Below are 56786 nucleotides of genomic sequence, written 5' to 3'. Positions count from 1 at the left end.
GCGACCTCCTCGCCCAGACCGTCCTCAAGCACGCCGCCGGTCTCGAACCGGGCGCCGAAGTCAAGATGACCTCCACCGAGTGGCTGCACGCCCTCACCCAGCTCTACGCCGGCGAGGACTTCCGCCCTCTGCCCAAGGGGTGGCCCACCACCGGCAAGGTCTTCTCCGACCGACTCAAGCGCCTCCAACCCACCCTGGCCGCCCGCGGCGTCCTCGTTGACTGGGGCCGCACCAAAACCGCCCGCTACATCGAAATGGCCCGCCCCACCGCCCCGCCGCCCGGCCAGCAGGAGGCAGCGTTCTAACCAGCGCCACCGAGACCGGCCGGGCATAGGCAAGAGGAGCACCCACCCCCGGCGGGGCGTGCTCCTCTTGCTGTTCCGGCGGCTTGCCGCCGCTGCAAGAGACGTGCCGCGCAGCGGCTCTCTCTTCACGTTCGAAGACGCACCGCACCACAACAGAAACCACCCCTCTCTTTTTCCTAAGAGAAGAGACGCTGCGTCACCCACGTCACCACCGGCTTCCAAACGGCCCGTGACCTGCCGGTACGTCGGTGACGCAGACGGCCAACGGCTACGTCATCACGCGTCACCCGCGTCACCCGCGTCACCGGTCTGTGTTGCCCCCCGGTGACGGTGACCCAGACCGGTGACACACGATCCATCCGCTACGTCACCGAAAACTGCAGGTCAGACCAGCAAGTGACACAGCTGACGCGGTGACGCAGAAATCCCCACCTCGGACACATGCGGGCCCCTGCCCCCGGCACCGCGACGCCCGCGGCGAGCAGGACACCGCTCCTCCCACGCCTTGAAGGAGAACCAGTGAGCGCCACGACCACGCCGCCGGTAGAGCCGGTCCTGCTCAAGGTCGAAGCCGCCATGCACGCCTTGAGCATGAGCCGCTCCGTCATCTACGAACTGATCCGCGCCGGCCGCCTCCGCACCGTCAACGAGGGCAGGGCCCGCTTCATCACCCGATCCGCCATCAACGACTACATCGCGCTGCTGGAGCGTGAGGCAGGAGTGCGTACGTGACCAAGCGCCGCAGCAGGGGAGACGGTGGTCTCCACTGGGACGAGACGCGGCAGCGGTGGATCGCCACCGTGACCCTCGGGTTCGACGCGAGCGGCAAGCGCGTCGTCCGGAAGGGGAGCGGCAAGACCAAGACCGAGGCCAAGAACAAGCTCAAGGAGGTACTCCGCGACCACGAGGACGGGCTGGCGGTCGCGCCGACCAACTACACCGTGGCGAACGCCGTGGAGGACTGGCTCATGTACGGGCTCGCCGGCCGTGACGCCAGCACGGTCGCGACGTGCACCTCGCTCAGCCGGACCCACGTCATCCCCGCCCTCGGCGCCCGGAAGCTTCGGGAGCTGAGCGGGGAGGACGTGGACAAGTGGCTGGCCGCGAAGGCGAAGACGCACAGCACGCGCACCCTGCAAGCGATCCACTCCTGCCTGAACCGAGCCCTCAAGCGGGCCATGGTCCGGGACAAGGTGAAGCGGAACATCGTGGAGCTGTGCGCCATCCCGACCGGCCAGCCCGGCCGGCCGTCGAAGGCGCTCAAGCTGGCCGAGGCCGAGGCGGTGCTCAAGGCAGCCGAGGGGACGTCCGCGCACGCGTACATCGTGGTCGCTCTGCTCACCGGGGCCCGGACGGAGGAGATGCGGGCGCTCACGTGGGATCACGTCTTCCTGAAGGGGGACCCGGGCGCGGTGCCGCCCGTGCCGCCGCACGTCGCGGTGTGGCGGTCGGTCCGATCCACCGGGGACACGAAGACCCGGAAGTCCCGCCGGACGATCGCCCTGCCGGCCCGGTGCGTGGACGCGCTGTGGCAGCAGTTCGAGGAGCAGGGGTGGGACCGGCTCGCCGCCGGTGATCAATGGACGGAGAAGGGTCTCGTCTTCTCCTCCGCGACGGGGACGGAGCTGGATTCCACGAACGTCCGGCGCGCCTTCCGGCAGGCCATCACCGGCGCCGAAGGGGTCGATGCGAAGGAGTGGACCCCGAGGGAGCTGCGGCACAGCTTCGTGTCCCTACTGTCCGACAGCGGGGTCCCGCTTGAGGAGATCTCCCGGTTGGTCGGACACTCCGGGACGGCCGTCACTGAGGCGGTCTATCGGAAGCAGATCCGGCCGGTGATCCAGACCGGAGCGACGGCCATGGACGAGATCTTCAGGGCCGCCCCGAACCCGTAGTCACTCAGTTAGTCACCCAGACGCAGAAGAGACCACCTACTGAATTAGTAGGTGGTCTCTGACCTGGTCTTACGAAGTCGGGGTGGCGGGATTTGAACCCACGACCTCTTCGTCCCGAACGAAGCGCGCTGCCAAGCTGCGCTACACCCCGAGCGTCGCCTTGGCAGCGTGTGCTGTCCTGGCGACATCGATTACTTTAGCGGACCTCCGGCCGGAGACGAAATCCGGTTTTCGCGGGCCGGGCGCACGGCCAGGGGCGACGCCCCGCGGAAGCGGTCCGCCGCCACCAGCGCGAGCCCCAGGGCGTAGAAGGCGAGGCCCAGGACGGCGGCGTTCAGCGCGACCCCCGCGTAGCCGTACCGGGCCACGTCGAGGAAGGGGTACGGGTAGCGGCCCTTCGTGCCGGGGGCCAGGAGGGCGCCCCGGACCAGGGCGAAGGTGACGTAGGCCAGCGGGTAGGCCAGCCACTGGGCGGCGTGGCGCGGGCGCAGGGTGCGCGGGGCCGTCAGGAGGAGGAAGTCCAGCGCGGCGCCGAGCGGGGTGACCGTGTGCAGGAGCTGGTTGGCGACGGCCTTGGCGCCGGTGAGCCGGTCGAGCTCGGCGGCCACGTTGAAGGGGCTCGACGGGTTGTCCAGGACCAGGTGGAAGACCAGCCCCGTGATCAGGATGAAGAGGAGCACGCCGCCCCTCCACAGCGGGGCGACGTCCGGCCGCCGCTGCCAGGTGCGGGCCGCCGAGAGCGCGAAGACGGCCGCGACCAGGATGTTCGTCCAGATGGTGAAGAAGCTCAGCACCAGGGGCACGCTGCCGAGGACGCACTCGATGACGATCCCCGTCACCGCCGCCGCGGCGATCAGGGCGCGGAAGCCCGTCGCGGCGGCGAGGGTGCGGGAGGCCGGCGGCGGGATCATGCCGTCACCGTACGGGGGCCGGCCCCCGCAGGTCCCCGGTGCCCGGCGTCAGCGTCAGGAGCGTCGCCTCCGGCGGGCAGGCGAAGCGGACCGGGGTGTACCGGTTGGTGCCGCAGCCCGCCGAGACGTGGAGGTACGCGCGGTTGCCGTCCGCCTCGTGCGTGGAGAGCCCCTTCACCCGCTTCGTGTCCAGGTCGCAGTTGGTGACGAGCGCCCCGTAGAAGGGGATGCACAACTGCCCGCCGTGGGTGTGCCCGGCGAGGATCAGCGGGTACCGGTCGGCGGTGAAGGACTCCAGCACGCGCAGGTACGGGGCGTGCACCACGGCCATCGAGAAGTCGGCGTCCGCCTCCGGACCGCCCGCCACCCGCTCGTAGCGGTCCCGCTTGATGTGCGGGTCGTCCAGGCCGGTGAAGGCCAGCTCCAGGCCGTCCAGCTTCAGCCGGCCCCGGGTGTTGGTGAGGTTCAGCCAGCCCGCCGCGTCGAAGGCGTCCCGCAGGTCCTCCCACGGGTTGTGGACGGCGCCGACGACCGGCTTGTTGCCGTTCAGCCCGTGCCGGCCCTGCGTCTTCTCGATGAGGTAGCGCCCGGGGTTGCGCAGCCGCGGCCCGTAGTAGTCGTTGGACCCGAAGACGTACACCCCGGGGAAGTCCATCAGGGGGCCGAGGGCGTCGAGCACCTCCGGCACGCCGTCGGTGTCCGAGAGGTTGTCGCCGGTGTTCACGACGAAGTCGGGGCGCAGGCCGGCGAGGGACTGCAGCCAGGCGCGCTTCTTGCGCTGCCCGCCGACCATGTGGATGTCCGACACCTGGAGTACGCGCAAAGGGCGCATCCCCGGGGGCAGGACGGGCACCGTGACCCGGCGCAGGCGGAACGACCGCGCCTCGAATCCGGCGGCATAGGCCACACCAGCGGCCCCCACCGCCGCGATTGAGGCAGCAGCCTTCAGGGGTACTCCGTAACGCGCGCGCATGGACCCATCGTCGCAGACGGGGAAAACACCCGGGCGCCATCCGCCCCGCACCTGGCAGACTCAGGGGCATGACCACGCTCAAGGCCAAGCTCCAGGAAGACCTCACGACCGCCATCAGGGCGCGCGACGAGCTGCACTCGTCGACGCTGCGCCTGACCCTCTCCGCCATCACCAAGGAGGAGGTCGCCGGCAAGGAAGCCCGCGTGCTCTCCGACGACGAAGTCCTCAAGGTGATCGCGAAGGAGGCGAAGAAGCGCCGCGAGGCGGCGGACGCCTTCGCCCAGGGCGGCCGTCCCGAGCAGGCCGCCCGGGAGACCGCGGAGGGCGAGTTCCTCGACACGTACCTGCCCAAGCAGCTCACCGACGACGAGCTCGTCGCGATCGTGACGCAGGCCGTCGAGGAGGCCAGGGCGGCGGGTGCCGAGGGGCCGCGGGCCATGGGCGCCGTCATGAAGATCGTGAACCCGAAGGTGGCCGGGCTGGCGGAGGGCGGCCGCGTCGCCGCCGTCGTCAAGCAGCAGCTGTCCTGACGGGACGACCCGGTCGCACGGGACGACCCGGTCGCACCGGCCGCGCGTGTCGCGCGTGTCGCACGCGCGGAACGGGTTGAACGCGCTGAACGGGTGAGGGCCCGGCCGGATCGCTCCGGCCGGGCCCTCACCCGTTCGTTCCACTGCCTCCGGCCACCTCGTGCTCCGGACTCCGGCAGGCCGCGCCCTACTGCCCGATCCCCGGGAAGGGGAAGGGGTTCTCCGGGCCACCGCCGCCGGTGCCGTTGCCGTCACCGTCGCCGCCGCCGTTCGCGGCCCCGGCGTTGGTCTGCCCGCCGGGGCGGCCGCCGGGCTTGTTGTCGCCGCCCGGCTTGCCCGGCTTCCCGGGCTTGCTCGGGTTCGTCGCCGGCGGCTTGGTGCCCCGCGGGCCGCCCGCCGGGACGTTCGGCTCGGGGATGCTGACCGTGGTGAAGCTGGGGGCCTCGCGCCCGGACAGCGCGCCCGAGACCGCGTCCTTCCAGATCGGACCGGGCAGCCCGCCGCCGAAGACCTTGTCGTAGGACCGGCCGCCGATCACGATGTCCTCCATCGTGATCTTCTTCGCGCCGCCGGAGCCGACCCACACCGCGCCGGAGACGTTCGGCGTGTAGCCGACGAACCAGGCGTTGTAGCGGTTGTCCGTCGTACCGGTCTTGCCCGCGCTGTCGCGCTCGCTCAGGCCGGCCCGCTCACCGGTACCGGAGTCCACCACCCCGCGCAGCAGCGTGTTGATGGTGTCGGCGGTGTCCTGCGACATCGCCCGGTCGCACTTGGTCTTCGGCACCGCGAGGGCCTTGCCGTGCGAGTCGGTGATCGACTCGATGGCGACCGGGGTGCAGTAGGTGCCGCGGTTGGCGAAGGCCGCGTACGCGTTGGCCATCGTCAGCGGGGACATCTCCTCCGAGCCGAGCGCGATGGCCGGGCCGTCGGCCAGCTTCGCGCCGCTCGCCGGGACGACACCGAGCTTCTTCGTCATCTCCGAGACCGGGCACAGGCCGATCTCGCCGATCATCTCGACGAAGTAGGTGTTGATCGACTTCTCCATGGCCGTGCGCAGCGCATAGGGGCCGATCTCGTCCTCGGTCTCGTTCTTCGCCGTCTCCTTGTTGTTGACGTTGATGTACTGCGAGCCGTCGCAGCGGGAGATCGGGCTCGGGTAGTCCATCTTGTTCGGCGCCTGGTAGACCTTCGTCGGCGGCAGGCCCCGCTCCAGCGCGGCGGCCGCGATGAAGGGCTTGAAGGTCGAGCCGACCTGGAAGCCGAAGTTCGAGCCGCCCATCCGCTTGTCCACGGAGTAGTTGATCTGGGTCTCGTTCTTGCCGAAGCCGTACGGCTTGGACTGACCCATCGCCAGGACCCGCCCGGTGCCGGGCTGGACCAGGGTGACCGCCGTCGCGATCGAGTCCTCCTGGTACACGTGGTCCTTGATCGACTCGTTGGCCGCGTCCTGCGACTGCGGGTCCAGGGTCGTCCGCACGGTCAGGCCGCCCTGGTTCCAGACCTTCGCCCGCTCCTCGCGCGTCTTGCCGAAGACGCTGTCGTTCAGGAACGTGTTGCGCACGTAGTCGCAGAAGAAGCCGGCGCCCTTGACCGCGGTGATGCAGCCGTTGCGCGGCTTCGTCACCTTCAGGGTGACGGGCTTGGCCTTCGCCGCGTCCGCCTCGGCCTGCGAGACGTCCTTGATGTCGGCCATGCGCTGCAGGACGATGTTGCGGCGCTTCATCGCCTCCTGCGCGTCGTTCACCGGGTCGTACCGGCTCGGCGACTGCACGATGCCCGCGAGCAGTGCCGACTCCTCCAGCGCGAGGTCCTTGGCGGGCTTGCTGAAGTAGCGCTGGGCCGCGGACTCGACGCCGTAGGCCTGCTGGCCGAAGTACGTGATGTTGAGGTAGTTCTCGAGGATCTTCTTCTTCCCGAGTTCCTCCTCGACCTGGATCGAGTACTTCAGCTCGCGGATCTTGCGTCCGAGGCTCTTCTCCTGAGCCTCGCGCACCTTCGTCTCGTCGTCGCCGGCCTCTTCGACGAAGACGTTCTTCACGTACTGCTGGGTGAGGGTGGATGCGCCCTGCGCCGCGCCGCCCTCCTGCGCGTTGCGGTTGACCGCGCGCAGGATGCCCTTCAGGTCGACGGCCCCGTGTTCGTAGAACCGGGAGTCCTCGATCGCGACGATCGCCTTCTGCATGTACGGGGAGATCGCCGTGAGAGGGACCACCTGCCGGTCCCGTGAATAGACGGTGGCGATCTGGCCACCCTCGGAGTCCAGGATCGTGGTCCGCTGGCTCAGCGGAGGCGTTTTCAGATTGGCCGGGATCTCGTCGAATCCCTCGACCGTGCCCTTGGCCGCCAGCCCCAGTGCGCCTGCCGCCGGGATGGCCATGCCTGCCAGTACAACTCCGGAGAGAACGGACACTCCGAGGAACTTGGCGGCCTGCTGGCTCCCCGTGAGCCCGCCGCCCGAGCGCTTCTTTCCCATAGGGGGCAGCCTACGTTCTCATTCACCGGACACGCGCGAATGCCTTGGCCTAAGCTGTCCCCAACTGTCACAGCAGTGCGATGCGACATCAACCCCTCGGCTTGTTTTTCACCCTTCCCGAATGGGGTGGACGCATGTCCGAATCTCGCCCCCTGTGCCATCCGGGTCACGTCGGCGCTATCCCGATTTCACCCGAATCGCCGGAATGGCCGGGCATGTCGCCGGATCACTCCGTCGGGTGATCTGCCGCTTACCCATAGTCCGTTCGGACCATTCAAGATTGGGCCCGTCGGGGGTGTTGCGCGGTGCCCACCTTCCGTAACGTCCTCAACTGGCAGCGGTGAATATGCCTCTGCCGCCGTGGGGGAGCCTCGATTCGGGAGAGGACGGCGCCGGGATGGGCTGGGTTACCGACTGGAGTGCGCAGGCAGCCTGCCGCACTACCGATCCGGATGAACTGTTCGTTCAAGGAGCGGCACAGAACAGGGCCAAGGCGGTGTGCACCGGATGTCCGGTGCGGACCGAATGCCTGGCCGACGCCCTCGACAATCGCGTCGAGTTCGGCGTGTGGGGCGGAATGACCGAGCGGGAACGACGTGCGCTGCTGCGCCGGCGTCCCACCGTCACCTCGTGGCGACGGCTGCTCGAAACCGCTCGTACGGAGTACGAGCGCAGTACCGGCATCCTCACCATGGATGACGACACGGAGATCGACGTTCCGTACGAGACGTACGCGGCAGCCGGGTAGACCACCCGGGCACCACGTCGTACGGACGTCTACGCTCCGGCCGGAACCCCGGCCGCGAGTCGCTCTCCGATGGCCCGCAGCCCGGCGAGGTCGTGCACGTCGCCGGGCAGGGCGGCCACTTCGGCCACCGCCACTTCGGGGTGCAGCGAGGTGAAGCGGTCGCGTGTGCGTCGTTCACGCGCGATCACCTGCATCCTCTCGGCGTGCAGGCGCAGCAGCCCCGCCGTGATCACGTCCACCGTGATCGCGCCGTCGGCCGCGTGCGCGCCGTTCCGGGCGTGTGCGCCGTCCTCGTCGTGCGTGTCGACTTCCGCGGTGTCGCGTGCGGCGCTGGGGGAGCCGGTCTCGGGAGTTCCCGCGGGAGCCTCGGCGGCCTCCGCGGCCGCGTCACGAAGTCCAGCTTTCCCGGACTCCTGATCGACAATGCACCCTTCTTCAAGATTCTCTGCGGCGGCCAACGCCCGCTCCGCGGACAGCTGGTCGGCGCTGCTGCCGTGCACCCGGTTCAGGACCAGCCCCGCCAGCGGCATGCGCTCCGCGGCCAGCCGCTCGACGAAGTACGCCGCCTCGCGCAGCGCGTCCGGCTCCGGGGCCGCGACCACCAGGAAGGCCGTACCGGGAGCCTGGAGCAGCCGGAACGTGGCGTCCGCGCGGGTGCGGAAGCCGCCGAACATCGTGTCCATCGCGGCCACGAAGGTCTGTACGTCCTTCAGCAGCGAGGCGCCCATCAGCTTGCTGAGCGTGCCCGTCATCATCGACATGCCGACATTCAGGAACTTCATCCCGGCCCGGCCGCCCACCTTCGCCGGCGCCATCAGCACGCGGATGAACTTCCCGTCCAGGAAGGACCCGAGGCGCTTCGGGGCGTCCAGGAAGTCCAGCGCCGAACGGCTCGGCGGGGTGTCCACGATGATCAGGTCCCAGTCGTCCCGGGCCCGCAGCTGCCCCAGCTTCTCCATGGCCATGTACTCCTGCGTGCCCGCGAAGCCGGCCGACAGGGACTGGTAGAAGGGGTTGGCCAGGATGGCCTGGGCCCGCTCGCCGTCCGCGTGCGCCTCGACGATCTCGTCGAAGGTCCGCTTCATGTCCAGCATCATGGCGTGCAGTTCACCGCCGTCCGCCCCGACGGAACCCACCTTGCGCGGCGTGTTGTCCAGCGAGTCGATGCCCATCGACTGGGCGAGCCGCCGCGCCGGGTCGATGGTCAGCACCACCGCCTTGCGCCCGCGCCCGGCCGCCCGTACGCCCAGTGCCGCGGCCGTGGTGGTCTTGCCGACCCCGCCCGAACCGCAGCACACGATGATCCGGGTCTGCCGGTCGTCCAGCAGCCGGTCGACCGCCAGCCGCGGCGGAGTGTCCAGGCCCATGGTGTCCACCCCCTCGCTCATTCGGCCACCGTCTGCTTCCGCAGGTCCTTGGCGAGCGCGTACAGCCCCGCCAGATCCATCCCCGTGCCCAGCAGGGGGAGTTCGTACGCGGGCACGTCCAGCCCGTTCAGCACGGCGCGCTGCGTGCGCTCCAGCTCCACCCGGCCCGCGTGCTCGGCCGCCTGCGCGAGCAACGGGTCCACCAGCCGCTCGGCCAGCCCGCCGCGGCGCGCCCCGCCGAGCCCCGCCCGGGACAGCGCCTGCGCCACCCCGGCGCGGTGGTCGCCGGCCGCCGCGCGCAGGGTGTCCTCGTCCAGGTGGTGCGGCCGCACCATGTTCACGACGACCCGGCCCACCGGCAGCCCGGCCGCCCGGAGCTCCGTGATGCCGTCCGCGGTCTCCTGCACGGGCATCTCCTCCAGCAGGGTGACCAGGTGCACGGCCGTCTCGGGGGACTTGAGCACCTTCATGACGGCCTGCGCCTGGTTGTGTATCGGGCCGAACCGGGCCAGGCCCGCGACCTCGTCGTTCACGTTCAGGAAGCGGGTGATCCGGCCGGTCGGCGGCGCGTCCATGATCACGTGGTCGTAGACGAACCGGCCGGCCTTGTCCTTGCGCCGGACGGCCTCGCACGCCTTGCCGGTCAGCAGGACGTCCCGCAGCCCGGGGGCGATGGTCGTCGCGAAGTCGATCGCGCCGAGCTTCTTCAGGGCGCGGCCCGCCGAGCCGAGCTTGTAGAACATCTGGAGGTAGTCCAGCAGCGCCCGCTCGGCGTCGATGGCGAGCGCGAAGACCTCACCTCCGCCGGGAGCGACGGCGATCTTCCGCTCCTCGTAGGGGAGCGCCTCGGCGCCGAAGAGCTGCGCGAGCCCCTGCCTGCCCTCGACCTCCACCAGTAGAGTCCGCCTGCCCTCGCGTGCGAGGGCGAGCGCGAGTGCGGCGGCGACCGTGGTCTTGCCGGTGCCGCCCTTGCCGCTGACCACCTGGAGCCTGCTCACAGCGTCCGAGCCTAACCACTCGGCCCACGGGCCGCGCAGGAGCCCCGCATCACAGGCACTACCCTCGCTCCCATGACCAAGAAGTTCGAATACGCGACCGTCCCGCTGCTGGTCCACGCCACCAAGCAGATCCTGGACACCTGGGGCGAGGACGGCTGGGAGCTCGTCCAGGTCGTGCCCGGGCCGAACAACCCCGAGCAGCTGGTGGCCTACCTCAAGCGGGAGAAGGCATGAGCGGCGTCGTCGAGGCGCGGCTGGCCGAGCTCGGCCTGACCCTGCCGGAGGTCGTCCCGCCGCTGGCCGCGTACCAGCCGGCCGTGCGGTCCGGGGCGTACGTGTACACCGCGGGCCAGCTCCCGATGGTCAAGGGCAGCATGCCGGTCACCGGCAAGGTCGGCGCCGAGGTCTCGGCGGAGCAGGCCAAGGAGCTCACCGCGGTCTGCGCGCTGAACGCCCTGGCCGCCGTCAAGTCGGTCATCGGTGACCTCGACAAGATCGTGCGCGTCGTGAAGGTCGTCGGCTTCATCGCCTCGGCCCCCGACTTCACGGGCCAGCCCGGCGTGCTGAACGGCGCGAGCGAGCTGCTGGGCGAGGTCCTCGGCGAGAAGGGCGTCCACGCCCGCAGCGCCGTCGGCGTGGCAGTCCTCCCGCTGGACGCGCCCGTCGAGGTCGAGATCCAGGTCGAGGTCGAGCCCTCCGCCTGACGTGGCCGGCCGGCCGGCGCTCCGGCGCTCCGCCGGTCCGTCCTCCGGTGCGTCCGTGCGGATGCGGGCCGGGTCGCGCGGTGCGCGGCCCGGCCCGCATCCGTCGGTGCTGCCGCACGCTCCGGCCCGCTCCCCGGTCCCGGGGGCCGGGCGCCGCACGGTGCCCCTCGAACATCGGGCCGGATGGCCGTAGCATCCCGCCATGCCGAATGGTCAGTACGGTCAGCAGCAGCCCCCCGCCGGAGGCCAGTGGTACCCGCCGGAGTGGCCCGACCGCATCCGCGCGCTCGCGGACGGCTCGATCACCCCGGTCGCACCGCGGCGGGCCGCCACCGTGATGCTGCTGCGCGACACCCCCGCCGGTCCCGCCGTGCACATGCTCCGCAGGCGGGCCTCGATGGCCTTCGCCGGCGGGGCGTACGCGTATCCCGGCGGCGGGGTCGACCCCCGCGACGAGGAGCACCAGGTGGGCTGGGCGGGTCCCTCCCGGAGTGACTGGGCCGCCCGGCTGGGCACCGATCCGGCCACCGCCCAGGCGATCGTCTGCGGAGCGGTCCGCGAGACCTTCGAGGAAGCGGGCGTCCTGCTCGCCGGGGAGACCCCGGACACCGTCGTGGGCGACACCACCGGCGACGACTGGGAGGCCGACCGGGCGGCCCTCGTCGCCCGCGAGCTGTCCTTCGCCGCGTTCCTGGACCGCCGGGGCCTGCGGCTGCGCTCCGACCTGCTGGGGGCGTGGGCGCGCTGGATCACCCCGGAGTTCGAGCCGCGCCGCTACGACACCTGGTTCTTCGTCGCCGCCCTCCCCGTCGGCCAGCGCACCCGCAACGCCTCCACCGAGGCGGACCGCACCGTATGGATCCGCCCCGCCGACGCGGCCGCCGGGTACGACGGGGGCGAGCTGCTGATGATGCCGCCGACGATCTCCACGCTGCGTTCCCTGGAGCCGTACGGGAGCGCCGCCGAGGCGCTCGGCGCCGCCGCGGCGCAGGACCTCGCCCCGGTGCTGGCCCGGGCCACGCTGGAGGACGGGCAGCTGGTGCTCAGCTGGCCGGGCCACGACGAGTTCACGAAGCGAGTGCGCCCGGGAGGCCCCGCATGACCGACGCCGCCGCACTCCCCGGACAGCCCCGCGGCCTGGTCGTCTCCGGCCCGGCCAGCGCCCGCGCGGTCAACGTCCTGGCCCCCAACGCCTCCGCGATGACCCTGGACGGCACCAACACCTGGATCCTGTCCGAGCCGGGCTCCGACCTGGCCGTCGTCGTCGACCCCGGCCCGCTGGACGAGGCGCACCTGCGGGCGGTCGTGGCCACCGCCGGGCGGGCGGGGAAGCGGATCGCGCTCACCCTCCTCACGCACGGCCACCCGGACCACGCCGAGGGCGCCGGCCGCTTCGCCGAGCTCACCGGCACCAAGGTCCGCGCCCTGGACCCGGCCCTGCGCCTCGGCGACGAGGGCCTGGCCGCCGGGGACGTGATCCGGACCGGCGGACTGGAGCTGCGGGTGGTCCCGACCCCCGGCCACACCAGTGACTCGCTCTGCTTCCACCTGCCCGCCGACCGGGCCGTGCTGACGGGCGACACGATCCTGGGGCGCGGCACCTCCGTCGTGGCGCACCCCGACGGCCGCCTGGGCGACTACCTGGACTCCCTGCGCCGGCTGCGTTCGCTCACGGTCGACGACGGGGTGCACACCGTCCTGCCGGGGCACGGGCCCGTCCTGGAGGACGCTCAGGGGGCCGTGGAGTTCTACCTGGCCCACCGGGCCCACCGCCTCGCCCAGGTGGAGACCGCCGTCGAGGACGGCTTCACCACCCCCGAGGCGGTCGTCGCCCGGGTGTACGCGGACGTCGACCGCTCGCTGTGGCCGGCCGCGGAATGGTCCGTCCGGGCGCAGCTCGAGTACCTTCAAGATCACGGACTGATCCCGGGAGGACCCGAGTGAACGACCTGTTCCTGCTGCTGATGCTGGTCGCGACGGCCGCCTGGATCACCGCGACGGTGACCCTGCGCCTGCAGCGACTGGAGCGCAGGGCGGACCGGGCGGAGCGCCGCCTGGGCCTGATCCTGGACCACCTCGGCGTCGTCGAGCCGGAGCCGGCGGGCCTGGACGGGGTACGGGCACTGCTCCGCGACGGCCGCCGGATCGAGGCGATCAAGGCCTACCGCGGCGCCACGGGCGCGGGGCTGGCCGAGGCGAAGTCGGCCGTCGAGGCCCTGGAAATCACCCTGTAGGGCCGCTCAGGAGCCCTGCGTGGGCTAGGCCGTGTCTTCCGGATCATGGCGGGCCCGGAGTGTCCGGCACCGCGCCTCGCGGCGTTCTCGTCGGTCGCCGACACACCACGTCGGCTCCATCCTCGGCCTTGCGACGCACGGCACCGGACACCCCGGGCTGATCCGCCCTGATCCGAAAGACACGGCCTAGCGGGCGGTCTTCGTGCCGTGCCGGGCCGCGTACTCGTCCGCGAGCCACGGGCCGAGGTCCTCGACGTACGCGCGGAGCACGGCCGGATCGGCGACCGGGTCCAGGGCCACCGCGGCGGCCGCCCGCATCTGGGCGGCGCGCTGCGGGTAGTACCGGCCGAAGACCTCCGCGGACTCGGCGAGGTCGCTGGTCCAGCCGCCCCACCGCGGCATCACCAGCGTGAACCCGGTGCGCACGAGGTGCCGCGAGAGCCCCCGGGCCAGCCGGCGCCGTTCCTCCGGGGTCGAGGCGGCCGCGGCGCGGGCGCGCAGGCCGGGCAGCATGGCGGCCAGGTCGCCGTTGGTCTCCCGGGCGAGCAGGCCGTCCGGGCGGTAGCGCGGCAGGTGCTCGGCCAGGTCGGCGCCGAGGAGCGGGGTGCACAGGCAGGCGAGGAACCAGCCGAGGTCGTACCGCTCGGCCTCGCTCAGCAGGTTGTCCTTGCCGTGGAGCAGGATCCCCACCCCGTCGATCGCGGGGAAGTCCTCGTCCAGCCCGCGCCCCAGCACCTCGGCGGTGTCGCGGTCCCCGGCGGTGGGCTCGTGGTGCAGGGCGAGCAGCAGGTCCAGGTCGGACCGGCCCGGCCGGGCCGTCCCGCGCGGCACGGACCCGTACAGGTACGCGCTGTGCAGCCGGTGCCCGTACGCCTCGGCGGTCCGCGCCCGCGCGGCCGCGACGACGCCGGCGAAGGCGTCGGGCACCCGGTCGAGGGACCCCTCGCGCTCGAAGTACCCGTCCGTGTCCAGCCCCCTGTGCTCCATGGCTCCACTGTGCCCCGCCGGCGGTCGGGGCGGTCCGGCGGGGTCGCGGGATGTGGTCTCCGGACGCATGAAGGGGCCCCGCCCGGTGTACGGGCAGGACCCCTTCAGGGTGCGACGGGCGTCAGCGGGACCGCTTCGCGAGGCGCTCCACGTCCAGCAGGATCACGGCGCGCGCCTCCAGGCGCAGCCAGCCGCGGCCCGCGAAGTCGGCCAGGGCCTTGTTCACGGTCTCGCGGGAGGCGCCGACGAGCTGGGCGAGCTCCTCCTGCGTGAGGTCGTGCACGACGTGGATGCCCTCCTCGGACTGCACGCCGAAGCGGCGCGACAGGTCCAGGAGCGCCCGCGCCACACGGCCGGGAACGTCGGAGAAGACCAGGTCGGACATCTGGTCGTTGGTCTTGCGCAGGCGCCGGGCCACGGCGCGCAGCAAAGCGGTGGCGACCTCGGGCCGGGCGTTGAGCCAGGGCTGCAGGTCGCCGTGGCCGAGGCCGAGGAGCTTGACCTCGGTCAGCGCGGTGGCGGTGGCGGTGCGCGGGCCCGGGTCGAAGAGCGACAGCTCGCCGATCAGCTCGCCGGGGCCGAGGACGGCCAGCATGTTCTCGCGGCCGTCGGGGGAGGTGCGGTGGAGCTTCACCTTGCCCTCGGTCACGACATACAGCCGGTCACCGGGGTCGCCCTCGTGGAACAGGGCGTCTCCGCGTGCGAGGGTCACCTCGCCCATGGAGGCGCGGAGCTCCGCGGCCTGCTCGTCATCGAGCGCCGCGAAGAGCGGGGCACGCCGCAGTACGTCGTCCACGAGTCTCTCTCCTATGTCGACCAGCTCAGGGGACCGTGCTCCCCATTTTGCCGGACGGCTCAAACAGTGCGATCAATCACAAGGATGCCGGACGGACGGGTGTGCTGTGCGGCGAGAGGCCAATCGGGGTGGTGTTACCTGAGGTCCGGGCGGGTGTCGGCGGCCGGCCTTAGGCTGGCCGGGTGTCCAATAAGCCGGTGAGAGCACAGGCCAAGGGGTCCGCAGGAGTGACGGCGGCCCGTAATTCAGCCGTGGGCGAACATGCCCCCGCGAAGGTGCCCGCGAAGGCCCCGCCCACCCCCGAGGGCAAAGGTTCGGCCAAGAAAGTGAAGCCGGTCCGGGGTGAGTCGCGCCTGGCCATGGTGCGCCGGGCGCGCCGCATCAACCGCGAGCTGGCCGAGATCTACCCGTACGCCCATCCGGAGCTGGACTTCCGCAACCCCTTCGAGCTCCTCGTCGCGACGGTGCTGTCCGCGCAGACCACCGACCTGCGGGTGAACCAGACGACCCCGGCCCTGTTCGCCGCCTACCCGACCCCCGAGGACATGGCCGCGGCCGCGCCCGAGGATCTGGAGGAGCTCATCCGGCCGACCGGGTTCTTCCGGGCGAAGTCGCGCTCGCTGCTCGGCCTCTCGCAGGCCCTGCGGGACGACTTCGGCGGGGAGGTGCCGGGCCGGATCGAGGACCTGGTGAAGCTGCCGGGGGTCGGCCGCAAGACGGCGAACGTGGTGCTCGGCAATGCGTTCGGCGTCCCCGGGATCACGGTCGACACCCACTTCGGCCGGCTGGTGCGCCGCTGGAAGTGGACCGAGCAGGAGGACCCGGAGAAGGTCGAGGCGGAGATCTGCGCGATCTTCCCCAAGAGCGAGTGGACGATGCTCTCGCACCGGGTCGTCTTCCACGGCCGCCGGATCTGCCACTCGCGCAAGCCGGCCTGCGGAGCCTGCCCGATCGCCCCGCTGTGCCCCGCGTACGGGGAGGGCGAGACGGACCCGGAGAAGGCGAAGAAGCTGCTCAAGTACGAGAAGGGCGGCCAGCCGGGGCAGCGGCTGACCCCGCCCGCGGACTACCCGGGGCTCCCGGCCCCGCCGTTGGCCGCGCGGGCCGCGGCGCAGCCTTAGGAACGATTCGGTACCCGGACCGCGTTTGGCGGTGTGGGAGAACACGGACAGGGGTGCCTATGACTGGGGCTACGCAGAACCGCCCGGCCGACGCCGGAGTGCAGGCGGCCCGCGGGACGGTGGGCTCCGCCGAGCCGCCCGCTCCGGGCCGGGCCGCCGCTGCGCCCGGCCCGCTCCCCGCCGCGCCCGGTGGGGCCGGTGTGTCCGGCGGGGCCCCTGCGGCGCCCGCGCAGCCCCCGGGCGCGCAGCAGGCCCCGTACGGCGCCTTCCCGGCCCCCTCCGGGCGGGGCAGCACCGAACTCACCACCGACGGGCTGCCCGGCTGGCTGGACCCGGTCGTGACCGCCGCCCGGTCGGTCCGCCCGGCCCAGCTGAGCCGGTTCCTGCCGCCCGAGGACGGGCGGGGCCGCCAGTCAGCGGTGCTGATCCTGTTCGGCGAGGGCCCCCGCGGCCCCGAGCTCCTCCTCATGGAGCGGGCCAGCAGTCTCCGCTCCCACCCCGGCCAGCCCTCGTTCCCCGGCGGCGCCCTCGACCCTGGGGACGGCGATCCGCAGACCACCGGGCCATTGCGCGCCGCCCTGCGCGAGGCCGAGGAGGAGACCGGCCTCGATCCCGCCGGGGTCCAGCTCTTCGGGGTGCTGCCCCGCCTCTACATCCCGGTCAGCGAGTTCGTCGTGACCCCGGTGCTGGGCTGGTGGCGGGCCCCGAGCCCGGTCGGCGTCGTGGACCCGGCCGAGACGGCGCGGGTGTTCACGGTTCCCGTGGCGGATCTCACGGACCCCGGCCACCGGGTGACCGTCGTCCACCCGAGCGGGCACCAAGGCCCGGCGTTCACCGTCGAATCGGCCCTGGTCTGGGGTTTTACCGCCGGAGTGATCGACCGGATCCTGCATTTCGCGGGCTGGGAGCTCCCTTGGGACCGTTCCCGGCACGTACCCCTCGACTGGCGCTCATGAGACGGTGGCCCATGTGAACGTGCTGGACATCCTGTTGCTGGTCGCCGCCGTGTGGTTCGCGATCGTGGGCTACCGCCAGGGGTTCGTCGTCGGCATCCTGTCGGTGATCGGCTTCCTCGGCGGTGGTCTCATCGCCGTGTCCCTGCTCCCGCTGATCTGGGACCGGGTGACCGACAACGGCACCCAGGTGTCCACCACGGTCGTCGTCATCGCCGTCGTCGCCATCATCATCTGCGCGTCGATCGGCCAGGCCCTGACGACCCATCTGGGCAGCCGTCTGCGGCGCTACATCACCTGGTCGCCGGCGCGCGCGCTCGACGCGACCGGCGGCGCCCTGGTCAACGTGGTCGCGATGCTGCTGGTCGCGTGGCTGATCGGCTCGTGGGTCGCCGTCACCTCCCTGCCCACGGTGGGCAAGGAGGTCCGCACCTCCAAGGTGCTGACGGGCGTGTCGCGGGTGCTGCCGGAGCAGGCGAGCACCTGGTTCTCGGACTTCAGCTCCACCCTCGCGCGCAACGGCTTCCCCCAGGTGTTCAGCCCGTTCTCCAACGAGCCCATCACCGAGGTGAGGGCGCCCGACCCGGCGCTCGCCACGAGCCCCGTCACCGAGCAGGCCAAGCGCTCGATCGTGAAGGTGGTCGGCACCGCGCCCAGTTGCAGCAAGGTGCTGGAGGGCACCGGCTTCGTCTTCGCGCCCGGCAAGGTGATGACCAACGCCCACGTCGTGGGCGGGGTCACCGAGCCGACCGTGCAGATCGGCGGCGAGGGCAAGCTCTACGACGGCAAGGTCGTGCTCTACGACTGGGCGCGCGACATCGCCGTCCTGGACGTGCCGAAGCTGAAGGCCCCGCCGCTGGAGTTCATCGACAAGGACGCGGGCAGCGGCAGCGACGCGATCGTCGCCGGCTTCCCGGAGAACGGCGCCTACGACGTCCGCCCGGCCCGGGTCCGCGGCCGGATCAACGCCAACGGCCCGGACATCTACCACCGGGGCACCGTCCGCCGCGACGTGTACTCGCTGTACGCGACGGTCCGCCAGGGCAACTCCGGCGGCCCGCTGCTCACGCCCGACGGCAGGGTGTACGGGGTCGTCTTCGCGAAGTCCCTCGACGACCCGAACACCGGTTACGCCCTGACGGCGGACGAGATCCGCGACGACATCCGGCTCGGCGCCGCCGCCACGCGCAGGGTCGACACCCAGGCCTGCGCCCTCTGAGCCGTACGGGCGCGGAGGTCCGTACGGGACGGGGGCGCGTGCACGGGTCGGTCTCCGCCTGCGGAACGTCCGCAGGCGGAGCGGGTGCATGCTGAGCGGGTGCGAGCGGGGTGCCAAGCGGGTGCGCCGGCGTCCGGCAGCGCCGCGCCGGGCTCTACGTCCGCGGGTGGCGGATCCGTGCCGAGACCCAGCGGGCGCGGCGGCGCAGGATGCGCGGAATTCCGAGCCGGAGGTCGTGGCCGTGCCGGCCAGGCCTCTCGCGGGTGCCCGGCGCAGTGGCCGAGCGTCGTTCGTGTGCGGTGTCACCGTAGTCGTGCGTCCAGCCCATACTCCGAGCTGTGCCCGTGCCCCAAGGTCGGTAATCCCGTCCGGGGCGGCCAATTGGCCTATGCGCCGGGCAATTGAATGCTTGTCATACGGGAGGGCCCGCCGGCTGCCGGTGCGTCAGGATCCCCCGGACGCCGCCCCGTAGGCCTCCCGGGGCGTCTCAGCGGTCGGGCTCGGGGTCCTTGAGCCAGTTCACGAGCTCGGTGGAGAACGCCGCCGGGTCCTCCTCGTGCGGGAAGTGCCCGAGCCCGTCGAACAGCCTCCACCGGTACGGGGCTTCGACGTACTCGCCGGAGCCCGCCGCGCTCCGCGTCCGCATCACCGGATCGAGGGAGCCGTGCAGGTGCAGGGTCGGCACCCGGACCGGGCGCTTCATCCGGCGGTTGAACTGGAGCCCGTCGGGGCGGGCCATCGACCGCATCATCCAGCGGTACGGCTCCACGGAGCAGTGCGCGGTGGACGGGATGCACATCGCCCTGCGGTACACGTCGAGGTCCGCTTCCTCGGGGTGGAGCGGCCCCGACCAGTCGCGGATCAGCTCGCCCACGAGGGCCCCGTCGTCGGCGACGAGCTGCCGCTCGGGGACGAACGGGCGCTGGAAGCCCCAGATGTGCGAACTGGCCCTGGTCTGCCCGAAGTCCGAGAGCATCGCGGAGCGCCAGCGGCGCGGGTGCGGCATGGAGGAGACCACGAGCCGGCGCACCAGCTTGGGCCGCATCACGGCGGCCGTCCAGGCGAGGTACCCGCCCAGGTCGTGCCCGACCAGGGCGGCGTCCGGCTCACCGAGGGACCGTACGACCCCGGTGATGTCGAGCGCGAGGTTGGCGGGGTCGTAGCCGCGCGGGGTGCGGTCGCTGCCGCCCACGCCGCGCAGGTCCATCGCGACCGCCCGGTACCCGGCGTCGGCGAGCGCCGTGAGCTGGTGGCGCCAGGTCCACCAGAACTGCGGGAAGCCGTGCAGGAGCAGCACCAGCGGCCCGTCCCCGAGCTCGGCGACGTGGAAGCGCGCGCCGTTGGCCGCGACGTCGCGGTGGGTGACCTTGCGGCCGCCGGGGAGGTCGAGCCGTACCGCCGTGGCAGCCGTGGGGGGAGTGCTGGGGTCCGGCGTGGGCGCTGTCATGAGGACGAGCGTGTCACACCCACAGCCTGGTCACTCACCGGCCGCGGGTGCGGCTTGACGGTCCCGACGACCGCCGCGGTCTGCTTGACGGACTCGATGGTCTTCACCGGGGGCTTGACCTTCTTGAACTTCGCCCAGGCGAGCAGCCCGACCAGAACCGCGACCAGCCAGAACACCGCTCCCACGATCAGGAAGCAGGCCCAGAGCGGCAGCCCGAAATTGTGGATGCCGTACGCCGCGGCGAAACTCAGTACGGGGATGGAGAAGAGGATCAGCACGCCCGCGACGATCGCGGCGCCGCTGCCGATGCCCGCCCGCTTGACGTCCTGCTTGATCTCCACCTTCGCGAGGGCGATCTCGTCGTGCACCAGGGCGGACATCTCGGCGGTCGCCGAGGCGACCAGCTGGCCGAGTGTGCGCTCGGCTCCCCGCGCCCCTTGGTCCACTGCGCTCATCGCTCTCTCCCTCTGTCGTCTGCCGTCGGCGGCTGTCCTGCGTCGTCTGTCAGATCATGCCGGACGGTCGGCTCCGGCGCTGGACCCGGATGCCGCTTCGGACGTGGCGGCGGCGGCCTCCGCGGCCCTGCGGCGGTGCTCCGCGGCCCTGTCCTCGTAGATCTTCGCCATCCGGAGGTGGTATTCCGGCTTGTCCTCCTCGTAGATGTCGGGGATGCCGTCGTGGTCCTCGTCGCGCTCCTCCGCGTCGGTGAGCGCCCGGTACTTCCGGTTGCGGAGCTTGAGCAGGACGCTCGCGACGACGGCGGCGATCAGCGAGCCGATCAGGACGGCCGCCTTGACCTCGGAGGTGAGGACGGGGTCGTCGGTGAACGCGAGTTCGCCGATGAGGAGGGAGACGGTGAAGCCGATTCCGGCGAGCGAGGCCACGGCGAGCACGTCGGGCCAGGCCAGGTCGTCGTTCAGCTCGGCCTTGGTGAAGCGGGCGGCCAGCCAGGTGCCGCCGAAGATGCCCACCGTCTTGCCGACGACCAGGCCGAGGACCACGCCGAGGGTCTCGGGGCGGGTGAAGACCTGGGCGATGGCACCGCCGGAGAGGGAGACGCCGGCGCCGAAGAGTGCGAAGAGGGGTACGGCCAGTCCGGCGGACACGGGCCGGACGAGGTGCTCGATGCGCTCGCCGGGGGACTGCGACTCGCCCTCCCGGCGAGAGCAGCGGAGCATCAGGCCCATGGCGACGCCGGCGATGGTGGAGTGGACGCCGCTGTTGTACATCAGGCCCCAGACGACCAGGGCGAGCGGGACGTAGACGTACCAGCCGCGGACCTCCTTGCGGAGCAGGAACCAGAAGAGGACCAGGCCCGCGAGGGCGCCGCCGAGCGCCGCGAAGTTGATGTCGCTGGTGAAGAACACCGCGATGATCATGATGGCGAACAGGTCGTCGACGACCGCGAGGGTCAGCAGGAAGGCGCGCAGGGCGGACGGCAGCGAGGTGCCGATGACCGCGAGGACGGCGAGGGCGAAGGCGATGTCGGTGGCGGTGGGGACCGCCCACCCGTCCATCGAGCCGTTGCCGACGGTGTTGACCAGTACGTACACCAGCGCGGGGACGGCCATGCCGCAGAGGGCGGCGATCACCGGGAGGGCGGCGGCCTTCGCGTCGCGCAGGTCGCCCGCGACGAGCTCGCGCTTGAGCTCGATGCCGGCGACGAAGAAGAAGATCGCGAGCAGGCCGTCGGCCGCCCAGTGCTGGAGCGAGAGGTCGAGGCCGAGGGAGGCCGGGCCGATGTGGAAGGACCCGACGCTGTAGTAGCTCTCCGAGATGGCGGGGACGTTCGCCCAGATCAGGGCCGTGACGGCCGCCAGCAGCAGCAGCACACCGCCGACGGTCTCGGTGCGCAGCGCGTCGGCGACGAAGCGGCGCTCGGGCAGCGACATCCGGCCGAGGAACTTGCGGCTGGGGGTGGGCGTGTCCACGGTGGGGCACCTCCGGTTGGTCGACGGCATGGCTCATGCAGTTGCCGACCAGACTTCCCGGCGCACCCTGTGTTGTTCGCTCTGTTCGGACGTCCGTTGAGACGTCGCTTGTTGACGGTTCGCTTACTTTACAGGGCCGCACAGTCGTATCGGGTGATCATCACCCTAAACGGACGGGGGGCGTCCCGCGCGTGACGCGCCGGACGCCCCCCGGGGCCGTGGACCCGCCGTCGTCAGTCCTCGCTGCCGGCGGCCGGGAGCTTGGACTGGATCAGGTCCATGACCGAGGAGTCGGCCAGCGTGGTGACGTCACCGACCGCGCGGTTCTCCGCCACGTCGCGCAGCAGGCGGCGCATGATCTTGCCCGAACGGGTCTTCGGCAGCTCCTGCACCGGCAGGATGCGCTTCGGCTTGGCGATGGGGCCGAGCGTGGCGCCCACGTGGTTCCGCAGCTCCGCGACCAGGGTGTCGGTCTCGGAGGCGCTGCCGCGCAGGATGACGAAGGCCACGATGGCCTGACCGGTGGTCTCGTCGTTCGCGCCGACGACGGCCGCCTCGGCGACCGAGGGGTGCGAGACGAGCGCCGACTCGACCTCGGTCGTGGAGATGTTGTGGCCGGAGACCAGCATGACGTCGTCCACCCGGCCGAGCAGCCAGATGTCGCCGTCGTCGTCCTTCTTGGCGCCGTCGCCCGCGAAGTACTTGCCCTCGAAGCGGGACCAGTAGGTGTCGATGAAGCGCTGGTCGTCGCCCCAGATGGTGCGCAGCATGGAGGGCCACGGCTCGGTGAGGACGAGGTAGCCGCCCCCGCCGTTCGGGACCTCGTTCGCCTCGTCGTCCACGACGGTGGCGGCGATGCCGGGCAGCGCGCGCTGGGCGGAGCCCGGCTTGGTCTCGGTGACGCCCGGCAGCGGGGAGATCATCATCGCGCCGGTCTCGGTCTGCCACCAGGTGTCCACGATCGGACAGCGGTCGCCGCCGATGTGCTTGCGGTACCAGATCCAGGCCTCGGGGTTGATGGGTTCGCCGACCGAGCCGAGCACGCGCAGGCTGGAGAGGTCGAACTTCGCGGGGATGTCGTCGCCCCACTTCATGAACGTCCGGATGGCCGTGGGCGCCGTGTAGAGGATGGTGACGCCGTACTTCTGCACGACCTCCCAGAACCGGCCCTGGTGCGGGGTGTCCGGCGTGCCCTCGTAGATCACCTGGGTGGCGCCGTTCGCGAGCGGCCCGTAGACGATGTACGAGTGCCCGGTCACCCAGCCGATGTCGGCGGTGCACCAGTAGACGTCGCTCTCCGGCTTGAGGTCGAAGACGGCGTGGTGGGTGTAGGCCGCCTGCGTGAGGTAGCCGCCCGAGGTGTGCAGGATGCCCTTGGGCTTCCCGGTGGTCCCCGAGGTGTAGAGGATGAAGAGCGGGTGCTCGGCGTCGAAGGCCTGCGGGGCGTGCTCGGCGGACTGGCGGCCGACCACGTCGTGCCACCAGACGTCGCGGCCCTCGGTGAAGGCGGTGTCCTGGCCGGTGCGGCGTACGACGAGCACGTGCTCGACCTGCGGGCACTTGGCGACGGCGGCGTCGATGGCGGGCTTGAGCGCGCTCGGCTTGCCGCGGCGGTATCCGCCGTCGGCGGTGATCACGAGCTTCGCGTCGGCGTCCTGGATGCGGGAGGCGACGGCGTCGGCGGAGAAACCGCCGAAGACCACGGAGTGCGCGGCGCCCACGCGGGCGCACGCGAGCATTGCGACGACCGCCTCGGGGATCATCGGCAGGTAGACGGCGACGCGGTCGCCGGCCCGCACGCCCAGCTCGGTCAGGGCGTTGGCGGCCCTGGAGACCTCGTCCTTGAGCTCGGCGTAGGTGATCGAGCGGCTGTCGCCGGGCTCGCCCTCGAAGTGGATGGCGACGCGGTCGCCGTTGCCGGCCTCGACGTGGCGGTCCACGCAGTTGTACGCGACGTTCAGCTTGCCGTCCGCGAACCACTTCGCGAAGGGCGGGTTGCTCCAGTCGAGCGTCTCGGTGGGCTCCGTGTCCCAGCTCAGGCGGCGCGCCTGCTCGGCCCAGAAGCCCAGCCGGTCCGCGTCGGCCTGTGCGTACGCAGCCTGTGTCACGTTGGCGGCGGTGGCCAGATCGGCAGGCGGTGCGAACCGCCGCTCCTCCTTGAGCAGATTGGCCAGGCTTTCATTGCTCACGACATCTCCCTTTCCCAGGGTGTCCGTTGTGTCCCCGGGCATAGCTCATCAGTCGGAGGCCCAGGTGACAAGGGGTAACCGGGAATTGGTTTAGACCTATAGCACGTCTGGGGCCGCACGCGAACGGTGTCCGGACCGCGGCGTCCGGCGCACGAAGGGCCCCTCCCCGGCAGCAGGATGCGGGAAGGGGCCGAACGGTGGCACGGATACGGGAGGGTATCGGTTCAGGCGTTCTGACCGACCGGACCGACCTGACCGACGCTGTCGAAGACCCGGCAGTCGAAGAAGTCCTGGCCTTCGGACAGCAGGTAGGCCTGGGCCTCACCCACGTGGAAGTACATCCCGTGCAGCTCCAGCGTGCCCTCGGCGAGCCTGCGGGCCACCGATTCGTGGGCCTTCAGGTGCTCCAGCTGCTGCACCACGTTGGTCAGGCACAGCTGCTCCACGGCATCCGCCGGGAGGCGGCCCGCGATCCGGGCCCAGGCGTGGTGGCGGCTGGCCATCCGCTCCAGGCTGGGCAGACCGTGCCGCAGCCAGCGGCGCAGCGGGGTCATCGGGGTCGAGGGCGAGGAGCTCAGCAGCGCCTGCATGGCCCCGCAGCCCGAGTGCCCGCACACCGTGATGCTGTCCACCTGGAGCACGTCCACGGCGTACTCGATGGCCGCCGCGACCGAGTCGTCCCCGGACTCGGCACCCGGCATCGGGACGAGGTTGCCGACGTTGCGGACGGTGAACAGGTCGCCCGGACCGCTCGCCGTGATCATGCTCGTCACCAGGCGGGAGTCCGCGCAGGTCAGGAAGAGCTGAGAGGGGCGCTGACCCTCGCGGGCCAGGCGCGCCAGCTCGTCCCGCACGTGGGGCGCCGTGTCGCGCTGGAAGGCGCCGATCCCGCTGGCCAGCTGGCCGGCGCCGCGCCGGCGGGGCGCCGCGGCCGGGGACTGCGCGGCCTCGGCCGTCTCCTGGGTCCCCGCGGTCCTCGCCGTCTCCGCCTCCGCCGGGGCCGTACGGCTTCCCGTGGTCCGGTGGTCGCAGTGGTTCTGCCAGGGGGTCCACGGCCGGCAGCACTGGTGCCCCCCGCGCTGGGGCGAGCGCCGGGACCGGTCGCGCTGGACGCGGTCGGCGAGGCCCGCGCGGTCCGAGCGGTCGCTACGGCCCGCGGGCCCGTCGGCGTCCCCGCCATCGGCGTCGATGCCGGTGCCGGCGAGGAGGCCGGCCCGGTCGGCCCGGTCTTCCTCGGAGGCGTGCGCCGCGGCCCCGGAGCGCCCGCTGACCTCCAGCGAGCCACCGTGCGCGAGGTGGGAGTCCTGCCAGTCCTGCAGCGTCTCGTAGGCCGCGTGGTCCATGAACGAGCCGTCCAGCTCGATCACCGCGTGCCGGTCGTGCGGGATCTGGTTCAGCACCCGGCTCAGCCGCGGCACGGCGAGGAAGGTCAACTGGCCGCGCGCACAGACCCGGTGGGTCCCGTCCTCCAGGTGCTCCAGGGTGATCCGGGTCCGGGCCAGCCGGTGCAGGGCCAGGGCCACGGCCACCGCGATGCCGACGGCCACGCCCTCCAGGACGCCGCCGAGCACCACGGCCGCGATGGTCGTCCCGTAGACGAGGACCTCCCGGTGCCGGGTGACGCTGCGCAGGTGCGTGATGCTGACCATCTGCACGCCGACGGCCATGACCAGCGCGGCCAGCGCGGCCAGCGGGATGAGGTCGAGGACGGGCACGAGCAGTCCGGCCGCCAGCAGCACCCAGAAGCCGTGCATCATCGAGGACCTGCGGCTGGCCGCCCCGGACTTGACGTTGGCCACGCTGCGGACGGCCACACCCGTGATGGGCAGCCCTCCCAGGGCCCCGGAGACGATGTTCGCGGCGCCCTGGCCGCGCAGTTCCCGGTTGAGGTCGGCGCGCGGCGGGCGGTTGGTGGTGCCCCGCTCGGAGGCGATCAGCTTGTCGGTGGCGACCGCCGACAGCAGGGACTCCACACTGCCGACGAGGGTGATGGTCAGTACGGCGGCGATGAGGCCGAGCACGGGGCCCTCGGGCAGCTCGGGCAGGGCGTGACTGCGCCAGGACGGCAGGTCCACCCGGGGGAGGGTGAGCCCGGCCAGGGCGGCGAAGGCGGTGGCCGTGGCGACGGCGGCGAGCGCGGCCGGAACCTTGCGCAGGGCGCGGCCCGCCCGCCCGGGCAGCCGCGGCCAGCCGAGCAGGACCACCAGGGTCAGCGCGCTGACGCCGAGCGCGGCCGGGTGTAGATCGGCCAACTGCCCGGGTAGGCCCTTCACGTTGGCCACGGCGGAGCTCTGCGGGGTGCCGCCGAGCACGATGTGCAGCTGGGCGAGCGCGATGGTCACGCCGATGCCCGCGAGCATGCCGTGCACGATGGCCGGACTGACCATGAGCGCCGACCGGGCGGTGCGCAGCGCGGCGAGCCCCAGCTGGCAGCAGCCCGCGAGAACGGTGATCGCGCAGGTGGTGCGCCAGCCGTAGTGCTGGATCAACTCGGCGGTGACGACGGTGAGTCCGGCCGCGGGCCCGCTCACCTGGAGCGGGGCGCCGCCGAGCCGGCCGGCGACGATTCCGCCGACCGCCGCGGCGACCAGGCCCGCCTGGAGCGGCGCTCCGGTGGCCAGGGCGATGCCGAGCGAGAGCGGCAGGGCGATCAGGAAGACGGCGATGGAGGCGGAGAGGTCCGCGGAGAGGTCCTCGCGGGCCTTGTCGCGGGTGCGGAGGGGGGAAGTGGCTGTCATCAGGTCCCGTCTCCTCGGGGGAGGGGTGAAGCGGCGGGAGTCTCAACACTCGGTAAATGGATGGTAATGGAGAGTAAAGAGGGGTGGTGGGTAATGGGGGCAAATAGGCTACGAATTAGCACGCAAGGGTGAATAAGCATTTTGTCCGGCTTGTCATACCTTCCTCACGGTGGACCGCATGGGACGTTGCGGCGCGGAAGTCCTGCGATGGAACTGCGAGGGAGAGGTGGGGCGGATGATCGCCGCCACGAAGAAGATCGCCGGCGGCCTGGTCGCCACGGCGCTGGTGCTGGGGGTTGCCGGCTGCAGCTCCTCCGAGCCCGCCAAGCCCCCGGCCCCCGGGGGCCAGAACGCCAGGAAGGGCGCCGCCGCCCCGGAGGCCCCCGGCAGCGTCAACCGGCTCATCGGTGACGGCTCGACCGCGTACACCGGATCGCAGCCGAACGTACAGAAGCCGCAGAAGCTGAAGCCGGGCGAGAAGCCGCCCCAGTTCGTGGTGTTCTCGTGGGACGGCGCCGGCGAGGACAGCCAGAAGCTGTTCTCGCACTTCCGCGAGGTCGGCAAGCAGTACAACGCGCGGATGACGTACTTCCTCAGCGGCGTGTACATGCTCCCGGAGGAGAAGCGCTCCCTCTACACCGCCCCGCAGCACTCCGCGGGCCGCTCGGACATCGGTTTCGGCGACCTCCAGGGCATCAAGGACACCGCCACCCAGGTGCGCGGGGCCTGGCTGGAGGGCAACGAGATCGGCACCCACTTCAACGGGCACTTCTGCGGCCCCGAGGGCGGCGTGGGCACCTGGTCCGTGGAGGAGTGGAAGAGCGAGATCAACCAGGCCAAGTCCTTCGTCAAGAACTGGAAGACGAACGCGGGCCTGAAGGCGATGGAGGCGCTCCCCTTCGACTACGACAAGGAGCTCATCGGGGCCCGCACCCCGTGCCTCGAAGGCCAGAAGAACTTCATGCTGGCAGCCAAGGACATGGGCTTCCGCTACGACTCCAGCGGCATCAGCAAGCAGATCTGGCCCAAGAAGACCGACGGCCTCTGGGACCTCCCGCTGCAGCTGGTCCCGATGCCCGGCCGGGCCTTCGACACCCTGAGCATGGACTACAACTACATGGTCAACCAGTCCGGGACGACCTCGCAGGGCGACCCCTCGCAGCACCAGTACTGGGGCGACCAGATGCGCGACGGCCTGCGGCAGGCCTTCGACCGGGTCTACCAGGGCAACCGCGCGCCGCTGATCATCGGCAACCACTTCGAATCCTGGAACGGCGGCACCTACATGCGTGCCATCGAGGAGTCGATCAAGGGCATGTGCACCAAGCCCGAGGTCCGCTGCGTGCCGTTCCGCGAGCTGGCGGACTGGCTGGACGCGCAGGACCCGAAGGCCCTGGAGTGGATGCGCACCCTCGACGTCGGCGAGACCCCGAAGCAGGGCTGGGGCACGTTCCTGACCGCGGGGCCGCCGGCGAAGCCGGCCGCCCCCGCGGACGTCAAGCCGGCTGCGGAGCAGGCTGAAGCGGCTGCGGACGAGGGCTGACCAGAGCCTCGGCGTCCGCCGCGTGCTCCACCCCCTCGTGGAGCACGAAACCGGGGTCGACCTGGTCCGCCAGGTCGACCCCGGTCTTGGCGTTCCCCCAGCTCTCGGCGTTCTTCAGGTGGAACCGGACCATCTGCTCGGTGTACCGGTCCCAGTCGCGCTGCGCGTAGGAGTCGTCGGCCGCGTCCTGGAGGGCCTGCAGGGCGAGCCGGTTGGTGGCCTCCAGCAGCTCGAAGGCGGCCGGGCGGCCCTTCTCCATCGCCCGCACCCAGTCCGAGTGCCCGACGGTGACCAGCAGGTCCTCGCCGACCTCGTCCTGCAGGAACTCGATGTCCTCGGGTCCCTGCACCTTGTTCCCGACGACCTTGAGCTCCACCCCGAAGTCCCGCGCGTACTCCTTGTACTGGCGGTAGACGGAGATCCCCTTGCGGGTCGGCTCGGCCACGAGGAAGGTCACGTCGAAGCGGGTGAACATGCCCGAGGCGAAGGAGTCCGACCCGGCCGTCATGTCGACGACCACGTACTCGTCGGGGCCGTCGACGAGGTGGTTCAGGCAGAGCTCGACCGCCCCGACCTTCGAGTGGTAGCAGGCCACCCCCAGGTCGGCCTCGGTGAACGGCCCGGTGGCCATGAGGCGTACGGGGTCGCCGTCGAGCAGCAGCGTGCGCGCGCAGGCCTCGTACACCGGGTTGTCGCCGGTGACGCTCAGCAGGCGCGAGCCGCGGCCGGGCGGGGTGGTCTTGATCATCGTGTCGGCGGACGCGATCCGCGGGTTGGATCCCCGCAGGTACTCCTTGATCAGGGGCAGGTGCGCGCCCAGCGCGGGCAGCTCCGCCGCCTCGGCGTCGCCGAGGCCGAGCGCGGCGCCCAGGTGTTGGTTGATGTCGGCGTCCACCGCGACGACGGGAGCTTCATTGGCGGCGAGGTGGCGGATGAAGAGGGAGGACAGCGTGGTCTTGCCGCTGCCGCCCTTTCCCACGAAAGCGATCTTCATGTTCACCAAGCGTAGTGGAACGATAGCGGGGTGTGGTCGAGGTGAGTGAAGAAGACCACTCCAAGGAGGGGTCGGTGCTACGGGGGCGCAGTGCGTAGGCTCCCTACTTATGAGTAGCGCTGCTGACCCGCTGGCCCCGCTGGCCGGTCTTCCGGGTGTCGCCGGTTCCGTCGATTCCGTACGCAAGGCCGTGGACCGGGTCTACGGGCACCGGGTGATGCGCCGGCGCAGTGCGGAGATCACCTCGGAGGCCGCGCTGCGCGGTGCCCGCGGGAGCGCGGCACTGTCCGGTGCCGACTGGGCGCTGGAGGAGGTGCGCCGCCGCACCGACTTCGGGTCGGAGCCGGAGGCGCTGACGCTGGGCGCGGCGCTGCGGCTCACGGCGGAGGCCGGCCAGTTGCTGAGCATCTGGCGCCAGTCGCCGCTCCGTGTCCTGGCGCGCCTGCACCTGGTGGCGTCGGGGTCGACGGCCGACGGGGACGTGGTGGGGCGGCCGCGGCTCGCGGGCGAGCCGGTGAACGAACCCCTGGTGGACCTTCCGCTGCCGAGCGCGGAGGAGGTGGCGGGGCGCCTCGACGGGCTGTCCCGGCTGATCATCGCGGGCGGTCCGGCCCCGGCGCTGATCACGGCCGCGGTGGTGCACGGCGAGCTGCTGGCGCTGCGGCCCTTCGGCTCGTACAACGGCCTGGTCGCGCGGGCGGCCGAGCGCATCGTCCTGATCAACAGCGGACTGGACCCGAAGGCGATCTGCCCGGCGGAGGCCGGACATGCGGAGCAGGGCACCGAGGCGTACCTGGAGGCCTTCGGGGGCTACGTCTCGGGGACGGGTGAGGGGATGGCCGCCTGGATCGCCCACTGCGGCCGTGCGGTCGAACTCGGCGTCCGGGAGTCGACGGCGGTCTGCGAAGCCCTGCAGCGAGGCGCGGCCTGAGGTCTCCCGCGGGGGTGGCTCCCGGCGGGGCCCGGCCTCGCATTTCCCCCCGGACAGGGGTTGCGGCGACACCGTCTTGCTTTGGTGTCGCCGCTGACATGCGCGTCCAGTTACCAAGCGTCCTCGAAAATTGCCCATCAGGTCGGGACTTTGCCCGTCACCTGGTGCGGCTGGCCCGTAATCGACGGGTCGACGTCGCGTGGGTGCTCGGCGCTCATGCATCGGTCCGTGGGCCTTACTGCGTTTTAAAGATGATCCTCTCGGATGTTCTTTGGTCTCGCGGGCCGTTGATTCCTTTGTACTCCGCTTCGGAGATATCCGGAACCCCTGGCCCCACTTCTTTACTTTCCGGGACGAGCGCGGACGAATGGGGCGGAGTTCGGGTCAGCGGGAGGCGGCCAGGGCGCGCACGCCGGCCCGGCGCCGGCTTGCGTACCAGACGAGCCCCGCGGCCGCCGCCGCTCCCACGGCCGCCGCTGCGACCAGTGCGGGCCGCGGAGGCATCGACAGCCCGGGCAGCCGCTGCTTGAGCCGTACGGGGCGGTTGAAGACCAGGACGGGCCACTCCCGGGCCACGGCCTCCCGGCGCAGCGCCCGGTCGGGGTTGACGGCGTGCGGGTGTCCGACCGCCTCCAGCATCGGGACGTCGGTGGCGGAGTCGCTGTAGGCGTAGCACCGGGACAGGTCGTAGCCCTCGGACTCCGCGAGCTCGCGGAGTGCTTCCGCCTTGGTCGGTCCGTAGGCGTAGTACTCGATCTCGCCGGTGAAGCAGCCGTCGTCGCCCACGACCATGCGGGTGGCGACGACCCGGTCGGCGCCGAGCATCTCCCCGATGGGCTCGACGACTTCCGCTCCGGAGGTCGAGACGATCACCACGTCGCGGCCGGCCGTGTGGTGGGCCTCGATGAGGGACGCGGCCTCGTCGTAGATGATCGGGTCGATGAGGTCGTGCAGGGCTTCCGCGACGATCTCCCGCACCTGCTGCACGTTCCACCCCTTGCAGAGGGCGGACAGGTACTCCCGCATCCGTTCCATCTGGTCGTGGTCGGCTCCGCCGGCCAGGAAGATGAACTGCGTGTACGCGGTGCGCAGTACGGCTCGCCGGTTGATCAGGCCGCCCTGGTAGAAGGACTTGCTGAACGTCAGGGTGCTCGACTTCGCAATGACCGTCTTGTCCAGGTCGAAGAAGGCTGCGGTGCGAGGCGAGGAGTGCGGCAAGGGCTGATTTTCCACGCCCCGAGCATATGCGCCCACCATTCGGCGTAAGGTGTGGCGCGTGGGTTTGCCTGAGAAGGCTCTCGGGTACACCATGGAAGTCACGGATCGTTCGCGACCGTGCTAACCCGGTCTGGCTCCTCCCCCCCCCGAGTCGGACCGTGGGGACGACCCCCGCTCTCCCCCCCGGCGGGGGTCGTCGCATGTCCGGACGCGGTTCGCGTCCCTGCCTTCGGCCCCAAGTGACCATCTCCCGGCCCCTCTCCTCGTGACGGGGCCTGCGTGGCGAAGGCCCTCACCCCATCAGACTCGTGACGCTGCGTAGTGGTTCCGCCGCGCTCTGGAACTCACCTGTGAGGGTGACCGGGATATTCACAATCGGACCGTTGTCCACAGTTTTTCAGCAAGATCCACTTGATATCCCCGATGGCTGCACCGTGATGAGGGCCGCGAAGTCCGCGGCGCTCGGATATGTGGCGAGAAGGGGGCGGAGATCGTGGCGCGATCGAAGTCGTATGAAGTGCCGGAAAACGCGGTGGCAGGGAAGCGGACCGGTTCGGCGACCCGCTGGAAAGCCGGTGCGGCGGGCGGTGCGGGGCGGGGTCCGGCGGGCGGGCCCGCGGGCGGCCGGCCGCTGATCATCACGGAGGATCCCCTGCTGCTCGACGACCTGCTGCGCCTGTGCGCCGCGGCGGGGGCCGAGCCGCACGTGCACCACGCGCTGCCGGAGCGGGCCGGCGGGCCGGGCGGTGACCGGGAGACGGAGGGAGCCGGTGCCGCGGCGGACGGCGGTGGCGCCGGCTGGGAGTCGGCGCCGCTGGTGCTGGTCGGGGACGACGCGGCCCGCCGGGTGCGGGGAGCCCCGCGCCGGGACGGGGTGCTCCTCGTCGGCAGGGACCTGGACGACCCGCTGGTCTGGCAACGCGCGCTGGAGATCGGTGCCGAGGAGGTGCTCCGGCTCCCGGACGCGGAGAGCCGCCTCGTCGACCGCATCGCCGACGTGGTGGAAGGAGCAGGGCGGCCGGCCCTCGCCGTCGGGGTGATCGGCGGCAGCGGCGGCGCGGGGGCCTCCACCCTCGCGTGTGCGCTGGCCTTACGGGCGGCCCGCGCCGGGGAGCGGACCATCCTCATCGACGGCGACCCGCTCGGCGGGGGCATCGACGTCCTGCTCGGCGGCGAGTCCGTACAGGGGCTGCGCTGGCCGGACTTCGCGGCCTCGCGGGGCCGGGTCGGTGCCGGGGCGCTGGAGGAGTCCCTGCCCGAACTGCACGCGCTGCGGGTGCTCAGCTGGGACCGGGGGGAGCGGGTGTCGGTGCCGCCCGCCGCGACGCGGTCGGTGGTCGCTGCCGCGCGCCGGCGCGGCGGGGTGGTCGTGGTCGACCTGCCCCGGCGGGTGGACGAGGCGGTGGCCGAAGTGCTGGCCCAGCTGGACCTGGTGCTGATGGTGGTGCCGGGCGAGCTGCGTGCCGTGGCCGCCGCGGGGCGGGTCGCGGCCGGGGTGCGGATGGCGGCCCGGGACGTCCGCGTCGTCGTACGGGGCCGCTGCCCCGCGGGCCTCGAACCGGATGACGTGGCGGGGCTGTTGGGGGTGCCGCTGGCCGGAGAGGTGCCGGTCGAGGTGGGGCTCCCCGGGCGGGTGGCCGAGGGGGAACCGCCGGGGGCGCAGGGGCGGGGAGCGCTGGCCCGCTTCTGCGACGGCTTCTGGCAGCGGGCGCTCGGTCCCGCCCAGGGGGTGCCGGCATGAGCGCGGTACTGCTGGACGCGGTGCGCCGGCGGCTCGCCGAGAGCGGGGCGGAGCCGACGCCGGCCAGGGTGGCGGCGGCCCTGCGGGCCCAGGGGCGGCTGCTGGGTGACGCGGAAGTGCTGGGTGTCGCAGCGGAGCTGCGGTCCGAACTGGTCGGCGCGGGACCGCTGGAGGCGCTGCTCACCGACCCCGAGGTCACCGACGTACTGGTCGCGGCCCCCGACCGGGTGTGGGTGGACCGGGGCGGCGGCCTGGAACTGACCGGGGTGACCTTCACCGGCGCCGATGCCGTGCGCCGGCTCGCCCAGCGGCTGGCCGCCGTGGCGGGGCGGCGGCTGGACGACGCGCGGCCCTGGGTGGACGCCCGGATGCCGGACGGCACCCGGCTGCACGCCGTGCTGCCGCCGGTCGCCGTCGGGTCGGCCTGCCTCTCCTTGCGGGTGGTCCGGCCGCGGGCCTTCACCCTGGAGGAGCTCGTCGCGGCCGGGACGCTGCCGCCCGGCGGGCACCGGCTGCTCCGGGACATGGTCGAGGCCCGGTTGTCGTTCCTGGTCTCCGGGGGCACGGGCACCGGCAAGACCACTCTGCTCAGTGCCCTGTTGGGGCTGGTCGGGCCCGGCGAGCGGATCGTGCTCGCCGAGGACTCGGCCGAACTGCGGCCCGACCACCCGCACGTGGTGCGGCTGGAGACCCGCCCGGCCAACCAGGAGGGGGCCGGCCTGGTCACCCTGGCGGACCTGGTCCGCCAGGCGCTGCGGATGCGGCCCGACCGGCTGGTGGTCGGAGAGGTGCGGGGCGCCGAGGTGGCGGACCTGCTGGCCGCCCTGAACACCGGGCACGAGGGGGGTTGCGGCACGGTTCACGCGAACGCCGCCGCCCATGTTCCGGCCCGGCTGGAGGCCCTTGGTACGGCTGCGGGGCTCGACCGGGCGGCCCTGCACAGTCAGTTGGCGGCCGCGCTGACCCTGGTGGTCCATCTGGTCCGGGACCGCGAGGGGCGCCGCCGGGTGGCCGAGGTGCACGTGCTGGAACGGGACGCCGCCGGACTCGTGGTCACCGTTCCGGCGCTGCGGTGGGGTGCGCGCGGCTTCGTGCGGGAGCGGGGCTGGGAGCGGCTGCGTCCGCTGCTGCGGGGTGCCCGGTGAGCGCGGGGGCGGTGCTGTCCGTCCCGGTGTTCTCGGGGGTGCTGTGCGCGGGAACGGCGGCCTGGCTGTTCGCCGGGGGAGACCGTGCGTCCCGGCGGACCAGGGTGGTGCTCGCCGGGGTCGGCCCGGCGCGGGTGCGCGGGCCCTCCCGCCGCGATCGGGCGGCGGCTGCCGTACGGGTGCGCGCGGCGGAACGCCGGCCGGAGTGGGTCTGCTTCGGGGCCGGGCTGCTGGTCGCGGTGGCCGGCGGGTCGGTGATCCCGTTGGCGGCGGGAGCGGCCGCGGTGCCCTTGGTGCGCCGGTGGCTGCGGATCCGGGCGCGGGAGCGGGCCCGGTCGGCGCGGGCCGCCGAGGTGGTGGCGCTGTGCGGTGCGGCGGTGGGCGAGCTGCGGGCGGGCGCCCAGCCGGGTCAGGCGCTGACGGCGGCGATGCGGCGTTCGGCGGCCGGGCCGGGAGGTCCGGGCGCCGCGGAGGCGGGGGTGCTGGCCGCCGCGGCGTTCGGCGGCGACGTCCCGGCGGCGCTGCGGCACGCGGCTCGGGAGCCGGGCGCGGAGGGACTGGCGGGCATGGCGGCCTGCTGGCGGGTGTCGGTCGACGGGGGCGCCGGACTGGCCGCCGGGCTGGACCGGCTGGAAGGGGCCCTGCGGGCCGAGCGGGACCGGCGGGAGTCGTTGCGGGCCCAGTTGGCGGGCGCCAGGTCGACGGCGGTGGTCCTCGCGCTGCTGCCGCTGGTGGGCCTCCTGATCGGCACCGGGCTGGGGGCGGATCCGCTGCGGGTCCTGCTGCACACTCCGATGGGCTGGGGCTGCCTGCTGGCGGGCGGGGTGCTGGAGGGGCTGGGGATCCTGTGGTGCCGGCGGATCGTGCGGACGGGGGAGCGGTGATGGCCGCAGTCGAGGTCCACAGGCTGGGGACGGCACTGTGCCTCGTGCCGGTGGCGGTGTGCGCGGTGTCGGCGGTGACGGGAAGGGTCCGTGCCCGGGCGGTGCGCCGTCGGGTGGCGGCCCTGCTGGGAGCGGAACGGGCCCGCCGGGCGGCGCCCGTGTCGCGTTCGCGGCTGCGGAGGCTGTGGACGGTGTGGGCCGCCCCGGCCGGGGTGCTCCTCGCGGCCTGGGTACTGATCGGCGGGCTCTGGGGTCCGGCCGTGGGAGCCGTGGCGGCGGCCGGGGTGTGGCGCCGGCAGGCCGCGCCGCGGCCACAGCTCGCAGTCGATCCGGGTGAGGCGGAGCGCCAGTTGCCGGTCGCGGCCGATCTGCTGGCCGCCTGCCTGGCGGCCGGGGCGGGGCCGGTGGAGGCGGCGGAGGTGGTGGGCGAGTCGCTCGGCGGGCCGGTGGGCGAGGCGCTGGCCCGGTCCGGGGCGGAGCTGCGACTCGGCGGTGAACCGGGTTCCGCGTGGGGGAGGTTGGCCGGCATACCGGGCGCCCGGGCGCTCGCGGACTGCCTGGAGCGGGCGGCCCGGACGGGTGCTCCGGCGGCCGAACCGGTGTCCCGGATCGCCTCGGGCCTCCGCGAGGACCGGGCGAGGCAGGCGGGCGCGCGGGCGCAGCGGGCGGCGGTGCTCGTCACCGCGCCGGTGGGGCTGTGTTTCCTTCCCGCATTTCTCGCGATCGGGGTGGCACCGGTGGTGATCGGAATGGCCTCCGGACTTCTCTCCGGAACCTGAGAACGCATTGATCACGGACGTCTACAACGGAAATCAAAGGGAGTTGTCATGAGGATCATCTGGTGCCGCGTGCGGACGGCTTGGAGTGGCCGTGGGGGCGACGCAGGGATGTCCACTTCGGAATACGCCATGGGCACGATCGCGGCCTGTGCGTTCGCCGCGGTTCTGTACAAGGTGGTGACGAGCGACGTGGTCTCCACGGCCCTTCAGTCGACCATCGGGAAGGCGCTCGATGTGCCGTTCTGAGGAGAACTCCGCCGTACGCGGAAAAGGGTCCGACCGGGGATATGTGACGGCTGAGGCCGCCCTGGTGATCCCGGCGCTGGTGTTGTTCGCGGCGCTGCTGGTGTGGGCGCTGATGGCGGCGGCCGCGCAGATCCGGTGCGTGGACGCGGCCCGGGCCGGAGCCCGGGCCGCGGCCCGGTCGGAGCCGGTGGAGGTGGCGGTGGCCGCGGCGCGCGCGGCCGCCCCGCCGGGGGCGGAGGTCGAGCTGGAGCGGGCGGGCGACCTGTGGCGGGTCCGGGTGGCGGCTCCGGCGCCGGGGCCGGGCGGCCTGCCCGTGCGGCTCGGGGCCCGGGCGGTGGCCTTGGCGGAGGACAGCGTGGGGCCGCCGCCGTGAGCCGGGACCGGGGGTCGGCCACGGTGTGGGCGGCCCTGGTGACGACGGTGCTCAGCGCCGTGTTCGGGGGCGTGCTCCTGCTGGGGCAGGCCGTGGTGGCCCGCCACCGGGCCGCGGCGGCGGCCGACCTGGCGGCCCTCGCGGCGGCCGCGTCCTGGGCCCACGGGCCGGAGGCGGCCTGCGCCGCGGCCCGGCGGGTGGCACGGGCGCAGGACGCGGCGCTGAGCTCCTGCCGGGTCCTGGGCGAGGTGGCCGAGGTGAGCGCCCACCCGGCCACCGGCACCTTCAGCCCGAGGATCCGGGCCCGCGCGGGCCCGCCCGCGGAGAGCCGTACCCCGGCCGGTTCCTCCCCGATCTCCCCGACCGGCCCGCCTGCCCCGCCCGCCGACTCCGGCCGCCCGGGACCGGGGGAGCCGTGACGGGGACGGGCGGATCACCCGGACGGCCCCTCGGGCCCGTGGTCACGGACGGGAAGGCTCGGGGGTGGCCTCGGGCAGGGAGGGCGCCGGGGGGTCCGGGGACTCCGAGAGGAGGCGGGTGAGGAGGCGGACGGCGCCGCGCTTGTGGAGGGGTTCGTTGCCGTTTCCGCACTTGGGGGACTGGATGCAGGACGGGCAGCCGGCCTCGCACTCGCAGGCGGCGATGGCGTCGCGGGTCGCGGTCAGCCAGGCGCGGGCCGTGTGGAAGGCCCGCTCGGCGAAGCCCGCGCCGCCGGGGTGGCCGTCGTAGACGAAGACCGTGGGGAGGAGCGTGTCGGGGTGCAGCGGCACGGAGACGCCGCCGATGTCCCAGCGGTCGCAGGTGGCGAACAGCGGGAGCAGGCCGATGGAGGCGTGCTCGGCGGCGTGCAGGGCGCCGCCGAGGATCTCCGGGTTGATCCGGGCCTCGTCGAGCTGGTCCTCGGTGACCGTCCACCAGACGGCCCGGGTGCGCAGGGTGCGGGGCGGCAGGTCGAGCTTGGCCTCGCCCAGGACCTCGCCGGTGATCAGCTTGCGGCGCAGGTAGGAGACGACCTGGTGGGTGACCTCGACGGAGCCGAAGCAGAGCCGGGCCGAGCCCCACGGGATCTCGGTCTCGGTCTCCAGGACGGAGATGGAGGTGGTGTCGCGGGCCGTGGTGGAGAAGGGCGGGTTCGCCTCCTCGACGAGGGCTGCCGAGTCCTCCAGGTCGAGCTGCCTGACCAGGTAGGTGCGGCCCTGGTGGAGGTGGACGGCGCCCTCGTGGACGGCCGAGTGGGCGGCCTCCTCGTCGACCGTGCCCAGCAGCCTGCCGGTCGAGGCCTCGACGATCTGCACCGGTCGGCCGCCGCCGCCCCGGATGTCGGTCAGGTCGGAGGCCCGCTCCCGGCGGGTCCAGTGCCAGGCCGTCGCCCGGCGCCGCAGCAGCCTGGCCGCTTCGAGCTGCGGGAGGAGCTCCTTGGTGGCCGGGCCGAAGAGTTCCAGGTCCGCGTCGGTCAGCGGCAGCTCGGCCGCCGCCGCGCACAGGTGGGGGGCGAGGACGTACGGGTTGTCGGGGTCCAGGACCGTGGCTTCCACGGGCTGCCGGAACAGCGCCTCCGGGTGGTGGACCAGATAGGTGTCCAGCGGGTCGTCCCGGGCGATCAGCACGGCCAGGGCGCCCTGCCCCGAGCGGCCGGCGCGGCCGGCCTGCTGCCACAGGGAGGCCCGCGTACCGGGGTATCCGGTGATCAGGACGGCGTCCAGCCCCGAGACGTCCACGCCCAGCTCCAGGGCCGTCGTGGCGGCCAGTCCCAGCAGCTCGCCGGAGTGCAGGGCCCGCTCCAGGGCCCGGCGCTCCTCGGGCAGGTAGCCGCCCCGGTAGGCGGCCACCCGCCGGACCAGCGAGCGGTCCACCGCCGCGAGGCGCTCCTGGGCGATCACGGCGATCAGCTCGGCGCCGCGCCGGGAGCGGACGAAGGCGACCGTACGGACGCCCTGCACGACCAGGTCGGTCAGCAGGTCGGCGGTCTCGGCCGTGGCCGTACGGCGCACCGGCGCGCCCTTTTCGCCCCGCAGATCGGTGAGCGGGGGCTCCCAGAGGGCGAAGACGACCTCGCCGCGCGGGGAGGCGTCGTCGGTGATCTCGATCACGCGGGTTCCGGTCAGCCGGGAGGCGGCCCTGGCCGGATCGCTGGAGGTGGCGGAGGCCAGCAGGAAGACGGGATCGGAGCCGTAGCGGGCGCACAGCCGCCGCAGCCGGCGCAGGACCTGGGCCACGTGGGAGCCGAACACGCCGCGGTAGGTGTGGCACTCGTCGATGACGACGTAGCGCAGGGCCCGCAGGAAGGAGGACCAGCGGGGATGGGCGGGGAGGATCCCCCGGTGCAGCATGTCGGGGTTGGTGAGGACGTAATTGGCGTACTGCCGCACCCATTCGCGCTCCTCGACGGGGGTGTCCCCGTCGTACACGGCGGGGCGCACGGCGTTGCCGAGCGGCGCGGCCAGTTCCCGTACGGCGCGGCGCTGGTCGGCCGCCAGGGCCTTGGTGGGGGCCAGGTACAGGGCGGTGGCCCCCCTGCCGTTGGGGGCCTCGGCGCCGTCCGCGAGGGCGGAGAGCACGGGCGCGAGGTAGGCCAGGGACTTGCCCGAGGCGGTGCCGGTGGCGACCACGACGGACTCGCCGTCCAGGGCGTGCTCGGCGACCGCGGCCTGGTGCTCCCACGGGTGTTCGATTCCGGCGGCCTGGATGGCGGCTACGACATCCGTTCGGATGCGATCGGGCCAGACCGCATGACGACCCGCCCGAGGGGGCAAGTGCTCCGTATGGGTGATGCGCGCAGCTCGGGAAGGCCCCCGTGACAGGCGGTCCAGGACCGTGTCGGGAGCGGGTCGAGGGTCCGCGGGTGCCGTGGGCCGACCGGGGCGGTGAGTATTGGCCATTGGAACCGAGTGTGTCACCGACGTGCGGGACAATGGTCCCAAGGCGTCGTGCGTCCCTGCCGGTAAGTGATTGAATGCCCTCGCGGCAGCCAATCCCTCGCCCACCTCCGGGTGGCGAGGCCCCTGGGGGGCGCCGCTCGATAGCAAGGTGCTGGAGGATCCGTGGACCTGTCCCTGTCGACTCGCACTGTCGGCGACCGAACGGTCGTAGAGGTCGGTGGCGAGATTGATGTGTATACCGCGCCCAAGCTGCGCGAGCAGTTGGTGGAGTTGGTGAACGACGGCAGCTACCACCTGGTTGTCGACATGGAGCGAGTGGACTTCCTCGACTCCACCGGACTCGGTGTGCTCGTGGGAGGCCTCAAGCGCGTCCGCGCGCACGAGGGTTCGCTGCGCCTCGTGTGCAACCAGGAGCGCATCCTGAAGATCTTCCGTATTACCGGTCTGACCAAGGTGTTTCCCATCCACACCTCGGTGGAAGACGCCGTCAGCGCCACTGACTGACCGCTCCCGACGGCGAGCAGCCGGCAGGGAGAACGGGGGTACCGGGCCATGGTCGGCCCGGTCCCCTGTCAAGGCACGCCCGTAGTCCGAGGGGGACGCGCATGGCCACCGTTGAACTGCGCTTCAGCGCCCAGCCCGAACACGTCCGGACGGCCCGCCTGGTCGCGGCCGCCGTGGCGCGCCGGGCCGGTGTCGAGGAAGCCGTCCTCGACGAGGTCCGCCTCGCCGTGGGCGAGGCCTGTTCGCGTGCCGTCGGACTGCATCGCGGCAACGGGCTGACCGCGCCCGTCCGGGTCGTCCTGACCGACGAGGAGAAGGTGTTCTCCATCGAGGTCGGCGACGAGGTTCCCGGTCCGGCCGGCGGTCCCGTCGACGCCGTGTCCGGCATCGACGCCGTCCTGGACCCCGACATCGAGGGGGAGGACGAGATGGGCCTCGCCGTGATCAGCGGGCTCGTCGACGACGTCGAGGTGACCAGTGGGGAATCGGGCGGGACCATCCGGATGAGCTGGCCCGTTTCGGGGACGTCCGACCTGCCGTAGGTCCACTGAATCGGCATTCCCTCGTATCGTCTGATCTTCAGTCAAGGCCCTGCTGAGCAGGGCCTTTTTCATTTCCCTTGATCGGTGATCAGTCGTCAATGCTTTTGCCCCATTACCACTTTCGAGGGTAATGGAGTGACGTGATCTATTGCTGAGGGGCAAGTGCAGGCCAATTGCGTTTCCCGCGTACTGTTTTGATCGGGGTGCGCTCCCTACAATCCGTCCACATCTTGAGCTCATCACGTCAAGGAGGACGAATGACGGGGCTCTTTACCCCTATCGCGCCGGATCGCGCCACTGATCTGGCAGCCGCAGTACTCACCGACGACAACCGGCTCATCGTGATCGTCATCGCGGCCGTGGCCGTGGCCGCGCTCGTCGTCGCGCAGATCCTGGTCCGCCAGGTCCTCGCCGCCGACGAGGGAACCGACCGCATGAAGGAGATCGCCGCCGCCGTGCAGGAGGGTGCCAACGCGTACCTCGGACGGCAGCTGCGGACCCTCGCCGTCTTCGCCGTCGTGGTCTTCTTCCTGCTCTTCCTGCTCCCCGCCGACGACTGGTCGCAGCGGGCGGGACGGTCCGCGTTCTTCCTCGTCGGCGCTCTCTTCTCGGCGGGCACCGGCTACATCGGCATGCGTCTGGCGGTCCGCGCCAACGTGCGCGTCGCCGCGGCCGCACGCGAGGCCACCCCGGCCGAGGGGGAGCCCGCCAAGGACCTCACCGAGGTCTCCCACAAGGCGATGAAGATCGCCTTCCGGACGGGCGGCGTGGTCGGCATGTTCACCGTCGGGCTGGGCCTCCTCGGAGCCTCGTCCGTCGTCCTGGTCTATGCCGCCGACGCCCCCAAGGTGCTGGAGGGCTTCGGCCTCGGAGCCGCGCTGATCGCGATGTTCATGCGGGTGGGCGGCGGAATCTTCACCAAGGCCGCCGACGTCGGCGCCGACCTGGTCGGCAAGGTCGAGAAGGGCATTCCGGAGGACGACCCGCGCAATGCCGCGACCATCGCCGACAACGTGGGCGACAACGTCGGAGACTGCGCGGGGATGGCCGCCGACCTCTTCGAGTCGTACGCCGTCACCCTCGTGGCCGCACTCATCCTCGGCAAGGTGGCCTTCGGCGACCTGGGCCTCGCCTTCCCGCTGATCGTCCCCGCCATCGGCGTCGTCACCGCGATGATCGGCATCTTCGCCGTGTCCCCGCGCCGCTCCGACCGCAACGGCATGTCCGCGATCAACCGGGGCTTCTTCATCTCCGCCGTGATCTCGCTCGTCCTGGTCGCGATCGCCGTCTACGCCTACCTGCCCGCCACCTACAAGGAGCTCGTCGGCGTCGAGGACGCCGCGATCGCCGCCCACCCGGGCGACCCGCGCGTACTGGCCGTCGTCGCCGTGGCCATCGGCATCGTGCTCGCGGCCCTGATCCAGCAGCTCACGGGCTACTTCACCGAGACCAGCCGCCGGCCCGTCCGGGACATCGGCAAGTCCTCCCTCACCGGTGCGGCCACCGTCGTCCTCGCCGGGATCTCCGTCGGCCTGGAGTCCGCCGTCTACACGGCGCTCCTCATCGGCCTCGGCGTCTACGGCGCGTTCCTGCTCGGCGGCACGTCGATCATGCTCGCGCTCTTCGCGGTGGCCCTGGCCGGCACGGGTCTGCTCACCACCGTCGGCGTCATCGTCGCCATGGACACCTTCGGGCCCGTATCCGACAACGCCCAGGGCATCGCCGAGATGTCCGGCGACGTCGAGGGCGCCGGCGCGCAGGTGCTCACCGACCTGGACGCCGTGGGCAACACCACCAAGGCCATCACCAAGGGGATCGCGATCGCCACGGCCGTGCTCGCCGCGGCCGCGCTCTTCGGCTCGTACAACGACGCGATCGCGACCGCGGTCAAGGAGGTGGGCGCCAAGGCCGGGGAGATGAACCTCAGCCTGGACATCGGCCAGCCCAACAACCTGGTCGGGCTGATCCTGGGCGCCGCGGTCGTGTTCCTGTTCTCGGGCCTGGCGATCAACGCGGTCTCCCGCTCCGCGGGCGCCGTGGTCTACGAGGTGCGCCGGCAGTTCCGCGAGCACCCCGGGATCATGGACTACACCGAGAAGCCCGAGTACGGGCGCGTCGTGGACATCTGCACCAAGGACGCGCTGCGCGAGCTCGCCACGCCCGGCCTGCTCGCCGTGCTCACGCCGATCGCCGTGGGCTTCTCCCTCGGTGTCGGGGCCCTCGGGTCCTTCCTCGCGGGCGCCATCGGCACGGGCACTCTGATGGCGGTGTTCCTCGCGAACTCCGGCGGGGCCTGGGACAACGCGAAGAAGCTGGTCGAGGACGGCCACCACGGCGGCAAGGGCAGCGAGGCGCACGCCGCGGTCGTCATCGGCGACACGGTCGGCGACCCGTTCAAGGACACCGCCGGACCCGCGATCAACCCGCTGCTCAAGGTCATGAACCTGGTGGCGCTGCTGATCGCACCGGCCATCGTGCAGTTCAGCTACGGCGACGACTCCAGCCCGGTCGTACGGGCGGTCGTCGCGATCCTCGCGATCGGCATCATCATCGGCGCGGTGTACGTGTCCAAGCGCCGCGGCATCGCCGTCGGGGACGAGTCCGAGGACGGGGCCGCCGAGCGGGTGGCCCAGGCGCCCGGCACGGCGACGGTCTCCTGACGCGAGCCCCGGCCCCGTACCGGCCCGAGCCCGGCCCCCGTACCGGCCCGAGCCCGGGCGGTCGGCGGGCAGGGCTGGGCAGGGGAAGCGGTACGCCCGAACGGCGGACAGGCGGTGCGTACTGACGCGCCGCCTGTCCGCCTTTGTGCATCCCCGGATGGCGGGCGTGTATCTTCCGGGCCGAGAGCCTTCGAAGGGACCAATCTGGTGAACAAGAAGCTTGCGGCCGCCTTCTCGGGCGGTGCGGTGCTGATGCTCGTCCTGTCCGGCTGCGCCGGGGACGACGGCGACAAGAAGGCCGACGCCTGGGCCAAGAAGGTCTGCGACCAGTGGCAGCCCGAACTCAAGAAGATCGAGACGGCCAACGCGGAGATCAAGCGCGTGGCGACGGAGAGCAGCAAGCCAGACGAGGTGCAGAAGACCGACTCGGCTGCCTTCGCGACCATGTCCGAGTCGTACAAGACGATGGGGACCGCCCTGCAGGAGGCGGGAGTCCCGCCGGTCAAGGACGGCCAGACGACCCAGGCCGCGGCGGTCAAGGGCTTCGAGGAGACCTCGAAGGGCTACTCAGACCTGAAGACCCAGATGGACGCCCTGGACGTCAACGACCAGACCAAGTTCGCCGAGGGCCTCAAGACCCTCGCGGGCGGCCTGGAGAACGCGACCAAGGGCGGCAAGGACGCCCTCACGCAGCTCAACGCGGGCGGTCTGGACAAGGCCATGAACGGCCAGAAGGGCTGCCAGGTCACGGCGCCGTCGCCCAAGTAGCCGGGCCGGCCGACGCCGTCCGCCGCACCCGCGGCGGGACGCCGTACGGCCCCGCGCGCGGCGCGCCGACAGGGCGGCCGGGGTCCCGGGAGGGGCCGCGGCCGCCCTGCCGCACGCCCGGCCGCGTCCGGGCGGAGGCCGCCCGGACCCCGCCGTGGCGCCCGGACCGCGCCGAGGCCCGCGCACAGCACGGATCGGCGCCGCCAGCGGACACAATGGGCGGGTGAGTACCACCAGCCTCCCCTCGTCCGACCATGCCGCCGAGCTGCGCACCGCCCTGCTGGCCGCCGGTTTCACCGCCGACGGCCTGCTCGACCTGCTCGGCGCCCCCGCCTATGCCGCGCTGGCGCGCAGCGAGACGGTTCCCGCCCTGCGCGCCACCCGGCGCGGCGGCGACGGTCCGCTCGCGAGCCTGGTCCGGCTGTTCCTGCTCCAGGGCTCCGTGCCGTACGCGCACGCCGCCGCCGCGCTGCCCGTCGAGGCGGCCCTGGCCGACGGCTGGCTGCGGCGCGAGGGCGACGAGGTGCGCGCGGCCGTCGACGTACGCCCGTACGGCGGACCGGACGGCGAGGACTGGTTCATCGTCTCCGACCTCGGCTGCGCCGTCGGCGGGGCCGGCGGGATCGGCAGCCGCGAGGAGGGGGTGGTCCTCGGCGTCGGGGGCGCCTCCACCACGCTGGCCGGGATCACCGTCCGGATCCCGGTCGGCTCCGCGCTCGACGTCGGCACCGGCTCGGGCATCCAGGCGCTGCACACAGCCCAGCACGCGACCCGGGTGACGGCGACCGACGTCAATCCCAGGGCGCTGGAGTTCACCCGACTGACGCTGGCGCTGTCCGGGGCCCCGGAGGCCGAGCTGCTCGCCGGGTCGCTGTTCGAGCCGGTCGGCGACGCCACCTACGACCTGATCGTCTCGAACCCGCCGTTCGTGATCTCGCCGGGCGCCCGCCTCACGTACCGGGACGGCGGCATGGGCGGCGACGACCTGTGCCGGACCCTGGTCCAGGAGGCCGGGGCACGGCTCAACCCGGGCGGGTACGCGCAGTTCCTCGGCAACTGGCAGCACGTGGAGGGCGAGGACTGGCACGACCGGCTGCGCTCCTGGGTGCCCCGGGGCTGCGACGCGTGGATCGTGCAGCGCGACGTGCAGGACGTGACGCAGTACGCGGAGCTGTGGCTGCGCGACGCGGGCGACCACCGGGACGACCCCGAGGCGTACGCCCGGCGGTACGAGGAGTGGCTCGACGAGTTCGAGGCGCGCAAGACCAGGGCCGTCGGCTTCGGCTGGATCACCCTGCGCCGGTCGGACGCGGCCGAGCCCTCGATCGTGGTCGAGGAGTGGCCCCACACGGTCGAGCAGCCCCTCGGCGAGACGGTCCTGGCTCATTTCGCCCGCCAGGACTACCTGCGGGACCACGACGACGCGGCGCTGCTGGAGGGCTACTTCCTGCTCGCCGCCGAGGTGGTCCAGGAGCAGGTCGGAGCGCCCGGCGCGGAGGATCCGGAGCACGTGGTGCTCCGCCAGAACCTCGGGATGCGGCGTGCCACCAAGGTCGACACGGTCGGCGCCGGGTTCGCGGGAGTGTGTGACGGCTCACTGAGCGCGGGGCGGATTCTGGACGCGATCGCACAGCTGGTCCAGGAGGACCCGATCGTCCTGCGCGACCGCACGCCGGAGGCCATCCGGATGCTCGTCGAGCAGGGCTTCCTGGAGCCGGTGAGGGACACCGGGGCCTAACGCGACCCGGGATGTAACCCGGGGTTCGCCCGCCGTATCCCCGTGCCTGCCAGGCTCCTGCGCAGCGGGATCCGGGGGGATCCCGGGAGCGGCCCGGGGGTAAGGGGAGCGGCATGGAAAACGGTCCGGCGGTCTTCGCGGCGGTCGTGTTCCTGCTGTTCGGGGCCGCTCTTCTGCTCTGGACGGGGGCGCGCGCCGTGCACCGCGCGCCGGTGGCCGAAGGTGTGCGCCCCGTCGTCGCCGTTCCGGTGACCCTGCTCACCGCCGCGGTGTTCCTGGCGCTCGGGCTGTGGTGCCTCGCCCGGCTCTGACGCGAGGCGCGGGGCGCCCCGCCCGCCGGGCGAACGCCGACGTCGGGAGGGGTACGGGAGCGGGGCCAGACGGCCCCGCGGCCACCCGGCCCGGTGACCGGGAACGGTCCGGCGCGGCATCCGGGCGGCAGAAACGGCACTTGTCGGGTTACCGTTCGAGTGGCCGTTGCGGGCTTGTGCCGTTTGACACGGGGGCGGGTTGTACCGTCACACTCCGCAGCGTCGCCGTACTGCGACCGAGTGCCGACCGGAGAGAAGAGCCAAGTTGTCCCCGACTAGCGAGACCGCAAAGGGCGGCCGCCGACTCGTCATCGTCGAGTCCCCTGCCAAGGCGAAGACGATCAAGGGCTATCTCGGCCCCGGGTACGTCGTCGAGGCGAGCGTCGGGCACATCCGCGACCTCCCCAGCGGCGCGGCCGAGGTCCCCGACAAGTACACCGGTGAGGTCCGCCGCCTCGGCGTGGACGTCGAGCACGACTTCGCGCCGATCTACGTCGTCAACGCCGACAAGAAGGCCCAGGTCAGGAAGCTCAAGGAGCTGCTGGCCGAGTCCGACGAACTCTTCCTCGCCACCGATGAGGACCGCGAGGGCGAAGCCATCGCGTGGCACCTGCAGGAAGTCCTCAAGCCCAAGGTCCCCGTCCACCGGATGGTCTTCCACGAGATCACCAAGGACGCGATCCGCGACGCCGTCGCCAACCCGCGCGAGCTCAACCAGCGCATGGTCGACGCCCAGGAGACCCGCCGCATCCTCGACCGCCTCTACGGCTACGAGGTCTCGCCGGTCCTGTGGAAGAAGGTCATGCCGAAGCTGTCGGCGGGCCGCGTCCAGTCGGTGGCCACGCGCATGGTCGTCGAGAAGGAACGCGAGCGCATCGCCTTCCGCACCGCCGAGTACTGGGACCTGACCGGCACGTTCTCCACCGGCCGGGCCGGCGACGCGTCCGACCCGTCGACGCTGGTCGCCCGCCTGAACTCGGTGGACGGCAAGCGCGTCGCCCAGGGCCGCGACTTCGGCTCGACCGGGACGCTGAAGAGCGAGGTGCTGCACCTCGACGAAGCGGGCGCCCGGGCGCTGGCCGCCGCGCTGGAGAGTGCCTCGTTCGCCGTCCGGTCGGTCGAGTCCAAGCCGTACCGCCGCTCCCCGTACGCCCCGTTCCGTACGACGACGCTCCAGCAGGAGGCCTCGCGCAAGCTGGGCTTCGGTGCGAAGGCGACCATGCAGGTGGCCCAGAAGCTGTACGAGAACGGCTTCATCACCTATATGCGTACGGACTCCACGACGCTCTCCGAGACGGCCGTCACGGCGGCCCGCGCCCAGGTCACGCAGCTCTACGGGGCCGACTACCTGCCGGAGAAGCCGCGGGTCTACGCGGGCAAGGTCAAGAACGCGCAGGAGGCGCACGAGGCGATCCGCCCCTCGGGCGATCGTTTCCGCACTCCGGCCGAGACGGGCCTGACCGGCGACCAGTTCCGCCTCTACGAACTCATCTGGAAGCGGACCGTCGCTTCCCAGATGAAGGACGCGGTCGGCAACTCGGTCACCGTGAAGATCGGCGGCCGCGCCGCGGACGGCCGCGACGCCGAGTTCTCGGCCTCCGGCAAGACGATCACCTTCCACGGCTTCATGAAGGCCTACGTCGAGGGCGCGGACGACCCGAACGCCGAGCTCGACGACCGCGAGAAGCGGCTGCCGCAGGTCGCCGAGGGCGACGCGCTCTCCGCCGAGGAGATCACGGCGGACGGGCACTCGACCAAGCCGCCGGCCCGCTACACCGAGGCCTCGCTGGTCAAGGAGCTCGAAGAGCGCGAGATCGGCCGTCCGTCGACCTACGCGTCGATCATCGGCACCATCCTCGACCGCGGCTACGTCTTCAAGAAGGGCACGGCGCTCGTGCCGTCCTTCCTGTCCTTCGCCGTGGTGAACCTCCTGGAGACGCACTTCGGGCGCCTGGTCGACTACGACTTCACGGCGAAGATGGAGGACGACCTCGACCGCATCGCGCGGGGCGAGGCCCAATCCGTGCCGTGGCTGAAGCGGTTCTACTTCGGCGCGGAGGACGCCTCCGAGGTCGTACCGGCCGACGGCGACCACCTCGGCGGCCTGAAGGAGCTGGTCACGGACCTGGGCGCGATCGACGCCCGGGAGATCTCCTCCTTCCCCGTCGGCGACGGGGTCGTGCTGCGGGTCGGCCGCTACGGGCCGTACGTGGAGCGCGGCGAGAAGGACGCGGAGGGCCACCAGCGTGCGGACGTGCCCGAGGACATGGCTCCGGACGAGCTGACGGTCGCGTACGCGGAGGAACTGTTCGCGAAGCCGAGCGGTGAGTTCGAGCTCGGCAAGGACCCGGTCAGCGGGAACGAGATCGTCGCCAAGGACGGCCGCTACGGCCCGTACGTGACGGAGATCCTGCCCGAGGGCACGCCGAAGACGGGCAAGAACGCGGTCAAGCCGCGGACGGCCTCGCTCTTCCAGTCCATGTCCCTCGACACGGTCACGCTCGACGACGCGCTCAAGCTGATGTCGCTGCCGCGGGTCGTCGGCGTGGACGCGGAGGGCGTGGAGATCACGGCCCAGAACGGCCGCTACGGCCCGTACCTGAAGAAGGGCACGGACTCGCGGTCGCTGGAGACCGAGGACCAGCTGTTCTCGATCACGCTGGACGAGGCCCTGGCCATCTACGCGCAGCCGAAGCAGCGGGGCCGCGCGGCGGCCAAGCCGCCGCTGAAGGAGCTGGGCACCGACCCGGTGAGCGAGAAGCCGGTGGTGGTCAAGGACGGCCGCTTCGGGCCGTACGTGACGGACGGCGAGACGAACGCGACGCTGCGGCGGGACGACGACGTCGAGACGATCACGCCGGAGCGGGGCTACGAGCTGCTCGCGGAGAAGCGGGCGAAGGGGCCGGCCAAGAAGGTCGCGAAGAAGGCTCCCGCGAAGAAGGCCCCGGCCGCCAAGAAGGCTCCGGCCAAGAAGGCGGCCGCGAAGAAGGCGACGACGGCGACCAAGACCGCCGCCGCGAAGAAGACCACGGCGAAGAAGACGGTCGCGAAGAAGACGGCGACCGCGACGGCGGACGAGTAGCCGCTTCGATCGGCCGGTTCGGCTGGCCGGTTCGGCCGGCCGGTCGCGTACGAGGGGCCCCGCGCGGAAGCGTGCGGGGCCCCTCGCCGTGTCCGGGCGGGGTCGCGGAGGGGGTTGTCCACAGGCCTTCCGCACCCCACAGGCACAGCGGATAGGCTGGGCGGATGACGCGAGCCGAGCAGCCAACGGTCGTGACCGCCCCGGCGAAGCCGACCTACGACGAAGCCCTAGCAGCCGACTCCCGCGAGCGGGCGGTGCGCGCACTGCTGCGCACCCCCAGGCTCCGGCGACTGTGGAGCGCCCAGCTGGTGAGCGGCATCGGCGACGCCCTCGCCCTCCTGGTGCTGGTGCTGCTGGCCCTTCAGGCGGCCGTCTCCGAAGAGGTCTTCGGCGGCGGCTACCGTGGAGCGGCCCTCGCCGTCGCCGCGGTCTTCGGCGTCCGGATCCTCGCGACCCTCCTCTTCGGCGCGGTCCTCCTCGGCCCACTGGCCGGACTCGTCGGTTCCGGGGGCAAGCTCGACCGCCGCTGGACCATGGTCGGCGCCGACGGGGTCCGCCTCGCGCTCTTCGTCGTCGCCCCGCTGTGGCTCGACTGGATCCCGGCCCACGCCCTCACCGCACTGCTGGCCACCGTGTTCGTCGCCGGCGCCGCCGAGCGGCTGTGGACGCTGGCCAAGGAGAGCGCGGCGCCCGCGCTGCTGCCGGCGCCGCCGCCCGAGGGAGCGACCGTACGGCCGCTCCCGGACCACCTGGACGCCCTGCGCCGGCTGACGCTGCGGACGGCCTTCGCGGCGCTTCCCGTCGCCGCCGCCGCGCTGCTGGCCGCGACCCTGGTCGGCAAGGCCCTCGGCCTCGGCATCGACTGGTTCGCCGGGAACCAGGCCGCCCTCGGCTCGTACGTGGCCGCCGGCCTCTTCGCGGCGTCGATCTCGCTGCTGCTCCCGCTGGTGCTGCCGGACGGCAAGACCCCGCGCCCCCGTTCGCCCCTGGAGGGCCTGCGGGCCCCCAAGGCCGGCGACCGGCCCGACACGGGCCGTACGGGCGCCGTCCCCCTTCTGGTGCTGGCCTGCGCCGCGGTCGCCGGCGCGGTGTCCTGCGCCGCCGCCGTGGCCGTACTGCACGCCTTCGACCTCGGCGGCGGCCCCGCCGCCTTCGCACTGTTCGTCCTCGCGCTGGTCGGCGGCACCGCCGCCGGGATCCGCGCCAACCAGGCCGGGAAGGTGCTGCCCGCCCTGTCCCGCCGCCGTCTGCTGGCGCTGGCCATAGCGGTGGCCGGCGTCGCGCTGCTGCTGGCCGGCCTGGTGCCGGACACGGCGACCGTCCTGTTCCTGTCGCTGCTCGCCGGCACCGCCGCGGGCGTCGCGGCCAACACCGGGCACACCCTGATCGACCAGGAGACCGAGGAGTTCCGCCGGTCCCGGGTCACCGAGCACCTCCAGGCCGTCGTACGGGTGGCCGTGGCCGTCGGGGCGGTCGCCGCCCCCGTGCTGGCCGCCCTGATCGGCCCCCACCGGCTCACCGGCGGGGAGGTCGTCTTCGCCCACGGCGGCGCCGCCTTCACGCTGATGCTGGTCGGCGCCCTGCTGCTGCCGGTCGCCGCGGTGGTGCTGGCCAAGGCCGACGACCGCAGCGGCGTACCGCTGCGCCGCGACCTGCGCGAGGCGCTGCGCGGCGGTGAGCCGGTGCAGTCGGCCTCCGACGCCGGGTTCTTCATCGCCCTGGAGGGCGGCGACGGCGCCGGCAAGTCCACCCAGGTGGAAGCGCTGGCCGACTGGATACGGAGCAAGGGCCACGAGGTCGTCGTGACCCGTGAGCCGGGGGCCACCCCGGTCGGCAAGCGGCTCCGCTCGATCCTGCTGGACGTGTCCTCCGCCGGGCTGTCGAACCGCGCCGAGGCCCTGCTGTACGCCGCCGACCGCGCGGAACACGTGGACACCGTGGTGCGCCCGGCGCTGGAGCGCGGGGCGGTCGTCATCTCGGACCGCTACATCGACTCCTCGGTCGCCTACCAGGGCGCCGGCCGCGACCTGTCGCCGACCGAGATCGCCCGGATCTCGCGCTGGGCCACCGACGGGCTGGTACCGAACCTGACCGTTCTCCTCGACGTGTCGCCGGAGGCGGCGCGCGAGCGCTTCACGGAGGCGCCGGACCGGCTGGAGTCGGAGCCGGCGGAGTTCCACCAGCGGGTGCGGTCCGGGTTCCTGACGCTGGCGGCGTCCGACCCCGGGCGCTACCTGGTGGTCGACGCGGGCCAGGCCCCGGACTCCGTGACCACCGTCGTGCGCCACCGGCTGGACCGGATGCTGCCGCTTTCCGAAGCCGAGATCGCCGCCCGCGCCGAAGCCCGGCGCCTCGCCGAGGAAGAGGCCCGGCGCAAGGCCGAGGAAGAGGCCGCGCGCAAGGCGGAGGAAGCACGGCTGAAGGCCGAGGAGGAAGCCCGTCTGGCCCGCGAGGCCGAGGAGGCCCGCATCAAGGCCGAGGCGGAGGCCGCCCGCAGGGCCGCGGAAGAGCGGCAGCGCGCCGAGGAGGAGGCCCGGGCACGGGCCGAGGCCGAGCGGCTGCGCGCGGAGGCCGAGGAGAAGGCCCGCGCCGCCGAGGCGGAGCGGCTGCGCCGTCAGCACGAGGAGGAGACCCGGCTGCGGGCCGAGGCCGAGGAACGGCGGCTGGAGAAGCAGCGGCGGGCGGAGGAGTCCCTGCTGAAGGCGGAGGAGGCGCGCCGACTGGCGGCGGCCGCAGCGGCCGAGGCGGCGGCGAGCGCGGCCGCAGCGGCGGCGGCATCGGAGGCGGCTTCGGCGAAGGCCGCGGCGGCGGCCGCACCGGCACCTTCGGCTCCTTCCGCGCCTCCCGCGTTCCCTGCGCCTTCCGGGGCCGGGGCCGGGGCTGAGCCCCGGCACGGGGACGACGCGGTGACCGTGGAAACGCCCCTGATCAAGCGGGTCGTCCGGCCCGACGACGTCACCCAGACGGTCCCGGTGCCGAAGGTGGACCCGGCCGCGGCGCCCCCCGGGGACGCGGCGGAGACGGCGGTGCTGCCGCCGGTGCGCACCACCGATGAGACGGCGGTGCTGCCGCCCGTACGGCCGACCGACGAGACGGCGGTGCTGCCGCCCGTACGGCCGGACGGCGGCCGGGAGGGTGGGGCGCGGTCCGACCGCGGCTCCCGCGCCGACGGCCCGCAGGCCGGGGCCGGACCGGCCCGGTCCGCGTCGCGGCCGACGGCCCAGCGTCCGCCGGAGAACCCGGCCGACCGGGTGCCCCCGGGCATCTTCCGGGACTCCGACAACGACCGGACGCGCGAGCTCCCGGTCGTCGGGGAGGACGGCGCCCCGAGCCGCCGGCGCTCGGACTGGGCCGAGGAGACCCCGCTGGACGACCTGCCGACGCTGGCCGACGAGCTGCTGGGCCGCCACCACGAGCCCGGCGACGACGAGGACGACGGCAGGGGCCCGCGCCGCCGCCGCTGAGCGGCCGCGGGACGGGATTGTCGGTGGCGCCCGCCACAATGGGTGCACGGAGAGTGAAAGGTGGTGGGCGGGATGCCCGTATGGGACGACCTGGTGGGACAGGAGCGTGTCCAGACGCAGCTGGCCGCCGCCGCCCGCGATGCGGACGCCCTGGTCACGGCCATCACGGACGGGACCGAGCCGCCCGCCGCGAACAAGATGACCCACGCCTGGCTGTTCACGGGACCGCCCGGTTCCGGGCGGTCCACCGCCGCCCGCGCCTTCGCGGCCGCCCTGCAGTGCACCAGCCCCGACCGCGCCCTCGGCGGCGAACCGGGCTGCGGGTTCTGCGACGGCTGCCACACCACCGTGGTCGGCACCCACTCCGACGTGCAGATCATCCGTACCGACCTGCTGTCCATCGGCGTGAAGGAGACCCGCGACCTGGTCCGCAAGGCGCAGCTCTCCCCGGCCGTCGGCCGCTGGCAGGTCATCGTCATGGAGGACGCCGACCGGCTCACGGAGGGCGCGGGCAACGTGCTCCTGAAGGCCGTGGAGGAGCCCGCTCCGCGCACGGTGTGGCTGCTCTGCGCGCCCTCGCTCGAAGACGTGCTGCCCACGATCCGCTCCCGCTGCCGGCACCTGACCCTGCGCACCCCCTCGGTCGACGCGGTCGCCGAGGTCCTGGTCCGGCGCGACGGCATCGAGCCCGCCGCCGCCGCGGCGGCAGCCCGCGCGACCCAGGGGCACATCGGCCGGGCCCGCCGGCTGGCCACCGACGCGGCCGCGCGCGCCCGCCGGGCCGCCGTGCTGAAGCTTCCGCTGCGGGTCGAGGACGTCGGCGGGTGCCTCAAGGCCGCGCAGGAGCTGGTCGACGCCGCCGCCGAGGACGCCAAGCAGGTCGCGGAGGAGGTCGACGGCAAGGAGACCGAGGACCTGCGGGCCGCGCTCGGCGCCGGAGCGGGCGCCGGAAGCCGGATGCCGCGCGGCACCGCGGGCGTGATGAAGGAGCTGGAGGACCGGCAGAAGCGCCGGCGCACGCGTACCCAGCGCGACAGCCTCGACCTGGCCCTGACCGAGCTGACCGGCTTCTACCGGGACGTGCTGGCCCTGCAGCTCGGCTCGTCGGTGGCCATCGCGAACGAGGAGATACGACCGGACCTCGACCGGATCGCCCGTGCCTCGGGGCCGGAGCGGACTCTGCGCCGGATCGAGTCGATCATCGCCTGCCGGGACGCCCTCGACCGCAACGTGGCTCCGCTGCTGGCGGTCGAGGCGATGACGATGTCGCTGCGCGCGGGCTGACGGCCCCCGGTCCGGCAGTGGTACGCGTCGGGGCGCGCGGTTGACGGGCTCACCCGTACGGGCGATCCACCGCCGGCGCCGGGACGGGCCCCTTCCGTGCCCGGTCCGGCGCGTCCCCCGGAAGGCGCGCGGCCGTCCGGGGCAGGAGCGCCCCTGGACCCCGGCCGGCAGGACATAGGCTCCGGGAATGGACACCAGCCGCCTGCTGCGTACGACCGGGACCGTGATCGCAGCCGCCGGGCTGCTGCTCTCCGGGTGCACTTCCGGCGGGTCGGGGGAACCGCAGGCCTCCGCGACTCCCGGGTCGTCTTCAGCGGCCGGTTCCGCGACCGCCCCGGCCGGCGCGGCGTCCGCCTCGGCGCGGCCGTCGCCCGACCCGGTCGCGCTGCGCCCGTACTACGAGCAGAAGCTGACCTGGCGCGACTGCGGTGTCCCCGGGTTCCAGTGCTCCACGATGAAGGCCCCTCTGGACTACGCGTCCCCCGGCTCCGGGCAGGACGTCGACATCGCGGTGGCCCGCCGCAAGGCCACCGGGCCGGGCAAGCGGCTCGGCTCGCTGGTGGTCAACCCCGGCGGACCCGGCGGCTCCGGAATCGGCTACCTCCAGGCGTACGCGGGCATCGGCTACCCGGCGCCCGTCCGGGCCCGGTACGACATGGTCTCCTTCGACCCGCGGGGGGTGGACCGCAGCACCCCCGTCGAGTGCCTGAGCGGCCCCGCCATGGACAAGTTCACCCAGGTGGACCAGACGCCGGACGACGCGGCCGAGCGGGCGCGGCTGGTGGCCGCGTTCAAGGAGTTCGCGGCGGCCTGCAAGGAGCGCTCGCAGCGGATCCTGCCGCACGTGTCCACCGTGGACGCCGCCCGCGACATGGACCTGCTGCGCGCGGTGCTGGGCGACGAGAAGCTCACGTACGTCGGGGCCTCGTACGGGACGTTCCTCGGGGCGACGTACGCGGACCTCTTCCCGGGCCGCGTCGGCCGCCTCGTCCTGGACGGGGCGATGGATCCCTCGCGCCCGGCGCTCGACCTGAACCGGGACCAGACGGCCGGCTTCGAGACCGCCTTCAACGCCTTCGCCGAGGACTGCGCGCAGCAGACCGACTGCCCGCTGGGCACGGGCGACCCGAAGGCGGTGGCGGCGCGCCTGAAGGAGTTCTTCGCGAAGGTCGACGCCCAGCCGGTGCCGACCGGCGACGCGGGCCGCCCGCTCGGCGAGGCCCTCGCGACGACGGGGGTGATCGCGGCGCTGTACGACGAGAGTGCCTGGCCGCAGCTGCGCGAGGCGCTCGGATCGGCCATGAACGGTGACGGGGCCTCCCTGCTGGCCCTCGCCGACAGCTACTACGAGCGGGCGCCGGACGGCACGTACGCGAACCTGATGTTCGCCAACGCCGCCGTCAACTGCATCGACCAGCCCGCGGCGTTCAGCGGCCCGGAGGCGGTGGACGCGGCGCTCCCGTCGTTCCGAAAGGCGTCTCCGGTCTTCGGCGAGGGGCTGGCGTGGGCGTCGCTGAACTGCGGGTACTGGCCGGTGAAGGCGACGGGCACGGCGCAGAAGCTGACGGCGAAGGGCGCCCCGCCGATCGTGGTGGTGGGCACGACCCGCGACCCGGCGACCCCGTACAAGTGGGCCCAGGCCCTGGCCGGGCAGCTCGAATCGGGCACCCTGCTGACGTACGAGGGCGACGGCCACACGGCGTACGGGCGCGGCAGCGACTGCATCGACACCTCGATCAACCGGTACCTGCTGGAGGGCAGGGCACCGGAGGACGGCAAGCGCTGCGAGCCGTCGGACGCTACTCAGTGACAGGGGCGCCGCGGATACCTGTCGTGCATGCGGAATGTTCCTATTTGTGACGTACGCCCCACTCCTGAAATCCTGGTTCGGGGCACCCGTCCACACCCTGTAGACTTGGCGCCGCTGCTGATGAGAGCACCTCTTCGAGGGAATACTTGTCTGACCAGCGGTGCCGCCTTAGCTCAGTTGGCCAGAGCAACGCACTCGTAATGCGTAGGTCTCGGGTTCGAATCCCGAAGGCGGCTCGGATCAGCCCCAGGACTCACTCGCCGTGACCTGGGGCTTTTTCATGTTCTGCGGCCAGTGCGGGGACGTTGCCCGGTCCGAGCGGTGCGCCGGGATCGTCACGCGGTGCGCCTCCTCCGTGGGGAACTCGCCGAGCCGGTTGCGACCCAGGAGGGTGGCGGGGAGGTACTCGGGCTCGATCTCGACCGAGATGCCGCGGGCGGCCTCCGGGGCGGTGCCGGTGAGCCCGTTGTCCGCCGTCACGTACCACTGCGGGCCGGTGGCAGCGAGCGTACGGTCCTTGTGAGCGATGCGGCACCGGACGGTTTCCCCGGCGGAGCCGGCTGCCGCGAACGCGGCCGAGCTGACCTGCATGGCGGTGACCCAGGCGTCCCACGTGGGGAAGGCCGCGGCTCTCGGGTCCAGAAGGCAGTGGCCGTTGGCGAGGGTGAGCGTGGTGTGCAGGGCGTCGCCCAGTCCGGTGGAGCGTTTCCCGACCCTCGATCAGCTCCTCTGCGTCCTCCTGGAGCACGGCGATGCCTCTTCCGCGTGGCCCGTGGGAAAGGGTTGGCGGGCAACGGTCGGTGTCAACGCGATTCTCCTTGGCGTGCTGTGAGGTCGCCGGGCTCGACGCCGGCACGCTTTCCGTCCTCCGCCGCTACGAGGACGTCCCGCGCTCAGGTGTCGAACTCGCCCACCCAGGAGCGGTCCAGGAGGCGGACGGGGAGGTAGTCGGACTCGACCTCGATGGGGAAGCCCGCGTCGTGCGCGAGGCAGGCGATCGCGAGCGGTCCGAGGGCCAGGAAGCCCGCGAGGTCTCCCGAGCGTTCCGGTGTGCTCCAGTACGCCCTGTGGAGCTCCAGAGCCTCCGCGAGCGCCTGGTTGAACCCGTCGTGGTCGTTGCGCAGGAACTGGTGGAAGAGGTGGACCGGCGGGTACAGCACGCACTGGAGCAGATCGCGCGGCGCGATCGTGGCGATGTCCGGGTGGGACTGCTCGATGGCCGACGTGAGCTTCTCCGGCAGGCCCGGCTGTTCGCGCCAGTACGTCTGGAGGGCGTCCACCCAGTGGTGGACGTACGCGTCGCCCTCGGCGCCGGACGACCGGAGGAGATCGAGCGGGACCCGGCACATCGCGTCCATGCGGGGCTGGTCC

At 72.6% G+C, this 56786-nt stretch carries 49 protein-coding genes and 2 tRNA genes (2 of these 51 running past the window's edge); 33 read left to right on the top strand and 18 right to left on the bottom strand.

What is annotated here, in order from left to right:
- From ACZ6S8_RS17965 to ACZ6S8_RS17955, 3 genes are all read left to right on the top strand, one after another.
- On the top strand, positions 1-305 hold the end of the coding sequence (locus tag ACZ6S8_RS17965; protein ID WP_469456994.1) for an ATP-binding protein. Its footprint begins 1171 nt before the window's first position; 305 of the gene's 1476 nt are visible here — the last part of the coding sequence; its start codon lies beyond the left edge, outside the window; the stop codon is at positions 303-305.
- Positions 306-824: 519 nt separating this feature from the next.
- Positions 825-1037, top strand: a complete 213-nt coding sequence (locus tag ACZ6S8_RS17960; RefSeq protein WP_469456774.1) for a helix-turn-helix domain-containing protein — start codon at positions 825-827, stop codon at positions 1035-1037.
- Positions 1034-2200: a site-specific integrase gene (locus ACZ6S8_RS17955; protein ID WP_469456772.1), complete on the top strand. Its 1167-nt coding sequence runs from the start codon at positions 1034-1036 to the stop codon at positions 2198-2200. Before ACZ6S8_RS17960 ends, ACZ6S8_RS17955 begins: the two co-directional genes overlap by 4 nt.
- A gap of 77 nt (positions 2201-2277) precedes the next feature.
- Here ACZ6S8_RS17955 and ACZ6S8_RS17950 read toward each other — a convergent pair.
- The 3 genes from ACZ6S8_RS17950 to ACZ6S8_RS17940 all read right to left on the bottom strand — a co-directional run bounded on the left by ACZ6S8_RS17950 (position 2278) and on the right by ACZ6S8_RS17940 (position 4084).
- Positions 2278-2351: transfer RNA gene (locus ACZ6S8_RS17950), tRNA-Pro, on the bottom strand.
- A 40-nt stretch (positions 2352-2391) separates the two neighbouring features.
- Positions 2392-3111: a Pr6Pr family membrane protein gene (locus ACZ6S8_RS17945; RefSeq protein ID WP_469456770.1), complete on the bottom strand. Its 720-nt coding sequence runs from the start codon at positions 3109-3111 to the stop codon at positions 2392-2394.
- A 4-nt stretch (positions 3112-3115) separates the two neighbouring features.
- Positions 3116-4084, bottom strand: coding sequence for a metallophosphoesterase (locus tag ACZ6S8_RS17940; protein ID WP_469456768.1), 969 nt, complete (start codon positions 4082-4084; stop codon positions 3116-3118).
- Between the two features lie 68 nt (positions 4085-4152).
- On the opposite strand from ACZ6S8_RS17940, the gene ACZ6S8_RS17935 reads away from it, so the two are divergent.
- Entirely contained in the window at positions 4153-4614 is a 462-nt protein-coding gene (locus ACZ6S8_RS17935; RefSeq protein WP_386529661.1) for a GatB/YqeY domain-containing protein, read from the top strand.
- A gap of 187 nt (positions 4615-4801) precedes the next feature.
- Here ACZ6S8_RS17935 and ACZ6S8_RS17930 read toward each other — a convergent pair whose 3' ends face one another.
- Complete coding sequence (locus ACZ6S8_RS17930; RefSeq protein WP_469456766.1) at positions 4802-7087, bottom strand: transglycosylase domain-containing protein; 2286 nt, start codon at positions 7085-7087, stop codon at positions 4802-4804.
- 397 nt (positions 7088-7484) lie between these two features.
- Here ACZ6S8_RS17930 and ACZ6S8_RS17925 point away from each other — a divergent pair, with 397 nt between their 5' ends.
- Positions 7485-7835, top strand: coding sequence for a WhiB family transcriptional regulator (locus ACZ6S8_RS17925; protein ID WP_267721232.1), 351 nt, complete (start codon positions 7485-7487; stop codon positions 7833-7835).
- Between the two features lie 29 nt (positions 7836-7864).
- Here the strand turns inward: ACZ6S8_RS17925 and bagB are convergent, their stop codons facing one another.
- Positions 7865-9223, bottom strand: a complete 1359-nt coding sequence (bagB, locus tag ACZ6S8_RS17920; RefSeq protein WP_469456764.1) for an ATPase BagB — start codon at positions 9221-9223, stop codon at positions 7865-7867.
- Entirely contained in the window at positions 9220-10200 is a 981-nt protein-coding gene (gene bagA, locus ACZ6S8_RS17915; protein ID WP_469456762.1) for an ATPase BagA, read from the bottom strand. Before bagA ends, bagB begins: the two co-directional genes overlap by 4 nt.
- Before the next feature lie 72 nt (positions 10201-10272).
- Here bagA and ACZ6S8_RS17910 point away from each other — a divergent pair, with 72 nt between their 5' ends.
- From ACZ6S8_RS17910 to ACZ6S8_RS17890, 5 genes are all read left to right on the top strand, one after another.
- Complete coding sequence (locus ACZ6S8_RS17910; protein ID WP_007264966.1) at positions 10273-10434, top strand: DUF4177 domain-containing protein; 162 nt, start codon at positions 10273-10275, stop codon at positions 10432-10434.
- Complete coding sequence (locus ACZ6S8_RS17905; protein ID WP_351270528.1) at positions 10431-10904, top strand: RidA family protein; 474 nt, start codon at positions 10431-10433, stop codon at positions 10902-10904. The genes ACZ6S8_RS17910 and ACZ6S8_RS17905 overlap by 4 nt, the downstream gene beginning before the upstream one ends.
- Positions 10905-11106: 202 nt before the next feature.
- The gene (locus tag ACZ6S8_RS17900; protein WP_469456759.1) at positions 11107-12006 is read left to right on the top strand and encodes an NUDIX hydrolase; all 900 of its coding nucleotides are present in this window, start codon (positions 11107-11109) and stop codon (positions 12004-12006) included.
- Positions 12003-12848 carry an MBL fold metallo-hydrolase gene (locus tag ACZ6S8_RS17895; RefSeq protein WP_469456757.1) on the top strand — a complete coding sequence of 282 codons (846 nt, stop codon included), beginning with the start codon at positions 12003-12005 and terminating at the stop codon, positions 12846-12848. The genes ACZ6S8_RS17900 and ACZ6S8_RS17895 overlap by 4 nt, the downstream gene beginning before the upstream one ends.
- Positions 12845-13138, top strand: a complete 294-nt coding sequence (locus ACZ6S8_RS17890) for a hypothetical protein (RefSeq protein WP_469456755.1) — start codon at positions 12845-12847, stop codon at positions 13136-13138. Before ACZ6S8_RS17895 ends, ACZ6S8_RS17890 begins: the two co-directional genes overlap by 4 nt.
- Before the next feature lie 186 nt (positions 13139-13324).
- Here ACZ6S8_RS17890 and ACZ6S8_RS17885 read toward each other — a convergent pair whose 3' ends face one another.
- Together ACZ6S8_RS17885 and ACZ6S8_RS17880 are read right to left on the bottom strand one after the other, a co-directional pair.
- On the bottom strand, positions 13325-14125 hold the full coding sequence (locus ACZ6S8_RS17885) for a nucleotidyltransferase domain-containing protein (protein ID WP_469456753.1): 801 nt from the start codon (positions 14123-14125) through the stop codon (positions 13325-13327).
- A 121-nt stretch (positions 14126-14246) separates the two neighbouring features.
- Positions 14247-14921: a Crp/Fnr family transcriptional regulator gene (locus tag ACZ6S8_RS17880; protein ID WP_003981529.1), complete on the bottom strand. Its 675-nt coding sequence runs from the start codon at positions 14919-14921 to the stop codon at positions 14247-14249.
- Positions 14922-15172: 251 nt separating this feature from the next.
- Between ACZ6S8_RS17880 and nth the strand changes: the two genes are divergently transcribed.
- The 3 genes from nth to ACZ6S8_RS17865 are packed head-to-tail and all read left to right on the top strand — an operon-like array spanning position 15173 to position 18214.
- Positions 15173-16042, top strand: a complete 870-nt coding sequence (gene nth, locus ACZ6S8_RS17875) for an endonuclease III (protein ID WP_469456751.1) — start codon at positions 15173-15175, stop codon at positions 16040-16042.
- A gap of 59 nt (positions 16043-16101) precedes the next feature.
- Complete coding sequence (locus ACZ6S8_RS17870) at positions 16102-16998, top strand: NUDIX hydrolase (RefSeq protein ID WP_469456749.1); 897 nt, start codon at positions 16102-16104, stop codon at positions 16996-16998.
- A gap of 13 nt (positions 16999-17011) precedes the next feature.
- The gene (locus ACZ6S8_RS17865; protein ID WP_469456992.1) at positions 17012-18214 is read left to right on the top strand and encodes a MarP family serine protease; all 1203 of its coding nucleotides are present in this window, start codon (positions 17012-17014) and stop codon (positions 18212-18214) included.
- A gap of 487 nt (positions 18215-18701) precedes the next feature.
- On the opposite strand, the gene ACZ6S8_RS17860 is transcribed toward ACZ6S8_RS17865, so the two are convergent.
- The 5 genes from ACZ6S8_RS17860 to ACZ6S8_RS17840 all read right to left on the bottom strand — a co-directional run bounded on the left by ACZ6S8_RS17860 (position 18702) and on the right by ACZ6S8_RS17840 (position 26519).
- Positions 18702-19661 carry an alpha/beta fold hydrolase gene (locus tag ACZ6S8_RS17860; protein ID WP_469456747.1) on the bottom strand — a complete coding sequence of 320 codons (960 nt, stop codon included), beginning with the start codon at positions 19659-19661 and terminating at the stop codon, positions 18702-18704.
- Complete coding sequence (locus ACZ6S8_RS17855; RefSeq protein ID WP_469456745.1) at positions 19658-20116, bottom strand: phage holin family protein; 459 nt, start codon at positions 20114-20116, stop codon at positions 19658-19660. The genes ACZ6S8_RS17860 and ACZ6S8_RS17855 overlap by 4 nt, the downstream gene beginning before the upstream one ends.
- 54 nt (positions 20117-20170) lie before the next feature.
- Positions 20171-21622 carry a Na+/H+ antiporter NhaA gene (gene nhaA / locus ACZ6S8_RS17850; RefSeq protein WP_469456743.1) on the bottom strand — a complete coding sequence of 484 codons (1452 nt, stop codon included), beginning with the start codon at positions 21620-21622 and terminating at the stop codon, positions 20171-20173.
- 203 nt (positions 21623-21825) lie between these two features.
- Entirely contained in the window at positions 21826-23823 is a 1998-nt protein-coding gene (gene acs, locus ACZ6S8_RS17845) for an acetate--CoA ligase (protein WP_469456741.1), read from the bottom strand.
- Between the two features lie 182 nt (positions 23824-24005).
- A complete protein-coding gene (locus ACZ6S8_RS17840; RefSeq protein ID WP_469456740.1) occupies positions 24006-26519 on the bottom strand; it encodes a SulP family inorganic anion transporter in 2514 nt (837 codons plus the stop codon).
- Between the two features lie 235 nt (positions 26520-26754).
- On the opposite strand from ACZ6S8_RS17840, the gene ACZ6S8_RS17835 reads away from it, so the two are divergent.
- Positions 26755-28062 (top strand): polysaccharide deacetylase family protein, encoded by a 1308-nt coding sequence (locus tag ACZ6S8_RS17835; RefSeq protein ID WP_469456990.1) that lies wholly within the window; start codon positions 26755-26757, stop codon positions 28060-28062.
- Here the strand turns inward: ACZ6S8_RS17835 and ACZ6S8_RS17830 are convergent.
- A complete protein-coding gene (locus tag ACZ6S8_RS17830) occupies positions 28016-29056 on the bottom strand; it encodes an ATP-binding protein (RefSeq protein ID WP_469456738.1) in 1041 nt (346 codons plus the stop codon). The two genes, ACZ6S8_RS17835 and ACZ6S8_RS17830, sit on opposite strands and share 47 nt — an antisense overlap.
- A gap of 109 nt (positions 29057-29165) precedes the next feature.
- Between ACZ6S8_RS17830 and ACZ6S8_RS17825 the strand changes: the two genes are divergently transcribed.
- Positions 29166-29987: a Fic family protein gene (locus tag ACZ6S8_RS17825; RefSeq protein WP_469456736.1), complete on the top strand. Its 822-nt coding sequence runs from the start codon at positions 29166-29168 to the stop codon at positions 29985-29987.
- Positions 29988-30371: 384 nt separating this feature from the next.
- Here ACZ6S8_RS17825 and ACZ6S8_RS17820 read toward each other — a convergent pair whose 3' ends face one another.
- A complete protein-coding gene (locus tag ACZ6S8_RS17820) occupies positions 30372-31244 on the bottom strand; it encodes an HAD family hydrolase (RefSeq protein WP_469456734.1) in 873 nt (290 codons plus the stop codon).
- Positions 31245-31836: 592 nt separating this feature from the next.
- Here ACZ6S8_RS17820 and ssd point away from each other — a divergent pair.
- From ssd to ACZ6S8_RS17785, 7 genes are read left to right on the top strand one after another with little or no spacing between them, the layout of a single operon-like run.
- Positions 31837-32946, top strand: a complete 1110-nt coding sequence (gene ssd / locus ACZ6S8_RS17815; RefSeq protein ID WP_469456988.1) for a septum site-determining protein Ssd — start codon at positions 31837-31839, stop codon at positions 32944-32946.
- Positions 32943-34091, top strand: a complete 1149-nt coding sequence (locus ACZ6S8_RS17810) for a TadA family conjugal transfer-associated ATPase (protein WP_469456732.1) — start codon at positions 32943-32945, stop codon at positions 34089-34091. Before ssd ends, ACZ6S8_RS17810 begins: the two co-directional genes overlap by 4 nt.
- Complete coding sequence (locus tag ACZ6S8_RS17805) at positions 34088-34975, top strand: type II secretion system F family protein (protein ID WP_469456730.1); 888 nt, start codon at positions 34088-34090, stop codon at positions 34973-34975. Before ACZ6S8_RS17810 ends, ACZ6S8_RS17805 begins: the two co-directional genes overlap by 4 nt.
- Positions 34975-35754, top strand: a complete 780-nt coding sequence (locus ACZ6S8_RS17800; protein WP_469456728.1) for a type II secretion system F family protein — start codon at positions 34975-34977, stop codon at positions 35752-35754. Before ACZ6S8_RS17805 ends, ACZ6S8_RS17800 begins: the two co-directional genes overlap by 1 nt.
- Before the next feature lie 48 nt (positions 35755-35802).
- Positions 35803-36000 carry a DUF4244 domain-containing protein gene (locus ACZ6S8_RS17795; protein ID WP_469456726.1) on the top strand — a complete coding sequence of 66 codons (198 nt, stop codon included), beginning with the start codon at positions 35803-35805 and terminating at the stop codon, positions 35998-36000.
- Positions 35987-36373, top strand: coding sequence for a TadE family type IV pilus minor pilin (locus tag ACZ6S8_RS17790; protein ID WP_469456724.1), 387 nt, complete (start codon positions 35987-35989; stop codon positions 36371-36373). The genes ACZ6S8_RS17795 and ACZ6S8_RS17790 overlap by 14 nt, the downstream gene beginning before the upstream one ends.
- A complete protein-coding gene (locus ACZ6S8_RS17785) occupies positions 36370-36792 on the top strand; it encodes an Rv3654c family TadE-like protein (protein WP_469456722.1) in 423 nt (140 codons plus the stop codon). Before ACZ6S8_RS17790 ends, ACZ6S8_RS17785 begins: the two co-directional genes overlap by 4 nt.
- 42 nt (positions 36793-36834) lie before the next feature.
- On the opposite strand, the gene ACZ6S8_RS17780 is transcribed toward ACZ6S8_RS17785, so the two are convergent.
- Entirely contained in the window at positions 36835-39252 is a 2418-nt protein-coding gene (locus ACZ6S8_RS17780; RefSeq protein WP_469456720.1) for a DEAD/DEAH box helicase, read from the bottom strand.
- Between the two features lie 162 nt (positions 39253-39414).
- Here ACZ6S8_RS17780 and bldG point away from each other — a divergent pair, with 162 nt between their 5' ends.
- From bldG to ACZ6S8_RS17725, 11 genes are all read left to right on the top strand, one after another.
- A complete protein-coding gene (gene bldG / locus ACZ6S8_RS17775; RefSeq protein WP_267751850.1) occupies positions 39415-39756 on the top strand; it encodes an anti-sigma factor antagonist BldG in 342 nt (113 codons plus the stop codon).
- A 101-nt stretch (positions 39757-39857) separates the two neighbouring features.
- Positions 39858-40298: an ATP-binding protein gene (locus ACZ6S8_RS17770; RefSeq protein WP_469456718.1), complete on the top strand. Its 441-nt coding sequence runs from the start codon at positions 39858-39860 to the stop codon at positions 40296-40298.
- Positions 40299-40555: 257 nt separating this feature from the next.
- The gene (locus ACZ6S8_RS17765) at positions 40556-42958 is read left to right on the top strand and encodes a sodium-translocating pyrophosphatase (protein ID WP_469456716.1); all 2403 of its coding nucleotides are present in this window, start codon (positions 40556-40558) and stop codon (positions 42956-42958) included.
- Positions 42959-43165: 207 nt separating this feature from the next.
- Entirely contained in the window at positions 43166-43726 is a 561-nt protein-coding gene (locus ACZ6S8_RS17760) for a small secreted protein (protein WP_469456714.1), read from the top strand.
- Positions 43727-43949: 223 nt separating this feature from the next.
- Positions 43950-45464, top strand: coding sequence for a DUF7059 domain-containing protein (locus ACZ6S8_RS17755; protein ID WP_469456712.1), 1515 nt, complete (start codon positions 43950-43952; stop codon positions 45462-45464).
- 113 nt (positions 45465-45577) lie between these two features.
- Positions 45578-45775 carry a hypothetical protein gene (locus tag ACZ6S8_RS17750; protein ID WP_469456710.1) on the top strand — a complete coding sequence of 66 codons (198 nt, stop codon included), beginning with the start codon at positions 45578-45580 and terminating at the stop codon, positions 45773-45775.
- Between the two features lie 265 nt (positions 45776-46040).
- Entirely contained in the window at positions 46041-48857 is a 2817-nt protein-coding gene (topA, locus tag ACZ6S8_RS17745; RefSeq protein ID WP_469456708.1) for a type I DNA topoisomerase, read from the top strand.
- Between the two features lie 164 nt (positions 48858-49021).
- Positions 49022-52321: a dTMP kinase gene (tmk, locus tag ACZ6S8_RS17740; protein WP_469456706.1), complete on the top strand. Its 3300-nt coding sequence runs from the start codon at positions 49022-49024 to the stop codon at positions 52319-52321.
- A 72-nt stretch (positions 52322-52393) separates the two neighbouring features.
- Complete coding sequence (locus tag ACZ6S8_RS17735) at positions 52394-53605, top strand: DNA polymerase III subunit delta' (RefSeq protein ID WP_469456704.1); 1212 nt, start codon at positions 52394-52396, stop codon at positions 53603-53605.
- Between the two features lie 187 nt (positions 53606-53792).
- A complete protein-coding gene (locus tag ACZ6S8_RS17730) occupies positions 53793-55415 on the top strand; it encodes an alpha/beta hydrolase (RefSeq protein ID WP_469456702.1) in 1623 nt (540 codons plus the stop codon).
- A 162-nt stretch (positions 55416-55577) separates the two neighbouring features.
- Positions 55578-55651, top strand: a tRNA-Thr gene (locus ACZ6S8_RS17725).
- A 4-nt stretch (positions 55652-55655) separates the two neighbouring features.
- On the opposite strand, the gene ACZ6S8_RS17720 is transcribed toward ACZ6S8_RS17725, so the two are convergent.
- Together ACZ6S8_RS17720 and ACZ6S8_RS17715 are read right to left on the bottom strand one after the other, a co-directional pair.
- Positions 55656-56006 (bottom strand): hypothetical protein, encoded by a 351-nt coding sequence (locus tag ACZ6S8_RS17720; RefSeq protein ID WP_469456700.1) that lies wholly within the window; start codon positions 56004-56006, stop codon positions 55656-55658.
- Positions 56007-56308: 302 nt separating this feature from the next.
- A protein-coding gene (locus ACZ6S8_RS17715) for an immunity 49 family protein (RefSeq protein WP_469456698.1) crosses the window boundary here: on the bottom strand, positions 56309-56786 show its 3' portion. It continues 377 nt past the right edge of the window; only the last 478 of its 855 coding nucleotides appear in the window; its start codon lies off the right edge, out of view — the gene reads right to left on this strand; the stop codon is at positions 56309-56311.

The sequence above is a fragment of the Streptomyces sp. NPDC048461 genome, assembly GCF_055587105.1.
The sequence above is the reverse complement of the archived record's forward strand: the minus strand, read 5'-3'. Positions and strand labels throughout refer to the sequence as shown.

Coding starts and splice junctions, on each gene's coding strand:
- ACZ6S8_RS17945 (WP_469456770.1), bottom strand. CDS start 3,111: ATGATCCCGCCGCCGGCCTCCCGCACCCTCGCCGCCGCGACGGGCTTC.
- ACZ6S8_RS17940 (WP_469456768.1), bottom strand. CDS start 4,084: ATGCGCGCGCGTTACGGAGTACCCCTGAAGGCTGCTGCCTCAATCGCG.
- ACZ6S8_RS17935 (WP_386529661.1), top strand. CDS start 4,153: ATGACCACGCTCAAGGCCAAGCTCCAGGAAGACCTCACGACCGCCATC.
- ACZ6S8_RS17930 (WP_469456766.1), bottom strand. CDS start 7,087: ATGGGAAAGAAGCGCTCGGGCGGCGGGCTCACGGGGAGCCAGCAGGCC.
- ACZ6S8_RS17925 (WP_267721232.1), top strand. CDS start 7,485: ATGGGCTGGGTTACCGACTGGAGTGCGCAGGCAGCCTGCCGCACTACC.
- bagB (WP_469456764.1), bottom strand. CDS start 9,223: ATGAGCGAGGGGGTGGACACCATGGGCCTGGACACTCCGCCGCGGCTG.
- ACZ6S8_RS17910 (WP_007264966.1), top strand. CDS start 10,273: ATGACCAAGAAGTTCGAATACGCGACCGTCCCGCTGCTGGTCCACGCC.
- ACZ6S8_RS17905 (WP_351270528.1), top strand. CDS start 10,431: ATGAGCGGCGTCGTCGAGGCGCGGCTGGCCGAGCTCGGCCTGACCCTG.
- ACZ6S8_RS17900 (WP_469456759.1), top strand. CDS start 11,107: ATGCCGAATGGTCAGTACGGTCAGCAGCAGCCCCCCGCCGGAGGCCAG.
- ACZ6S8_RS17895 (WP_469456757.1), top strand. CDS start 12,003: ATGACCGACGCCGCCGCACTCCCCGGACAGCCCCGCGGCCTGGTCGTC.
- ACZ6S8_RS17885 (WP_469456753.1), bottom strand. CDS start 14,125: ATGGAGCACAGGGGGCTGGACACGGACGGGTACTTCGAGCGCGAGGGG.
- ACZ6S8_RS17870 (WP_469456749.1), top strand. CDS start 16,102: ATGACTGGGGCTACGCAGAACCGCCCGGCCGACGCCGGAGTGCAGGCG.
- ACZ6S8_RS17860 (WP_469456747.1), bottom strand. CDS start 19,661: ATGACAGCGCCCACGCCGGACCCCAGCACTCCCCCCACGGCTGCCACG.
- ACZ6S8_RS17855 (WP_469456745.1), bottom strand. CDS start 20,116: ATGAGCGCAGTGGACCAAGGGGCGCGGGGAGCCGAGCGCACACTCGGC.
- nhaA (WP_469456743.1), bottom strand. CDS start 21,622: ATGCCGTCGACCAACCGGAGGTGCCCCACCGTGGACACGCCCACCCCC.
- acs (WP_469456741.1), bottom strand. CDS start 23,823: ATGCCCGGGGACACAACGGACACCCTGGGAAAGGGAGATGTCGTGAGC.
- ACZ6S8_RS17840 (WP_469456740.1), bottom strand. CDS start 26,519: ATGACAGCCACTTCCCCCCTCCGCACCCGCGACAAGGCCCGCGAGGAC.
- ACZ6S8_RS17835 (WP_469456990.1), top strand. CDS start 26,755: ATGATCGCCGCCACGAAGAAGATCGCCGGCGGCCTGGTCGCCACGGCG.
- ACZ6S8_RS17830 (WP_469456738.1), bottom strand. CDS start 29,056: ATGAAGATCGCTTTCGTGGGAAAGGGCGGCAGCGGCAAGACCACGCTG.
- ACZ6S8_RS17825 (WP_469456736.1), top strand. CDS start 29,166: ATGAGTAGCGCTGCTGACCCGCTGGCCCCGCTGGCCGGTCTTCCGGGT.
- ACZ6S8_RS17820 (WP_469456734.1), bottom strand. CDS start 31,244: ATGGTGGGCGCATATGCTCGGGGCGTGGAAAATCAGCCCTTGCCGCAC.
- ACZ6S8_RS17810 (WP_469456732.1), top strand. CDS start 32,943: ATGAGCGCGGTACTGCTGGACGCGGTGCGCCGGCGGCTCGCCGAGAGC.
- ACZ6S8_RS17800 (WP_469456728.1), top strand. CDS start 34,975: ATGGCCGCAGTCGAGGTCCACAGGCTGGGGACGGCACTGTGCCTCGTG.
- ACZ6S8_RS17795 (WP_469456726.1), top strand. CDS start 35,803: ATGAGGATCATCTGGTGCCGCGTGCGGACGGCTTGGAGTGGCCGTGGG.
- ACZ6S8_RS17790 (WP_469456724.1), top strand. CDS start 35,987: ATGTGCCGTTCTGAGGAGAACTCCGCCGTACGCGGAAAAGGGTCCGAC.
- ACZ6S8_RS17780 (WP_469456720.1), bottom strand. CDS start 39,252: ATGGCCAATACTCACCGCCCCGGTCGGCCCACGGCACCCGCGGACCCT.
- ACZ6S8_RS17770 (WP_469456718.1), top strand. CDS start 39,858: ATGGCCACCGTTGAACTGCGCTTCAGCGCCCAGCCCGAACACGTCCGG.
- ACZ6S8_RS17765 (WP_469456716.1), top strand. CDS start 40,556: ATGACGGGGCTCTTTACCCCTATCGCGCCGGATCGCGCCACTGATCTG.
- ACZ6S8_RS17750 (WP_469456710.1), top strand. CDS start 45,578: ATGGAAAACGGTCCGGCGGTCTTCGCGGCGGTCGTGTTCCTGCTGTTC.
- tmk (WP_469456706.1), top strand. CDS start 49,022: ATGACGCGAGCCGAGCAGCCAACGGTCGTGACCGCCCCGGCGAAGCCG.
- ACZ6S8_RS17735 (WP_469456704.1), top strand. CDS start 52,394: ATGCCCGTATGGGACGACCTGGTGGGACAGGAGCGTGTCCAGACGCAG.
- ACZ6S8_RS17730 (WP_469456702.1), top strand. CDS start 53,793: ATGGACACCAGCCGCCTGCTGCGTACGACCGGGACCGTGATCGCAGCC.
- ACZ6S8_RS17720 (WP_469456700.1), bottom strand. CDS start 56,006: ATGCAGGTCAGCTCGGCCGCGTTCGCGGCAGCCGGCTCCGCCGGGGAA.